Origin of the sequence: uncultured Fibrobacter sp. (genome assembly GCF_946062555.1) — a bacterium.
GTDB lineage: Bacteria > Fibrobacterota > Fibrobacteria > Fibrobacterales > Fibrobacteraceae > Fibrobacter.
Genome location: NZ_CAMGVQ010000031.1, coordinates 1 through 42,848 on the forward strand (window position 1 = coordinate 1; position 42,848 = coordinate 42,848).

Genomic DNA, 42,848 nt, shown 5'->3' on the forward strand with positions numbered 1-42,848 from the left:
AGAACCTGGTCGAAGAAATCCTGAAGGATACCCCGCTCCAGAAGAAGTAACCGTCACCAATACTCCTTATATATGATGAAGCCCCGCGCAAGGCACGGGGCTTTCCCTTATTCGAATCATTTTCAAAGTTGCTGGCCGCAACGGCCTTACTCAAATTTCCCTAACGGTCGCAGATTCCTGCTTCCCAGAAGCAGCCTCTGTACGCGGCCCAGTTATTTTTTCTTCTTGGACTTGGCTACGGACTTCTTCTTGTCCTTCATTTCTACACGGCGCGTTCCGGAGCGCAGGCGTTCCCACGGGGCAAACGACGCCATCGGAAAAAAGAAGGAGAAGAACCAGACGCCAAACACCGCAAAATAAAGCAGTGCGCCCAGGATGTTCGAGGTCAAGGACGGAGCCTCTTCCGAGGCTTCGGCAGGCATGTCAAACGCAATCGATGCAATCAGCAAAAGTGCACCCACCAGCACGGGAGCCATCAGCTGCTTGGCGGCCTTGATCAAAGCTCCCGCCTGCGGGTCACCGGCCCCCAAATGCTTGCCCGCCACGACAGACAGCACCATGGCCGACGCAAAACCGAAGGCAGAAAGAACAGCCCAAACCAGCCACGAAGGTTCAACCAGCTGCGGCAAAACCGACAGGAGCCCGGTCAAGAACAACCACGAAAGCACGAACGGGAACAGAGCGCACGACACCGAGAGCTTTACAAAAAGCAGCATCACCAGGGCGACCAGCGTCAAGATTCCAAACATCGGCAAGGGCATCGATTCGCTACCACCCATCACGTAAAGAGCGACGAACGAAAGCGCCGCCGACACCACCGAAGCGATCGCGCCGCGAATACCGCCAAAAACAGTGAACATCACGACGCAGGCGATGGCCGCCACGGCAATAAAGCGGGAGCTTGACCAGAGGTTCTGCACCGATTCGATATTGGCATACCACATTCCGAACGATTCAGAAGCCGCAAGCGACGGGGACACCATCTCTTGCCAGTTGGTTGCCACAAAAGAAACGGCCGCCACCACCATCGCAACAACGGCGATCAACCTAAAGCGCAGCATCCATTCCAAAAAAGTCTGAATTTTTCCAGGCTTTTCCCTCAAATCCATAATAATTACCTCGAAATTAAGAGTTTCTGTTTTTTAGTCCAAGTCTTTTTACCCGAAGCCGCCTTCGAAGACACTTCGCTACGAACAACATAATGATAAAGACCGTTGGCCAACGGGCGTCCATGATTGTCGCGGCCGTCCCAATGCGTCACTCCCGAAACAACGTCCTTCAGCACCTTGACAAGTTTACCGTTCTGGTTGTAGATAAAGATGTTCACCTTCGATAGATCGGGATCCATGACCAAGTTCTTGAAATAGAAGGTCGTCCCCTTCTTGCCCATCGGATTCGGGGCATTAAACACATCGGCAAGGCCCGCCTCCATATTGTCGGTGATTTCAACATTCAAGGTCTTAATTTGGACGTTGTCAAGTACATCCATGGCGCGGACGCGGAACACATACGTTCCCGCCGGATACTGTTCCGCGGTAAAGTTCATGCGCAACTTGGCGCGCTTGGAATTCTGTTCCAGGTACGGCCACGGATGGAACGGATCCTGCACCCCGACCACTTCGAAAGAAATTCCCTCATCGGCCTGTTCCCTAAAATCAAGCGCCGTAGAATCCTCGACAATCACCTGCAGACACGCGGGAGTCTGCAACTTGACAGTTTCACCATCAGCAAAGGAAGTCACGTTGTTTCCCATATAGCAGGACTGAATCTGAATGTTCGGCGGAACCGTATCGTGAAGATCGGCAGCAAACTCAGAAAGTCCTCCGATACTCAGATTCCGCAACCATAGGCGTCCTACACTGCCGCTGTTATTGGAATACGCCCAGGCACTGAATTCCGCCGCCGAATCACCCGAAGAAATCTTTCGCGGCGTCACGAATTCCGTTTCGAAACGTCCCGACTTCACGGAAACCTTTTCGGAGTACACCAGCGGTCCGTCGTAGAAAATCATCATCGAATCGTTACCGTCCGTTTGGGAACTGGCAACCTGCAAATCCAAGACTTTCTCGATGCGGCCTTCACGCAAGACCAGGTCAACATAGCCGTCATCCATCCCCGACACGGTTCCCGACAGACGCATCTTGTCAAGAGCCTTGATTGTATCCAGGGCAGAATCGAGAGTCACCTTCAGTTCGCTGCGGGGCATACGGACAACGGGTTCACCAATGAGCACGTAGCGTTCGTTGTTGTAGCGTTGCCTATTGTACTCGAGCCCCGTCGTATTCCTCTTGGCATTCAAGAAAGCAAGGCCGATTGTAGACGATTCCCGCAGCAAGGCTTCTTCGAGCAGTTCCGTGCCAAAAGCCACATTATACGTCGCAAAAGTTTCGCGGCTCGCCCCCACCGAATTGATAGAACCGGCACTGGGCGTCAACAGGAATTCCTCAGAAAGCGAACGGCCATTTCCTTCGTCAAAACGCCCCACCGTACAGGAGAACGATCCAAGAATCGTATAGCGTCCTTCGTTGTTGATTTTCGAAAGGTAGCTTGGCTTCAGAAGACCTTCGCTAGCCCAGTCCGTCTTGGAACCGTGCCCAAAATAGACCGAGAACAAGGCTCCCTGATTCAAGAAATCCAGCAAGGTTTCAGCCGCATCCTTCTTTTGCCCTGCAGCGTCTTCCACATAGTCCAACAAGTAGACCTTTTTCATGTTCCAACGGTAGCCCCGTTCCACCGAAAGGCTGTCGATCATGCGCGCCACCGTTTCCTGGTAACGCGTATGCGGTTCACCGTCCGTGTGCCCGCTATTTACAGCATCATCTGCCGCAAACAGCAAAGAGGATCTCCAGTCCGAATAGTCCATGACTCCGACGGAATCGTAATCCTTGGCCTTCTTGATATACTGCGCGAATTCGGTCACCGAATTCACCGGCAAACGGCCCACCGCAATGTCCAAATCATATTTGCCATACTGGCAGACTTCTCCCGAATCAAGGATTCCGAAAAAGTCCTCGACAACAGCATCTTCCTTTTCGAACGGAGGCATGTAAGATGTTCCCAGGCGTCCGGTAATGCCCCTATAATCGTAATGGCCTCCACCCGCCAAAAGCACGTACTGCAAATTCGGACAAACGGAGTACACGTAAGAAATGTAATTGCGAATCGCTATCGGCGACACACGGCCACCCGTATAGGAACGATAAATGTCCTGCGCCGAAACTACCGAGGTCGCAAAGGACTGCACCGACGACCCGCCAGAACGGAAGGACGCCAACGCGACTGCTGGTTCCAGGAATTCATCCGGAGCGATAATCAGGTACTCCAGCTTGGAATTCGGACGACTCAAATCCTTAAGCACGCCGTCGTTATGGATCGGCAAGGGCTCGACCTTCAAGCCCGAACGGTAGACGCCTTCGCGCACGGCAAGGTAACGCACATCCTCGCCCGACGAGACACTGTCCTTAGCCACGCCACCCGATACCGAAAGCAAACCGACGGGGCGCAAATCCACGAACTTCATGATCCGCGTTCCCGAAGGGGCCGGCACATTGACAACGCCGGAAACGTTTCCCGGCAACAGCCATTCCGCAGAATCGACAACGGGAGTCCACTGGTACGCCACGGTATAGCCGTCAAAACGGTCGTACTGAAGGTCATTCGGGAGCATGGTCAGCGTATACTGGTTTCCGGATTCAACTAAGCCCGGAGAATCCATCCTGAAATTACCACCCGGCATCAGCGTCATGTCGAGCCGGTTTACGGTATTCCCATTGACATCGAACGCAAAACGGATTGACTCCATTCTTGATTCGTAACCTAAACTCGCAAAATCCATTTTCTTGACTTGGTCATTGAGCACGACGGCCGTTCCCGAAAAGATCGAACGATACGGAAAATAGGAAATCGCCACATATTCCTTCCCTCCGGAAACAAGCCCCGGAAGGCGGGAAGTTTCAGTCATGTTCACAGACACCGTCGTCGAATCGAATCGACTATGCCACATCCAGAACCATTCCTTACCCGTCGCCATTTCCCAGTCCAGCGACTTTCCGAAATAGGAATCCCGCAAAAGAGCTTCCTTTTCGGCGCGGACATAGCGCATCCACTTGACATCTTTCCCTTGTCCAGAAGGCGTCTTCACCATATCACTCAGGCGCAGCCCCTTGCCGGTCTCCTTATAGCCGAACAGGAAGTTCTGATAGAAGGAATAAGGCGAATACGAATGGAAGTAATCCATCTTGCCGTTCATAAAGAATTTGTCCTCACGGTCGCAACGTTTCCAGAAAGCATTGCCGTACCCGACAAAGACAAGCGTATCGCCTTCATTGAAAATACCGTCGGGAGAACTTGAATTGTTGCCCGGAGTATGGTCACGAATCTCGATAGGAACTTCAAAGATGCGGTTGGGAATGCGGTCCGCTTCGCCGGGAGCCATATCGGCAAGAGTGTCCGGAGAAGCCCCGTAAAGACAGAGGCGTTCTACGGGAATTCCGTCCAAGTCGCTTTGGCGTTGCAAAAGCAGCAAGGCATTGCGAATCGTCTTGAAATCCACCGCATACAGGCCGTCTTCGCTGAAGGTCGCCACATTCTTGTCGCCCACCTGGATTGACGCGATAAAATTCACGTCCGAAGCAGAATTGCTCGCTTCTTTCCTCAAGGCCTTCATTGCACCGGAACGCGACACGCCAAAACGGGAGGCTCCCTTTTCGTTCAGCACCCTGGACACGGCTCGCTTGCCGGGATTCACGCCGTTTGCACTCCCCTGGAAGGTAACGCTGATCTTGAACTTCTTGCGGAGCGAAACAGATGAGCCGTTACGCACATACAGCGGAACACGGATATCGGTCATCCACAAGCCATCCCTAAAGAAGGGCGTCGAGACATCAACAGGCATAAAGCGGAGCGAATCCGTTCTTCCCATGGGGCCTTCCTTACACAGGGGTTTTCCCAGGGACACCGTCGAGATATCCTTTACTGAAACTTCGGGACGATCCTTTGTCGGAAGCGCCACGCGGTAATAGCGGAAAGGCATCGAATTACCGTCTAGGTAAGCGGCCCCTTCGGGAACAAACTTTCCACCACGAGAATCCAACGAATCGCAGCCATGGACCGTCGATTCATAGACCATATCTTCTAGGACAAATCGCGAGCGTGAATCTTCCACGACGCGGGCAAAAGAAGGCGTAACGACGACAAACGCCAGGACTAGGAATGCTAAAAAGGACTTCACCTTTTTAAAATAGCAAATTATCGATTTAGCGGCTGATCAGGAGCTCGGAATAGCCCCTTCCATCCGTCTTGAATTCCACCGTTTCTCCGGACGCCGTTTTTGTCTTGAAAAGGGTCAGCAAAGGCGGAAAATATCCCTGTTTCAAGATGGCATCGAGTTCCTTGCGGTTCATCAGGCACTTCGCATTCCATTCGGGCATGTACCAGTGCCAAGCCTGCCAGTTGAAAATGCTCCGGGTCGACTGCACAAAGGCGCGCAACATCAGCGAATATTCGTACTTGAAATAGTCCTCGTATTCACGCAACACCGCTTCTTTTTCGGTAAACGACATCGAGGCGTACCCCGGATCGACTCGCAGGGGTTCCTCGCCTTTCTTTTCGTAGGTAAAACGCATGCCGCCATTCAGAAGGCGAACCTTCAAGTTACCCCTGTCGCGGTGTACGAACTCCATTTCGTTAATTTGTTTGTAATCACGTAGAACCACATCGGGCGAAAGCACCGGATTGATCGAAAGCGGAACCGGCTTGGCATCAAGCGAAGGCAACTCGTAGAACAAAATTACTTCACCAGCCCCCTTGGGCAAGAGAACGGCAGCCAGGGGTTTCGAACGTTCCGTGATGACCCAGACCATCTCGGGCTTATTCGCGCCCTTGAGCATCGGATCGAGCACACTCATCAGCGATGGATCCTTCTCGCCGTTCACGTCCCATTCCATCCAGGTTCCCGTTCCACCGACGGAATCGAGTGTCGCAAAGAGACGGTCTCCGCTGAAAGGTGCCGCCGACTCCACCGCTCCTAGCACCTTCGCTGCGCCCGCCGTATATCCGGAAGCCTTCCCCGCCTTTTTAACCGGGGCTGCCCAGACACAGGCTACGACGACTAGTACAAGAACTATCGATTTAAAAAATTTCATAGGAATACGCTTCACTCGCAACAACTTATTTTAGAAGCCGATCGGCTCGCAGAGGGAGTCGTCAAGACGTGAATACTGCAAGTGGTATTCGCGGTCCAGCCAGTACAGGGCAAGTTTCTTATTGCTCCAGCTTTTCTTGACGGCGGTCGCCTCGACACCCTTCGTAATGAGCGGCACGGTTTCGGTCAAGTCAAGTTTCCAGTCATTGTCGTCCCATTCGAAAATTATGATCGGGACTTCGGGGCTCTTGGCAAGGCCGATGCTTCCACGGTCATTCTTGATCTTGAGGGGGCCCAGGTCCAACTTGGTGAAGTTATGGATGACTCCCGCCTTGGAAAGATACAACCAAAGCATGCGGTCTTCGGGAACCTGCCACAGATGTTCGCGCTCGTAGAGGCGGTAAAGAAGAATGGAATAGACTTCGTAGAACTGGCATGTATCCAGATCTTCGGACCTGTAGACGCGGGCGTGGTTTTCCAGCGTGTCAAGCCAGTACTCCGAAGAATCGGTCAGCATGGAATAGAGGACTTCGGCAGGAGTGTCTTCGCGGATAGCCGCCATAAAATTGCGGAACATGGTTTCGAGCATCGCCTGCTTGTCGTTTTCGCGGTGCTGCACCTTGGCGTCCTTGACTTCGGCCGATTCACCCAGAGCGGCATCTGCGAAAGATTCCTTACGCGGATTATTCGAATCTTTAGCCTCGGAAGAGCCTGCACAAGCATTAAAGAAGACTGCGGCACCAACCGCAACCGCCGCAACAATTGTATTTTTCAGTACATGCATCGCGATACCTACCTGAAAATGACTTTGGACGAGCTCCTCCGCGCCTGTAGCCTCAAGGGATTCCAGGGCTCCGGTCCGGGCGGACAGCACCGCAACAAGACCAACACGGGAGTTTTGCTCACCTTACGAGATTTCAATTTAGAAATCAAATCCTGCGAAGGAAGGTCCGCTCACGAAAACAAGGTGCATGCACTGCACCGAATGCAGATGGCGCTCGCCCTGCAAGTCCGCGAAACCCCTGCCAACCCCGAAATGCCATTTCCGGGAAGCAACGGACACCTTCAACCGAGCAACGCCCTTTTTCCGCTGTTCGTCGCGCACGTATTCGACATCATGGCGACCAAGAACGGCGACACCAAGGCCGCGGCGGCCGCTTTCGGGCTCACCCCGAGCGCCCTCGTGAAAATTCTCCGGCAAGACAAGGCCTGCGCCACCAAGCTGCAGGGCAACCGCAAGCAAAACGGACAGAAACCACTCAAGATATAAGACGAGTCATCCTGGAGGGCTCCTAGTAACCGACAGGAACCAGAGCAGACCGGAAACGTTTAAATAATTTTACCCGAAAAGCCAGGGTAAAAACCCTACGATTTTCTCGAAACTTACGTGTATAGAATAGGACATCTCAACCAATGGAGGTAAAATGAGTCCTATTCTGAAAAAATACATCACCATCGCCACCCTGTTCCTGTGCGCCTGCACCTTCTGGAACTGCGGCAACCAATCCACCGAATCCGGCACCGCCGCAAGCGTTACGGCCGAAGGGAACACCGCCAATGTTTCGCTTCACCTGCAATACAGCATCCCGCCGCTCCTGGACAGCCTCGTGCTGGACTGCTACGGCACCGACACGCTGCACTACGTGCATTCCGCCGACAACCCTAACTTCAGCCTGGAACTTTTCCCGAGCAACAGCTGGAACTTCAAGGCGAAAATCTACGCGAACGGAGCCTTGATGCAGATGGGCGAGCTGGAAACCAGTCTCACTGCAGGAACCGCGGTGAGCCTGACAATCCAGATGCACCCGGTCGTAGGATTCGTCTTCGTAGAAATTCCGCTCGGCCTCAAGAACGACGCGGGAATCACAGGAGGTTCGATGAAGCTGAAATCGTCGACCGACCTGTACGAATTCCCCATGGAAATGACTATCGACGGCGCAATTTTCAAGAGCGACATGCTCAAGCTCGGTTACGAATACGAGATGGAAATCCTGCTCCTCAACCAAGAAGGAAAGGCCATCTACAGCGTTACGGACAAATTCACGCTTACCGAAGACAGCCCCGTCCCCGAACTCACGCTGAACTCGCTCCGTAGCCAGGTCGCGCTTGCCATCAAGGCCGCCGAGGAACGCCGCATCGAAATCACGATTCCCCTGAAGGCGGGCTACCGCAAGCCGAGGGTTGACGATTTGCTGATTACGGAATTTTACACCAGTGCAGCAAAAACAGATACGACTCAATACGAGTTTATCGAGATCTACAACGGAAGTACGGACACACTTATTTTAGATGATTGCACTATTGGGGCGACCAGTAACAGCGCCATCCGCTACCTGCCCCTGACCACCAGCGAAATCGCCCCTCGTCAGGTACTGGTCTTGGGAGACGCCACCAAGGACATCACTCCACCCCTCCATATCAACACGGAAAGCTGGAACGATATCACCAACTCAAGGGGAAGCATCGTATTAAAGTGCGACGACGAAACGCTCGATTCGCTGTACTACTCCACCGATACAGATTCCTTACACACCCAGGTGGTTCCAAGCGCAAACTCTAAAAATGGCATCAGCACCCAGCTGAATATCGAGCAATGGAAAAGCCGTAGGGATTCTACGGCCTGGAGTCTCGGAAAACCCACCCCCGGTGAGTTGAATTAGGCATGAATCTGCGTATTGGCGCGTTCGACATCGAACAGCCTGCGCAGAAGTTCCGTACGCATCGGATCGCGTTCTTCGGGAAGAGTCAGGGGACCCATGTTCAGGGCGACCAGAATGGAACCCGGATAATTGTTCGCACTCTTGATAAAGTCGCTCGAAGAAACGCCTTCGGTGTAAAAATCCACGACAAAAGTATCCCAGTCGTCGTTTTCGAGCTGTTCCTGGGCTTCGGCTTCGGTCTTGACCGCCTTGATGGTCGCACCCACCAGAAGGTCCGTCAGCACTTCGAGGCAGGCATCACGGTGGGAATCGTCTTCTTCCCAGATCAGGATGCGGCGGTCGCTGTAGTCGCGGACTTGGGGAGCCTGGCTGAGGCTTTCTTCAGAATCGAACATCTGAAGGGCGGCTTCATCCATTTCTTCATCATCAAAATTATCGATTTCTTTTGCCATAGTACCCCAAATATAGTAAACTTGGGTCCCAAACATTGCCATAATCGCTCAGAATTTCTAAATTTGCGCCCAAAAATAAACGTCAATCAAAAGAGCCATTATGGATACATCTAAAATCAGAAACATCGCCATTATCGCCCACGTTGACCACGGTAAAACTACCCTGGTGGACCAGCTCCTCAAGCAGTGCGGAACCTTCCACGAAAACGAAGAAGTGAACGAACGCGTGATGGACTCCGACAACCTGGAACGTGAACGCGGCATCACCATCCTTTCCAAGAACACGAGCGTCATGTACAAGGGCTATCGCGTGAACATCGTCGATACCCCGGGGCACGCCGACTTCGGTGGCCAAGTGGAACGCGTGCTCGGCACGGTGGACGGCGTGATTCTGGTAGTGGATGCCTTTGAAGGCCCCATGGCTCAGACCCGTTTTGTGACCCAGAAGGCCCTTGAAATGGGACTTATTCCTATCGTGGTCGTGAACAAGATCGACCGTGACGGCTGCAACCCGCACGGTGCCCTCGACAAGGTGTTCGACTTGTTCTGCGAACTCGACGCCAACGAACAGCAGCTCGACTTCGACAAGGTGTTCGGTTCCGGCCGTAAGGGCATCTGCAAGGCCGAAATGGAAGACCCCGATGGCGACTTCCACATTTTGATGGACAAGATTATCGAACGCATCCCAGCCCCGAAGGGCGATCCGGCAGCAGAACCGCTTCTGCAGATTGCATCGCTTGAATACTCGGGCTTCCTCGGCCGCTTGGCCGTGGGCCGCGTGCAGCAGGGGACCTTCAAGCCGAACATGACCGTTGCACAGGCCATGAGCGACGGTAAGGTAAAGAACATCCGTATCCAGAAGATTCTGCGCTACGAAGGCCTGACCCCGCAGCCGATCGAAGAAGCGGGCCCGGGCGACATCATCTTGATTGCCGGTCTCGACAACTTCGACATCGGTGACACCCTTTCTTCGACGAACAATCCGGTGCACCTCCCCCGCATCCACATTGACCCGCCGACCATCTCCATGCTCTTCACCGTGAACACCTCGCCCCTGGCCGGTAAGTACGGTGGCAAGTTCATGACGGGTAACCAGCTCCAGGAACGTCTGGAACGCGCCCACATGGCAGACCCCGCTCTCTTGGTCGAAAAGGTCGACGGTGCATCCACCTTCAAGGTGTCCGGTCGTGGTATTCTCCACCTCACTATCCTCGTCGAAAACATGCGTCGTGAACTCTACGAATTCACCATCGGGAGCCCGCAGGTGATTTTCAAGAACGACGAAAACGGCAAGCTCCTCGAACCGATCGAAGAATTCAAGGTCGAAGTGCCGAACGAATTCAGCGGAGCCTGCATCCAGGAAATCAACACCCGTAAGGGCGAAATGGTCAACATGACCACCGACGAAAACGACCGCGTGACTCTCGAATACCTGGTGCCCTCCCGTGGCCTTATCGGTATCCGTCCGAAGCTTTTGTCCCTTTCCAAGGGTTACGCCGTCAGCCAGTCCATCTTCAAGGACTACGAACCGTACAAGGGCGAAATTCCGGCCCGCGTGAACGGCGTGCTCATCGCGAAGGAACCGGGCGAAGCCGCAAGCTATGCCCTTTCCAACCTGGAAGACCGCGGCTACCTCATCATCGGACCGGGTGCCGAAGTTTATCCGGGCATGATCGTGGGTGAACACAACCGCGACGTCGACATCATCGTGAACGTCACCAAGGGTAAGCACCTTACCAACATGCGTTCCAAGTCTGCCGACGACATGATCCAACTGACTCCGTACCGCCGCCTGACTTTGGAAGAATGCGTCACCTTCATCAACGAAGACGAATGCATCGAAGTCACGCCGGAAGTGCTGCGCCTGAGGAAGACCGAGCTCGACCCGATCAAGCGTAAGCAGCTCTCCAAGCGCCCGGCAGAAGAAGACTAATTTCTACGTCATTGCGAGCCCCGACGGGGCGAAGCAATCCACAAAATTTAAGGCACCCTACGGGGTGCCTTTCTTAATTGTCTTCCCGGGCTTGACCCGGGACCTTCTCTCCAATCCGAGAAAACAGCCCACGGCACCAGAGATATACGAAACTTGAAACCTCAGTTTCTTAGTTGAGTTACGCTCTATGAGTATAAGTTCGTCTCGCTCTTACATGACCGTTCGACATTCGTCTCACTAGTCCTTTATGCAACGAACTGAATGCGCATAGTCCTTCTTTTCGCCGTAAGGTACGGTAGCATTTTTGCTAACGAATAGAATCTCCATATGGAAGACGTATTCGTCGTCTCCATTAGCGGCATTATACTGAGTAGCACTCCAGATTTTCGCGACGATGCCATCATCGGCAAATCCGCCAGGCCAGCCAGTACCAGCGGGCAATGTGGAAAAACCAAAATCATCTGTACCATTCCGGTTATCGCGCCAACCGCTCCGTGACTTAAGAATTTTTGCGGTCAACCTTCCCGAATCGCCTCTCGCCATCGAGAACAAGGTTTGCCATTCCTCATACAAGGGCAAATGCCAACCTGGGGGACAAATGCCCTGCACCTTTGCAGGCAGGGTGCAGATTTTGTCAACGCCGCAATCCTGCGGGTTGTCAGCATCGTTCGCAAGTTTTACCGAATCAATTGCCGCCGCCCAAGTGTACAAACGCCCCGCAACATCGCAGTTTGCCGCCACATTGTTGTAGCACCAGCTCTTGCCCTTCAAACTCGGAGTTTTCACACTGTCAGCGTAGTTCAGATTTTCTGCCATCCATACCTGATCGCCAATCATCACTGTCTTGTAGATTTTGCCGTCGCGAGGGTCGACAATGCTATCATAAGCAATCTTTGGATTCAGATAAGTCTCCTTGGGCACATCCCAACTCCAGCCATCAGGAAAAGCCGAGCTATCGGATGATTCATCAGGTATCACACTCGAAGAGGAATACTTCAACTCTTCATTCTGACTTGAACTGAACGAGACCAAAGAAGAACTTGATACCGTTTTCTTTTCTTCGCTGCCATATGAATAATCCTGTATGCTAGAATTCGATGAAGACGATTTGGTCTCTACATCTTTTTCGCTAGAACTAGATAGCTTCGCGTCATTTGCAACAACACTAGAAGAAGATTCCTGTTCAACGATCGTATTGACAGATGAAGATGATACTTGTTCTGTATCAGCATTTTGTTCCGTAGAACTCGTACCGGAATCATCGCAAGCGACAAGCCCAAGAGCAACCAAAAATAACGCTATCGAAATTATTCTCATAAATACTAACCCCATAGGAAATCCGTTCATATAAAATATAAAAAAATCGCTATCTTTTTCCGACAAGAATTTATATATTTACCCCCAGTAGTAGCGTAAATCCCGCCGACACCGATAAATTCAGGGCGGGAAGTTCCACTATCTGCTTGACGCAACAGCCCCTCTTGCCGTCTTGACAAACTGGCAGTTCGGCTGGTAGAGCCCCTGTGGGGAGACAGGCCCCATTGTGATCAACGTAGAGCACCGTCTGCCACAAAACGCGGACGTAAAAAATCAGTCGTTCAACTGGTTTGCAAATGGCCAAAGCCCTCTGGGGCCGGCTGTTGATGGTGCTCTGCGAAAACATTTATCTTTAACAGATGTTCTTGTTCAGAGTCCCTGTTTGCAAACCTCAGAAACAGGAGTTTATCATGGCAAGCAACATCGATTTTAACGGTCTCTGCAATGCTATTGCGCAAATTGACAAGGCTTTCGAAGAAAACACCGCCAAGGCAATCAACAAGAACGTAACCGCACGCAACTGGCTTACCGGCTACTACATCGTGCATTACGAGCAGAACGGCAACGACAGGGCCAAATACGGCGAGAAAACGCTCCAGAGGCTGGCGGAACGTCTGAACAAGAAGTCCCTTTCTTACAGAAACCTGAAACTTTACCGTCAGTTCTATATGGAATACAAGTGTTTGGCACGCCCCGTTCTGGAATTTACAGCTGCAGAATTCGGGGCAACCAGGCCATTGACGGCTGATTTAGGGGCAAAATTGGACGTTTTGCCACCGTCAGAAACAGATTTGGCAAGCAGTGATTGCCAAATTGGGCAAGCAGTGATTGCCCAATCTGAAAAAGTTGAAATTCCGCCCGAAACGCTCTTTAACAAGCTTCCTTTTACGCATCTGGCTCTTATTATGTCGGTCGAAAGGCCTTTAGCTCGGATATTTTACGAATTGGAAACAATTAAAGGGGTGTGGAGTTCCCGCGAACTCAAGCGCCAAATCGATTCGAACTACTTCGAACGCACCGCCCTGAGCAAAGATCCGGCAAAGATGAGTGCAATCGTCCAGTCCCGCATTGCGCAATCAGGCCATCCGCTGAAGCTCCAAGATGTCGTGAAAAGCCCATATGTCTATGAATTTATCGGGCTCAAGAACAAGGACGTTGTCGAAGAATCCGACCTGGAAGACGCACTGATGAACCACCTTGAAGAATTCCTGCTGGAACTCGGCAACGGGTTTTGTTTCGAAACCCGGCAAAAGCGAATCCTTGTCGATGACGACTACTTCTTCTGCGATTTGGTCTTTTACCACAGGATTCTCAAGTGTCACGTTTTGATTGACCTCAAGGCAAACAAAATCAGGTACGATGACATCGCGCAAATGAACCTGTACTTGGCTTACTACCGTAAGAATGTAATGGAAAAGGGCGACAACCCTCCTGTGGGCATCTTGATGTGTACCAAGGCAGGAAAGGAACTGGTGGAGTAGACGACCACGGGAATCGAAGAATCGCTTTTCGTGCAGAATTACAAACTGAACCTACCCGCCGAAGACGAATTGACCAAGTGGCTCAAGAACGAAATCAGCGGGAAGAAGGGGTAAAGGAATAGCAGTTTCTTTTGAAGAACAAAGTAGAACTATTCCTCATCTTTGACGCAACGAACCGAGCATCCTCCTCCACATTTTGACGAATCTTCTATCCAAGCACCATCTATGGATACGATAAAATTTGTTCCTATTTCCGGCACGCTCCAAAACATAGTATAATAAGGACTTGTCCACATACCATAATCTAAATCATCATTTCTAACTTCACCCGCAGGGAGCATCGCAAGCCCAAAGAAATCAGTAGCATTATCCCACACATTGAAGCCTTTTGCTTGAATATCATAAACTTGTTCTATCGTTTCACTCAATTTATTCCATTGTTTACTAGAAGGCATCATCCATCCATCAGGGCAAATACCTTGTACATTTGTCGGCATATCAAGAAATCCATAATATCTTTCATATTTTTTTCCCTTGCTTACCCAATATATTGAATCTACTGCTGCACTCCAATTATAAAATCTACCATATTTTTCACAACTATCATTATCGTTATTATAACACCAATTACCTCCAAGCATGCTTGGATAATTCCTACTATCCGAATAATTCAGATTTTCCGCCATCCATGTTTGTTCGCCTATTTTTACCGTACGATATATTTGTCCATCGCGTTTATCAAGCAGTTTTCCGTAAACAATATTTTCGTTCCCATAAAAACGTTTCCATTCATCACCATAGCAAAAATACGCATAATCGGCATTTACATTTCCATGAACGATTTGACCAAATTCCGAACATATCTGTTTGTAGGTATCATACTGTAACACTGTCGCTACATTCCATTTTGTAGGATTATGATTGCATATGTAATAGGAGTTTCCAACTTTGCCTACAGAATCCTGTATTGCAGTCACGCATCCGCCTAACACCTTTTCAACATCATCAGCAACACGCCAATTCGCATTACCAAACACGTAAATTATGCCTGTAATTTCGCCTTTTTTGATTTCGCCACCTACGCCGTCTATCCAATCCTTATTATTCTTGTAATCGTAAGTGTCTTTTTCTATAGTCGTCGCAGGACGCCAGGCTTTTTTACTTATTTCGTAGATGTAATAGATGTTTTCATTTGTTTGTCCCACACGAACTTCGCCATCAAATTCTCCGGCACCCCATGTCGCCGTATCTTTTTCAATGTTCGTCGCATTACGCCACTGTTTCACATCGCAAATATACCACACACTATCAACCCCCAAGCCAACCATATCCTGACGCAATGCCGTGCACCCACGCAATTCAAGCGAGCAATCGTTTGCGTTGCCGCTACGCCACATTTTATCTTCAAACACATAGCAATTGGTCTTGACAACATCACCGTAACGGACATCGCCATCTTTTTCAGTGTGTTTTACAGCCGGGTCTAGCCATTTGTAAGTATCTTTCTCGATACCGCTTGCGACCTGCCACAAATTAGATTTGCAGATATAATATACGTCCGCATTAACGCTGGCCATGTTCTGATTTTTCAGCACCTCACCTTCGCGTTTTGCATCGCAAATTCCAAGACCATAATTTTGCCACCAGAAATTATTCACATACATTTCGAACGCAGGCACATCTGCAGAAAGATCCCACTTGACGATATTTTCGCGAATTATCGCTAGTCCTGAGCGAAGCCACAATGCATTCGCCCAATCCGCAATTTCAGTCGCAGTCTTCGCATCATTCCAGATTCCATCAGATTCAATATCGGCCGCATAATCCGCCAAGCGTTCACTGAAGTCGCCTTCGGACAAATCGCTCTGCATCAAAATACTCACGGCAAGCAGGGCTGCGCTTTGGTCGTCAGCTCCGAAAATATTCAAGTCTTCGGCGGCCGCAAAATTTCCCTCTATTCCAAAAGATTTGAAAATTTCTGCTTCGGCCTGTTTTTTCGCCTTTGCTACAGACAAAGTATCGACCGTTGCCAAATACAGCGAGCGTTCGTAAGCCAGATGCGTCAGCAGGTTCACATTCACCTCATCGCGGTTGCTGAGGTCGGTAAGGGCGTAGAGCGTTACCTGTCCCTTCGACTTATCACCTGTCACCTCATTACGATAATAGCCGTTTGCCTTCAAAAGCGCATACTGCGATTCCAGTTTATTCACCTTTACGGAGAATTCACCTAAATCATTCTTGATTTTACCTTCAAAGCCAAGACCCGTCTGCGCCAATGTTTTGCCATTGAGTTCCTGTACGGTCACGCTTGATCCATTCACGAACGGGCCTTTCTGCGACACACCCGAAATCGTCTTGTCGACGATAGCGACAACCTCGCCGTCTTCGACAGTTCCACCGGCATTTTTATTGTCATCGCCACAAGCAGCAAGGAGTAGCGTTACAAGAAACATTGCAACAATGGATCGCATCGGGGGGACATTCCTAGCAATGACGGTTTGTTTTTTAGTTTGAATTTTCATTTTTTCCTCCTGCTGGTGGAAGTTGAATTCACAGAACCGATGTCGGTCAGCGGAAACAGCTGCATATTCAATCGGTAAACTTCTTCGGTCGCATCGTCAGATGCGGCTATCGCCACAATACGGCGGCGGCATTCGGCCAATTCCTGAACAATCTGGGCATACTTATCGCGGGTTATACCCAATGTAACCCCAGTCATGTTTCGATTTTCAGCCGGTTCTTTTTCAAGGGCATCTAGTGCAAGCTCCGTCATCTGTCGCTGTAAGTCGCGAGCCACCGATTTTCGAATCGTATTCTGCTCTCCGCTCATTTTCAAGGAACGGTTGACCTGGTGGTAACACCCATTTTCATCTATTTCTAAATAACCTGACTGCAATAAAAAATCAAGGATCTTTGCTATTTCTGCAGTCGGAATCCGACGGCGGCTAGCGATCGAAAGTTGTTTATGCGTCGCTCCTGGAAGCGCCGGAGCAATTTCACGGACAACAGAATTTTTCCATGACTTGAAAAACTCATACTCATCGGCTCCGGTTACACGCACCCTATGTGTTTCAGCAAAAACGCTAATTCGCCCCAGTACAGCCTTTTTCGATTTATCGTCCTTCGCATTGCCATAGGCGACCAGGAGTTTAAAAAAATCCACCTCGTAACCGACCAACCCCATGGCAGACGCTACCTGAGATGCCGTTTTTTCGCTCAGGTTCTTTTTAGCCTCGCAAACATACTGCAAAAACACCGGCGACGAAAAACCTGCACTTGAGGCAAAGGCATTCCACGAAAAACCGAAAGCCTTGCGTTCGGTATAATAATCGCGGATATACTCCCGATAATCCATATATTCAGTAACAGGTTTCATCTGTCACGAATATACATTAATCCACAAAATTTTACAACAATCAGAATATAAATAATTTAAAAAATAACCCAGAAACATCGTTTTATGTAATTTTAGCCGATTTTTATATTCTAACTTGGAATATAAAAACCAAAAAAAACAGCAAAGCCAGGATATAAATCCTGGCTGAACATCCGCGCTAGTCCGTGAAAAAATTTCAAACAAATCCCAGCCGGCCTTCCCCGCTCCGGAGAAATTCATTCATGTAATTTTTGGCGATTTCGCAAGCGGCAGGAACATCTTTGCCGAGCGCCACATTTGCAAGGATTGCGGAACTGAGCACACAGCCGGTGCCGTGCTTGCCCTTGCCGGGGAGCCGCGGGCTCCTGAACTTGAATTGTTCATCTTTGTACCACAAGGTATCGATTGATTCCTTGCCGTGAGCATGGCCGCCTTTTAGCAGTACCGCAAAATCATGACCCATACGGATTTCACCGCGGGATTCCGCAAGTCCGAGCCCCAGATAGCTGTACTCATCCTGATTCGGTGTCACCAAGTCAATCGACTTCATAATCGGCAGGAACTTTTCTGCATCGCGCATAAAGTGGAAGCCCGCAGAAGCGCTTGCAATGGGGTCCCACACGATGAATGCATCTGGCGACTTTTCACGGACAAATTCAACGATACGCTTGAGCGTGCGAGCCTTTTCCACAAGGCCAATCTTTACGTACTTAAACTTGTGTTTTTTAAAAAGAGTTTCGAGCTGTGCCTCGATGCGGTCCCAAATGACCCAGCCAGGAGCCACGAATTCCTCTTCGTTCTGTTGCGTGAGCGCGGTGCAGACCGCCTGGCCATACACGCCAAAATGCGACATCGTCTTGATGTCCGAGATAAAGCCCGCCCCGGCAGAACCGTCGAAGCCAGCCACTGTCAAAGCGTGAATCAGTTTTTCACCCATATTTTACCCATTCCTTTTTTGCCCAAACACCCACTCCGCAGCATTCCTCATTCGCCCGGCTCGGTCATGGCGAATTGAACAAGTCCATGCGCCGCAACACTCACCTTAGGCGATGTGGCGCCACCTTGTAGCGCATCTCGCTCGGCTCAGTCATGGGCAAGCAAGCTTGCCCGCGACGCTCGCCTTAGGCGATGTTTAAACTTTGCTCACGGATGCATTCGACTTCGTTCTTGAGCTCGATGGCAAGCGCTGCGATGTCGGCACTCTGGCACTTGGTGCCGAGGGTGTTGGCTTCGCGGCCCATTTCTTGCAGAATGAAACCGAGGTTCTTGCCCTGGGCGCCGCCTTCCTTGAGAGCGTTTAGGAACAACTTATTGTGGCTACGGAAGCGGGTGATTTCTTCGTGGATGTCGAGTTTGTCGGCCATAATGCAGGCTTCCTGCAGCAGGCGTACATCGTCGATTTCGCTATCCTTCAAGAGCACGTTGATGCGCTCCTTGAACTTGTCTTTCCAGACTTCGATGCGCTGGGGGTCGAGGACTTCGATTTTGTCGAGAACAGCGTTCAAATGATTTACGCGGCCTTCGAGATCGCGGGCGAGGTTTGCACCTTCCTTGGCACGCATTTCGTTCACCCGGTCAAGAGCCTTGTCGAGTTCCGCTGCCAAATGTTTTTCGAGTGCTTCAGAGTCCGCATCGGCGTCAGTAAACTGCAGCACTTCGGGGAGTGCAAGTACGTGTTCCAGCTTGATTTCGCCCGTAATACCGAATTTCTTTTGCATGGCGCGTGTAATGTCGACGAACTTCGCGATGGCTGCTTCGTTGTAAGAAACGGGAATGTTTCCGCCGGTGCCTGCGCCGAGCGTCACGCTAAAGATGACAGAGCCGCGGACCAGTTTGTCCTTAATCTGATTCTTGAAACTATTCTCAAGGTAGGCCAAGTTCTTGGGCAACTTACAAGAGATGTCCAAAAAGCGGTTGTTCACGCTGCGGACTTCAATTACGCAGCTTGCGCCCTGGTACATGGACTCGCTTTTTCCAAACCCCGTCATCGATAAAATAGCCATATTCAATCCTTTTGCATTCATTAATAGATTGCTTCGTCACTGCATTCCTCGCAATGACATTGCAACTATTTCTTACTTATCATAGCAATCACATGTTCTGCGCCGAAGTTTGCGAAACCGATCGCGGTCAGGAACTTACTGAGCTTGTGTTCGTTCTGGTAGCTGATGGTTTCAATTTTCAGGCCTTCCTTGTCGCAAAGGGTATGGAAATCCTTCACCGTCAAAAGGCGGATGTTCGGCGTGTCATACCATTCGTAAGGCAATTCTTTGGATTTCGGCATGCGACCGTGCAGCATCAGGCTTCCGCGGGTTGTCCAGTGACCGAAATTCGGGAAGGTCACGATAGCTCGCTTGGCGACACGCAGAAGCTCGTTCAAGAGGGCGACTGGGTCGCGGATTTCTTGAATGGTGCGGTTGATGATGGCGTAATCGAAGCTTCCGTCCTTGAAGTCGCTGATTCCGCTTTCGTCGAGGTCGCGCTGGATGACGGGCACATCGTTTTCAAGGCAATCCATGATGCTCTTGAAGTTGCGCTCGATGCCGAGGACTTCAACATGCTTTTTCTTATTCAAGTAGTCCAGAAGTTCGCCGTTACCGCAGCCGAGGTCAAGCACCTTGCTATTCTCCTTGACAAGGCTTCCGATGTAGTCAAAGTCTTCGGTGTCGTGGAATACCGGCATCACCTGCGTATCCGTCGCGGTCGGGATAATTTTACTGTCGAGGAAACGGCCTACGGCCTTTCCGAGGTCACCGACTTCGATGAGGAACCCGTCGTGGCCAAATTGAGTGTCGAGCTCAAGGCTTGTAACCGTTTTACCTGCATTCAAGAGAGCGCTTGTAATACGACGCGATTCGTGCGGCGGGAAAAGCCAGTCTGTACTCAGGTTCACGTTCAGGAATTCCGCCTTCACGCCCTTGAATGCGTTTTCAAGAGAACCGTATTCGGTTTCCAAGTCAAAGCTGTCGGTGGCATGCGCTATGTACAAGTAACTATTTGCATCAAAACGATCCACGAACTTCGCTCCCTGATAACGCAGGTAGCTTTCTAGCGGAAGGTCAAGATCAAACGGGGTGCTATAAGTCACCGCATGGTTTCGACTTTCCTGGTCCTGGGCGCGTTTGAATTTCTGTTCCATGCCCACGGCGCTGAGGTAGGTAATGTGCGCCAACTTGCGGGCATTCGAAAGACCGACATCAGGGTGAGCCGATTCGTAGTAGTCGCCGCCGTTAAAATTCGGGTCTTGGGTAATCACGTCGCGGGCGACGATTTCAAAACCGAGAGCCTGGCTGCTGAATCGCGGAGAGCTTGCAATCACAATGCATCGACGCACGAGATCCGGATAGTAGATAGCCCACTTCATCGCCTGGAAACCACCCATGGAACCTCCAATCACGCAGCAGAGCTGATCGATACCGAGTCCCTTGGCGAGTTCACGCTGGGCATTCACCATATCGCCGATGGTAATCATCGGGAAGGTACTGCCGTAGGGCTTGCCGGTGCACGGGTTGATGCTAGCCGGGCCAGTAGTGCCCTTGCAACCACCTAAAATGTTACTGCAAACGACAAAGAACTTGTCCGTATCGATCGGTTTTCCGGGGCCAATCAGGGCATCCCACCAACCGGGTTTCTTATCGTTTTCGGTATAGTAGCCTGCCACGTGGGCATCTGCCGTCAACGGGGAGCACACCCAGACCACGTTGCTCTTGTCTGCGTTCAAAGTTCCGTATGTTTCGTAACGGATTGTCAACGCCGGGAGCGTCTTACCACACTCCAACATAAAGCCCCGTTCACCATAATCCTTTTCAAAGGTCTGGGGAACTACGGGACCGACGCTGTTTTTATGCAAAAATTCACTCATACGCATAAATTTAGAAAAAAAGGGCTAAATAGGATGATTTTACGGAGTATAAGCCTCCTGTAAAAACCATTATGCGCATAAGGTATAGGAAAAACCTATAACAAGTTATAGGAACATATTTCAGCGGGTCAAACCCAGCTCCATTTTCATAAAAATCCACTACAATCAGACTTGTCGGGGCTTTCCCGTCCAGCCGAGTTTTTCACGAAGGGCGCCAACGAATCCCGTATGGCGCATTCGGATAAAAGTCGTCACCGACTTACTTTCGGAAAGAGTCACGATATCGTCCGGTTTCAACACGATTGACGTACGCCCGTCGAAAACCAAATCCAGCGGACCGTCAACTGCCGACTTCATCTGCAATTTCTTGGACGAAAGCGACAACACCAGCGGGCGCACCGAAAGGCTGCTCGGCGCCACAGGAGTCAGCACCACGGCAGGAGTCGCCGGATGGATAATCGGGCCGCCGGCCGCCAAGTTGTAAGCGGTAGAACCCGTCGGCGTAGAAACAAGCAGAGAATCCGCCCAATAATCCGTAAGGGCGGTACCGTTGTAGGCAACACTCACGTTCACCATGCGTTCGGGCGCGTGCGCACGCACATGCACCTCGTTCAACACCGTCTGCTTGGCGACCTGTTTTTTGCCATGGTAAACGACCGCATCGATCATCATGCGCTCGCGGGTCGAAAAGTCCCCCGCAAACAGGCTATCCAAGGTCTGTGTAAGGTCCTCTACACGCGTTTCCGCCAAAAAACCGACTCGACCCGCGTTCACGCCCAAGATGGGCGTGTCGTGCCCGAGCGCCATATGCGCCGCCGAAAGCACCGTGCCGTCCCCGCCGATAGCAAGCAGCAAGTCCGACTTGCAAAGAGCACTTTCCTTGACCACCTTGATCGGCTTACGGGCGATTCCCTTCAGGTTTTCCAGAGCGCAAAATTTCACCTGCGGATGCGCCGTCGCCCACGCCGAAATCACGTCGAGCGCAAGCGCCAAATCAGGGCTCTTGTCTTTCCAGCCCACGATGCCAATTGTCCGAAAGTGAAAGTCCTTTTTCATCCTACGATTCCTCCGGCTTTGCCGTCGCCATTTCAAGCATCTGACCAAGCTTCTGCAACACGCCCGGATAAGTGCGTTCCACCAGTTCCACATTCGCTACGGGTTCGTCGTTTTCGAGCGCCATTGAAAGCACCGAAAGGGCGAGGCCATTCTCCGGTGCCTCACCCCCGTCAAAGTCACTCCCGTTCACAATCGTCTCGAGTCCGCGGATGACGAGGCCATCGTCGTAGACACCGACTTCTGCACCGGTCTTGCGCAGGTTTTCGGCGAGGGCTTCATTGCGCGCCCGCATTTCCTTGCGGATTTCCTTCGGAATCCGAAGGATCGTTTCGCCCTCGGCGAAACAGGCCGCCACCGCAAGGAACGGATATTCCTCGAGTCCCGTCGCTATCGTATCTTCAGAAAAGCGGCGGCCCTGCAGGCGCTTCCCCGATGCCAGCGGATAAACCATCACATCGCCATAGACATCGCCAAAGCGTTCGCGGCGGCTCACTGTCTCGAAATTTCCGCCCATACGCTTCAGGCAAGTAAGCGCACCGGCGCGCGAACTGTTCAGATCCACATTCTTTAGACAAACTTCGGTATTCTTCGGAATGCCCGCAATCGTTAAAAGCAACACAAACGCCATGGCCTCGGTGGTATCGCCAGGAATGTAGTAGTCGCGCCCCGTAATCACCTGCGTTTCCGAAAGCTCCGTGAACTGCGTACGTTCAATCTTCTGGCCGCGCGCCATCATCATGCGGCGTTCAAGCTCCGTCAGCTGTTCCATGCCGCGGCCTTCGTACTTCAGGTTTACGCCAAAATAGGCAAGCATCTTGGTCCACTGGTCATGAACCGAACCCTTTTCCTCAAACGAGATGTATTCGCCGCGAATCAACGTCCGCAAAAGGATCCTGTTGCGCATCACCGTAGAAATGTTTCCGAGCGAATCCTTCTTAATCGGCAAATCTTCCGCCGCAAAGGTAAACGTGAATTTTGCCGCCTCATCGGAAACGGGCTTCACCTTGAAATACTTCTGCAACATCTCCTTGGCGCACGCAATTTTCGCTATTCCCGCCTCGTCCTCTTCGGCGGCAAACGTGTAAATCTGTTCCACGTCCTTCGAGGCAAGCGTCCAAAGCATCACGCAGCGTGATTCGCTCATGTCCATCGGGAGCATGCTCGGAAGCGCATACTGGAAGCCCTTACCTTCGAGCACCAGCTGGTGCCCCTGCTGCACATACGAAAGTCCGAATTCCTTGAGGGCCTCGGCAAAAGGTTCAACACCGGCGGCAAACGAAAAATCTTCGAAAACGGTACGGCCATTCACCAGGAGCGCCATCACCAGCGCAAGCTCCATGCGTTCGCGATCGGGATTTAAGATAAATTCCATTAGCGTTCCTTTACATCGTAACCGAGTAGTTTCAAAATCTGGACCGCACGGCGGGCCTCTTCGGGAGTCTTGAAAGCAAGCAGCAACGTTCCCGCAATATTCTCGCGGACCTTCATCAATTCGATATCGCGGATATTCAAGTTGTTCTGTGCCAGCGGAGAAAGCACCTGCAGCAAGGCACCCGGCACATCCTTCAGGGGAACCGTAATTTCAGAGAACGCAGCGGCCGCATTTCGGCCCTTTTCGAAAAGACTCGCGCGACCTTCGTTCCCGGCCTTAAAGACCGATTCCAGTTCTCCGGCACGGTCATCGGCGGCGGGTTTACCGTCAGAAACCACCTGCAAATGATCCATGGCCTTGATGGTCTTGTCAAGCCCCTCGCGCACCTCGCGCAGAGCAAGCACCGTCTGGTCGCGGTTAGTGACCGCAATATCGTGCCACATATTCCAGCCAGATGCGGCAATGCGCGTCATGTCCCTAAAGGCACGGCCCGCGTAATGCTGGTAGCTCGGCTTGACCAGGCGCTCCGGCATACTCGCCGCCAGTGTCGACGCAAGCATCTGCGGCATGTGCGAAACCCACGCCATCGTCCGGTCGTGATGTTCCGGCGGAAAAACAACCGCGTTTGCCCCGACAAAAGAAATCAGGTCCAGAAGCGACTTGTAATCGGCCTCCTCCACGCCTTCGGGCGGACACACGAACCAGTAGGCATTTTCAAAAATTGACGGGTCGTTGTATTCAAGGGTGCGCTTTTCGGAACCCGCCATCGGGTGGCTTCCCACGAACACGAACGGCTTCGGCAGCTTGGCCCCCGCCTTGCAGATTTCCACCTTGGTACTGCCGATATCGCTCACCAAGATTTTGGGCTGCGAAGAAAGCGCCGACAGGTCCATCTGCGCCAAATTTTCAATCGTATGCAGAATATGCAGAATCGGAGCACACAGCAAAATCATATCGGAACCAGGCGCCCAGTCCGTAATTTCGTCGTAGCCGAAACATTCGTCAGCAAGTCCCAATTCCTTCGCCCGCGCAAGTGTTGCAGGGCTGCTCACCGCACGCACCACCGTAGGCAACTTCGCCTGCTTGATAGCGGCGGCAACGGAACTCGCCAGGAGTCCAAATCCAACGAAGGTGATCCGCATTATTCCTCCACCTTCCGGGTTTCTTGCATAATGACCCTAAAGATATTCTTGATAGACTCGGGCGTAAGCGGTCCCTTGGTCAGCGTAGAAACCTTCTCGAGAACAGCATCTTCTCGCGCCGGGTCAAAAACCGGGAGTCCCTGTTCCTTCTTGATTTTACCGATTTCAGTCGCATAAGACGCCCGCTTGTTCAGGAGCGAAATAATCTCGTCGTTCAATTCATCGATGCGAATTCGCCAGTCTTCAATCTTCATATAGCGTAATGTAGCAAAATCAAAGTTAGGGAGCCTAGAACTCCAGCCCGAAGGGCGCCAAAACAAAATGCCGACCGGCACCGCGGCCAGCCAGCTCTTGAAAAGCGCGTATTTATCGATTAGAAGATGAAGGCTACGCCGACATGCGGAACCACATTGATTCCGGAGAAGAGGTAGCTGATTCCCCAGCTGTCATCGCTATAATCGTCGTTACGGTCATAGGAGAACGCTCCCAGACCAAACAGATTCGTCGTCACATCGACACCGGCAATAATGCCAAAATTATCCGTCAAGCGGCGAACGACGATAAAGTCGCCTCCCAGCAGCACGTCAAAAACGAATGCGGAGTATTCAACGCCCGGATAGTCGTCCTCATTTTCGATCAGCTTGAAATCGAGACCCATCAAGACATGCATCGCGACAATGACATCATTTGCCACGGGAGCCATACCCCAACCAAACTTCATGTTGAAGTCCATACCACCCAAGTCAAGATCCTTCTTAACACGTTCCGGTTCCATTACGCCTGTAACATAGCCCAAAGTCAAGCCGAACACAGAAGAGTAACCGCTTTCGTTCACACGATAACGGGTCCAGCTGAATTCAAAGCCAAAGGAGCTCCAGTCAGCATCTCCTGGACCATCACTGTTCATATCCCAAGTTTCGTGTTCAAAAGGCATGACGAAATTGAGTGTCTGCAAAGACATACCCGTCTTCTGCTTGGGCTGGGGTGCGGGTTGGCCGTATGCCTGCTGAGGCTGGGCGTAGACGTTGTTGTACTGCTGTGGCTGGCCATACCCCTGTTGCGGCTGGGCGTAGCCGTTGTTGTACTGTTGTGGCTGACCGTAACCCTGCTGAGGCTGGGCGTAACCGTTGTTGTACTGCTGCGGCTGACCGTAACCCTGTTGCGGCTGGGCATAGCCGTTGTTATACTGCGGCTGGCCGTAACCCTGCTGAGGCTGGGCATAGCCATTGTTATACTGCTGCTGACCATATGCCGACTGCGGCTGAGCATAGCCGTTGTTGTACTGCTGCGGCTGGCCGTAACCCTGCTGAGGCTGGGCATAGCCATTGTTATACTGCTGCTGACCATATGCCGACTGCGGCTGAGCATAGCCGTTGTTGTACTGCTGCGGCTGGCCGTAACCCTGCTGAGGCTGGGCATATTCGGCATAGCCATCATTCTGTGCAAAAGCGGAAAGTGCCAAGGACAGAACCGTCGCAAGCATCATTTTCTTCTTCATATTCACTCCTGTGAGCCAAATTAAGTTATACGGCACGAATATAACATTTTTTCTTACATCGTTCAAAAAAGATTACACTTTCGGACGATTTATATTCAATGCTAGCTAGAATGACGATTTTCAGTGAGGGGCGTCATCTTTATATTCGTCAAAGGCCTCTTGATTGGCATAAAGATTTCCATCGCGCCAATCAAAAAGGGCACTACCCCACTCACCGTACATGGTCGGTTCCCAGAAGAACGCCCCTATCCAGCGGTCGAGGCTACGCACCATTTCATCGGTACGGCGGCGCGAGCCGTCATATTTGTAGTGATTTTTCGCATCGCCACCGTTGTATTCGGCCACGATAAATTCAAGATCCGGGTATTCCGAAGCAAGACTCTCAAACAACCCTTGCCAGCTGTCAGGCTGTCCGTCGCCATAAGCCGTATAGGCCGAAAAACCCATCACATCGGCAGGAACCTTCTGGTTCTTGAAGATTTCTGTCATCCACCAGTTCACGGTTGACGTCTTGTGAATGCCCTCAATATGCAGAACCGTCTTGATATCCTGCGAAACCGCCTTGACCGCACGGATTCCCGCCTTAAAGTACTTGGCCGCATTCGCCTTTCCGCTAGATGTTCCCATATCACCGTTGATGCCCGTCGGAGCCTTGTCGACATTGTCGCCCCAACAATTCGTTTGACTGTTCGGCACATGAATCAAAATTCCAGGAGTGGTTTCATTACCAATCTGCACCATGTCGGGTGTCGCATTGACCTGTTTGAGCGCGCTGACTAGATCGTAGGTATAGTCGTAAACGGAATCGGCAAGCGCATCGGAGGATTGCACGCCGCGCCAACGGCTCGGAATCACCTGATTACCCGGATCGGCCCAGTTGTCGCTATAATGAATATCGAGGAGGAAAGCCATTCCCGCCGCCTTCACCTTTTGGGCATACGCAACGACATGTTCCTTGTCGGCATAGGCCTCGGCATCATGATCGCAGCCTTGCGCCGCATAGCCATACTGCGCCTTGGGCGAAACAAAAGTCTTTAGGCGAATGGCATTGAATCCGTGATTTTTTAGCAGCGAAAAGACGTCCTTCTCAGTTCCGTCAACATCGTAGAATTTCGCACCAAAGCGTTCATATTCCTGCACCGTAGAAATGTCCGCGCCACGGTAAAAGCTGAAATCAAGCGGCGGTTCCGCAGACGAAGAAGGCGGTTGCGACGCGGAAGATTGAGGAGGCCGCGACGCAGAAGAACGAGGCGGTTTCGAATCCGAGGAATGCGGAGGGAGCATCGCCGAGGAAAGCTCACGCCCAAAAGAGGCGCGAGGATCCGACGCCGAAGAAGCAGGCAAAAGGGTAAACGAAGAAGTCAGCCAAGCCGATGAAGAAAGAGATTGCGAAAGCTCTGCAGAAGAAAGCGTTGCATCAGGTGACGATAGCGAAAAGTCTGCCGAAGAACTAGCCGATAGATCTACAGGAATCGTGTCCCGCTGAACACTCGCCGAAGACTGAACCACCTCGTAATCAAAATCAGCAGCATTACCGGAATCGCCACCGCAGGCCTGTAATCCCAGAAACGATACTACGGCAAGGCATAGGGCACACGCCGCCCCTTTTTCAAAATAACCCATTTGATATCCCATACCCTAAATTTAAGCAAAAAACGAAATAACAGTCCCGTTAAAATTGTAAATTTAGCGTATGGAACTGTGGAATTTGCTGACATCCGAAAGTGTTCAGGGTTTTATCGAAGAAGCCCTATCCAAGAGAATGGATGCTCTTCAGATTTCGACCCGTCTGAACAAGGACGGCTACAGCAACGAAGAACGCGCTGCCATCATGGACTATATGGCGCTAGTCCCCAAGTTCCGCGAAAAGTTCTTTGACGACACAGAACGCAAGGGAAAATTTCTACTTTGCGACAGGCTCGCCCTGGAACAGAGCTCCGCGAAAGATATCGGACGCTGGAAGTCAAGACTCTGGCCAAGCGAAGGTTCTGTAAACGACCTGTGCTGCGGCATGGGAGGCGACAGCTTATTTCTCCCCCATTCGCTCAAAATTACCGGGGTGGACCTCGACGAGAACCGTCTCGCCATGTACCGCTACAACATGCTGGCCATCGAAAATGACATCGATACGCTGTGCGCAGATGTGCGCTCGGTCGATAAATCGGCGGACTACTTCACCATTGACCCTGCCCGCCGCGCCCTCGAAGGTGAAAACCAGCGAGACCTGCGAAACCTAACCCCCACACTCGAAGAAGTCATCGAAATCAGCAAGCGCTACAAGGGCGGCATGGCAAAGCTCCCGCCCGGATACCCGCCTGCGGAAATTCCCGACGGAACCGAGATCCTTTATCTGGGCGGCCACAGCGACTGCCGCGAATGCCTCGTGCTGTTCGGCGCGCTCGCCAAGAATCCAGACACCATCCGCGCCGTCATCATCGGAAAATCAGGCGAAACACTCGTCGAATGGTGCCGCAAACGCGACCGTTCCCTCGAAACATTAGATGACGACCTTCAGGAAAAGCTCGACAAGAACGACAGCCTCGAAGGCAAGGACCGCACCTACCGCACAGCAACCAGCAAGAGCGACCTTCCGCTAGGGGAACTTGACAAGTATATCGCCGAACCCGCACCGGTCCTTATCCGCAGTCACCTCTTTAACGCAGCGGCCCTCGCCTACGACCCGAGCGCGCACCTGATTTCAGAAGGTATCGCCTACGTCACCAGTAGCATACCGCTCCCCGCACCAGGATTTTCCTGCTACGAAGTCATCGCCCACGCAGAAATTGCAACGGGCGCCGTCCGCACGATGCTCAAGGAACACAATATCGGCAAAATCACGCTCAAGCTCCGCGGCGTCAAGCTAGATCCCGACGCCGAAATCAAGCGTCTCAAGCCCAAGGGGAAAGAATCCGCCACACTTTTTTACACCCGCGCCTATGGTGAAAAAGTCGCCATACTCGCGAAGAAGGTAACAAATGACCGTTAAACTCGAAGAATCCTGGCTGAACCTGCTCGCCGACCAATTCGAGCAGCCCTACTTCAAGCAAATCAAGGAAAAGCTTTTACAAGAAAAGGCGGAACACCACGTGGTGTACCCACCGGGATCCCAAATTTTTGCGGCCCTCGATTTTTGCCCGGTCGACAAGGTCAAGGCAGTCATTATCGGGCAGGACCCTTACCACAATCCGGGACAGGCTCACGGGCTCTGCTTCTCGGTGCCCCTAGGAATCGAGCCGCCCCCCTCGCTCGTGAACATCTTCCAGGAACTCCACGACGACCTGGGAATCAACCCGCCGCCACACGGGAACCTCGAAAGCTGGGCTCACCAGGGAATTTTACTGCTCAACGCATCACTCACGGTGCGCGCGCACATGGCTGCAAGCCACGCCGGAATCGGCTGGCAGCAGTTCACCGATACCATCATCAAGCGTTTGTCCGAAAACCGTGAAAACCTGGTATTCCTGCTCTGGGGCAGCTTCGCCATCAAGAAACAGGAACTGGTCGCGAAAAACCGTGGGCACCTGATATTAACCGCCCCGCACCCCAGTCCACTTTCCGCCTATCGCGGTTTCTTTGGATGTAAACATTTCAGCAAGGCGAACGAATATCTAAAAAGCAAGGACCTCGAGCCCATTGACTGGAGCATTAGATAGACTAAAGAAAGGACCATTGGTCCTACAGACGAAAGACGATAGGTTAATTCAAAAAATTTACTAATCATTTTTCTATATTAAATATCATGAATCGCAAGAATACATTTGGCCGTTTATTGCTGTTTATTGTGCTGGGCCTGATTATCGGCGGAATCCTGGGCGAATGCCTCGGGGTGCTGTTCGGCCAGCTTGGCGAACTGATGAACGCGGGTGGATACAACAACGTGGTCCACAACTTCTTCGTGTCGTCGTTCAATTTCAACATCGGTTTTGGCGACAAGCCCGAGCCCGTGGTTCTTGACCTCTACCTCGTCAAGCTCGCCCTCGGTTTTGGCATCAAACTGAACGTGGTCAGTGTCATCGGCATGATTATCGGCATCTACATCATGAAATGGTCCGGAGAAAGGTAATGTTTACTATTGACGAACTTCAAGCTAAGTTGGCTGGCGGCGCTACCGCCGTTTCGCTCGCCGAAGAATCTCTTAATAAGATTGAATCTACCAAGAACTTGAACGCCTACATTAGCGTATTGAACGAACGCGCTCTTCAAAAGGCAGCCGAATCCGACAAGCGTCGTGCTGAAGGCAAGACACTGGGCGCCCTCGACGGAATCCCCGTCGCCGTGAAGGACAATATGTGCATCGAAGGTACGCGCACCACGGCCGCTTCCAAGATTCTCGAAAACTTTGTCGCTCCCTACACTGCTACCGCTATCGAAAAGCTCGAAGCTGCCGGTGCAGTCATCGTCGGGAAGACCAACATGGACGAATTCGCCATGGGTTCGAGCAACGAGACCTCCTATTTCGGTAAGGTCGTGAACCCGCTCGACGAGACCCGCGTTCCGGGTGGTTCCAGTGGCGGTTCGGCCGTAGCCGTGGCCAGTGGCACGGTCGCCTGTGCGCTCGGCTCCGACACCGGTGGTTCCATTCGTCAGCCCGCCGCCTGCACAGGCGTTGTGGGCTTGAAGCCCACCTACGGCCGCGTCTCCCGTTACGGTCTCTTGGCTTACGCTAGCTCCTTGGACCAGATCGGCCCCTTCGGTGCAACCGTTAAGGATACCGCCACCCTCCTCGGTGCTATCTGCGGCATCGACCCGCACGACAACACCACCAGCACTCGCCCGACCGAAGACTTTACCGCAAAGCTTGATGCCGGCGTCAAGGGCAAGGTGATTGGCGTCCCGAAGGAATACTTCGGCGAAGGTCTCGCCCCCGAATGCAAGGCTGCTATCGAAGGCATGCTGAAGAAACTCGAAGCCGAAGGCGCCACCCTCAAGGAAATCAGCCTTCCGCACATCAGCTACGCCGTGTCCAGCTACTACATCATTGCAACCGCCGAAGCAAGTTCGAACCTTTCCCGCTACGACGGCGTTCGCTACGGCTACCGCAGCAAAGAAGCCCGCAAGCTCTTTGACCTGTACGCCAAGTCCCGCAGCGAAGGTTTCGGCAAGGAAGTCCAGCGCCGCATTCTCCTCGGAAGCTACGTGCTTTCTGCAGGCTTCTACGACGCCTACTACGTGCAGGCCCAGAAGGTCCGCCGCCTGATTACCGACGACTTCAACAAGGCTTTCGAAAGCTGCGACGTAATCGCAAGCCCCACGATGCCGGGACTCCCGCTCAAGTGCGGCATGAACGAATCCGACCCGATGGCCGTTTACCTCAGCGACATCTACACCGTGAGCCTGAACCTTTCAGGCCTCCCGGGCGTAAGCGTGCCGTGCGGCATGGCCGGTGGACTCCCCGTGGGTCTCCAGTGGATCGGTAAGCCGTTTATGGAAGCCGACCTGCTCTGCGTCGCCGCAGCAACTGAGAAGCTTGCAAAGTGAGTGTCGCACAGCCAAGTTCACTTGGCTGTATGACCGAACGCCGCAGCGGACGCCGAAGGCGTCAAAAAATGAACAAGTAATACTTCAACGAGCCGCCCAAACGCAGGCTCCATCATACAATTACTTTTCAGGATTTGTTCTTCGGAACAAGTCCTTTTTTGCAAAGAAAAAAAACATCTTGTCAAACAAGCAATTTATCGGAAATTCAAAAACTCATCCTTGAAACAAAGTCAATTCTTTTTTAGATATGGGATATGCTATTCGGACACCTTTCAAAATTATCCGCAACGATTCTCGTTCTATGCGGAGCACTATTTGCACAGCAGATCGACTCGGTTAAAATTGCTACCATACCCGACAACATCCGCAAAAAATTGAAGGACGAAAACGCTGTTTTCAGCATCGAAGAGGCCAGGATTCTTCGCACCGCCATTTTAGGCGATTCAGTCATTATGGAACGTGAAAAAGACACCCTTGTCGTGCCTAAGGACAGCCTCTATGGCACCCACGTAAACCCATTAATCGTATCAGCCGAACTTCTCGGTCAAAACGCGATTGTTTGGGCATGGGATTATTATGTCCTTGATAAAGACTATGCGCACACGGGTCCAAGCTACTGGAAAAGGAACTTTCGCGAAGGCTGGAAATGGGATCATAATCACTGGGCCATCAACTTTTACGGTCACCCTTACCAAGGTTCTATGTACTATGCCGCCGCAAGAGGCAGCGGTTACGGATTTTACAGCAGCCTGCTATTTGCCGCCCTCGGCAGTTCCACCTGGGAAATGTTCTGCGAAACGGAATATCCCGCCCCGAACGACCTTATTTCTACATCGATCGCGGGTTCCATGTTCGGCGAAGCCCTCTACAGACTTTCACGAGTAGCCTACAACAAGCCTGGTGCTCCCTGGTACAGACAGTTAGCCGCATTCGTGCTTGAACCAGCCGGATATGTTCAACGGAAAGCGTTTGGCAATCGCGACTTTTACACGGGATGGGTTCCCATCGAACTCGCCGTTGCGACAGGCATGGGATCGCGATTCGGATCCGTCTACCGCATGGGTGGCAAGCATTCCGATGAAGTTGATGCCGAATGGAACGACCACCACGGATTCCTTGCAGTTTCCTTGGAATACGGCAAGCCCTACACAAAAGTAAAGCGCCCCTTTGATTATTTTCAGGTCGAATTCATGAGCGAAACCGGCTTCGAAGGAGCAGTGCTGCAACTGGACGTCATGGGAAAGCTTATCAACCGAGGCGTTCATGCACGTGGACACTGGCTGGACTTTTCCGTCAACCTTGACTACGACACCTTTTACGGCGATCTCGCAACCGTCAGCACCCTGTCTTTAGGCGGTTCAATGGACATCGCACTCTGGCTAACCCCGCGTACACGTTTCCGCGTCATCAACCAACTCTATTGGATTATGCTCGGTTCTGCAGACATGGGCTACGACGACATTATCCAGGAATTCAACCCCGACTACCATCCAGATAAAGACACTTACCAGTACAATTCCGGCGTAAAATACAGTCTCACCCTGGAAACCCTCTACAAGAACAAGTGGAAATTTTTCAGCAAGACGACCATCGACGCCATGAAAACAATCGAAGGAAGCACTCCCGATTATGGAGTGACCGGCTGGGACTTTTTGTTGCTCAACAAGACTGCGCTCGAATACAAATTGCTGAACTGGATGGACATCGGCTACCGTCTCGACACCTATGTCAAGATGGCCGCCTATTCTTCTGACATTGCCGAACCGATGTCCCGCAGGATTCACGCCTTCACCTTGTATCTGAATTTCCACCTGCTCGGTGAATAATCATATTTCCTTGCCCAGGTATTCCGGCATGGTGTGGATGAGCGACCAGTCCTTGTTATACTGCCCGTTTTCAAGAATCGCCCAATTCGAAAGAATCCCACCAGTCCAGCTCCACGAGCTTTTCCACCGGGTATCCCCAGTATTCAAAATGCTCGCCCACGCCGAGGCCAGTTACCACGCGCTTTACGCGAGGTTCCAGTTCCGTCACCACCCGGTAATCCAGGTGGTCCCAGTGGTCGTGCGAAATCACCAGGCAAGTCCGTCTTAACGACGTTCATTGCGGTATCGGGAACGGTCTGACTCTTGTCACCGAACAGGAAATCCTTCCATACGGCAAACACGCTCCTGTCGCCCGTCATGGTGACGGTCTCGACCTCGTTCACGAACTGCTTGCCATCGTAATTCGGCGACTGCTTGATGCGTTCAAGGCGCTTGCCTTGCGGAATATGCCCGAATTTTTCCTGACTCAAGAACAACACGCCTGCGTCTCCTAAAATAAACAGTACTGATAAGACAATCGCCGTAATCATGAGTTTCTTGTTCTTCGCAAAACGCAAGCGCATCGTATTTTTAGCGGATAAAGTTCGTGAAGATTTTCTTTTCGGCAACAGGCTGCACGACCCCCGCCTTCTTGCCCGCTTCGATGCTCTTCAGGATCCACGCCATGTTGCGGCCCAGTTCCTGCATAATCTGCACGCCTTCCTCGTCCTTCAGCACATCTTCAGGGCTAGAACCGTGAACCATGTTCCAGTAACGCGACGCCACCATGGGCTGCTGCGCAAATGCCGGATACTTGTTCAGAGCATCAAGCGTAGCGCTTGTCCCTGCGCGACGGGCAGAAGCAACTGTTGCGGCGGGCTTAAAGAGCAGTTCCGCTTCGGCAATGCCGTAAAGCCTGTCCAGGAACATCAGCATCTCGCCGCTGGGGGATGCGTAGTACACCGGAGAGCCGTAAACAACGGCGTCGGCTGTTTTAAGGATTTCCTTGGCTTCGTGAACCACGGCGTCAATTTCGCCCTTCAGCACGCGGCCACCCACGAAGAAGATTTCCGTCTCGATGCCAGCGGCCTTGAGTTCGCCGGCCACGAGGCTCAGCGCCGTATAAGTGCAACCCTTTTCGCGACGGCTTCCATTGAATAAAACGACCTTCATGATAAATTCCTTTGTTATAAAAAATGTTTCTTTATTAAAATTCTACTTGTCAAAATCGTCCGGGGATTCGAACAACTTTTTCTTCAGCTGCATGAACCGCCTTTCGTTGGTGGCGATGTCCAGGTTCCCCACCCGAACGGCTTCCCGATACAGGAGTTCCTTAAAGCGAATCTTGTTCATGACCACTGTAAGGCGGGCCATTTCCTTTTCAAGAATCTTGCGGCGGTTTTCAAAAAGGGACAGCCTTTGAGGAAGCGTGGAATCGCCCTCGTTGAACCACTCAATGTACTGGCGGATTTCCTTGATTTGCAGTCCCGAATCCTTGAGGCATTCAATCATGGTAAGCCAGCGAAGGTCTTCGTCGCTGTAGGCCCGCACGCCCGAGGCGTTCTTCTTGACAAAGGGAAGCAGGCCCTCTTTTTCGTAGTAACGCAGGGTATGGGCCGAAAGCCCTGTCTTCTTGACGACATCACCTATGGAGTAACTCATATTTACAAAATATAAATATTTTCGCCCAAATACTAGAGTTAGAGTCAACTCTAAATAAAATTTTTCAACTTTTTTCACAAGAATCCAACACCTAGAGTAAACTCTAGGTGTTATATTTCTTATAGAACATTTTCAAAAGGAGATTTTATGTGCTGTTTTGTCGTGCCCATGGCCGAAGCGGTCGTCACCACCATCGCAACCCTCGTGTTGCAGCAGACCGACAAGTCCAAAAGTGAATCCAGGAACCTTGAAGCCGCGGTTTCTGGCGCTCCGCAGCCCTTCTATAAAAGCCTGCGCCTGCTTGCCCGTATGCTCTGGCTCGTGACTGGCGTCCTGATTATCGACCATGCCATGAACGGAGAACTCATGTGGAGTTATCCCTTCTTTACCGCTGCCACAAGCCCCGAAGGTGTTTCCGAGATGGTGCGGGAAATGTCAACGGTGGGTGTTGCCATGTCGGCATTTATCACGTCCGTATGGGCGGTGATGATTATCGCACGCAAGTACAAGGCCCAAACCCTCGCCAAGGCCGAGGTCCACACCAACCACTAAATAAGCAACCGCCTGGATTCTATCGAACCTTCGGTTCTCCAGAATGACAGGCTCAAGGTAAACTATGGACAGAAGAGACTTTTTAAAAACCGCAGGCGCAGCAGCACTCGCTTCCGCCGTATTCACACCCGCTTTCGCGAAAGGGAAATCCATGGAACAGAAGGAACCCGGAAAGGACGTTTCCAACGTCTATTTCACCAAGGACCTGAGTGCAGCAGGCCTCATCAAGTTGTATAAGAAAATCAACGAGGGCATTACCGGACGCGTGGCCATCAAGCTCCACACCGGCGAAAAGAACGGCCCCAATATTCTGCCCCGCGAATGGGTCAAGGAATTCCAGGCACAAGTGCCCAACTCCAAGATTGTGGAGACCAACACCTGGTACGAAGGCGACCGGTACACTACCGAACAACACCGCGAAACCCTCAAGGTGAACGGCTGGACCTTCTGCGACGTGGATATCATGGACGAAGACGGCGAAGTAATGCTCCCCGTAAAGGATGGTCTCATTTTCAAGGAAATGTCCATGGGCGCACACATCAAGAATTACGATTCAATGATTGTGCTGACCCACTTCAAGGGCCACGCCATGGGCGGTTTCGGCGGCTCCATGAAGAACATCGCCATCGGTTGCGCGGGCGGACGCCTGGGCAAGAAGATGATTCACGAATACGTGAAGGGCGGCCCCACCAAGATGGAAGCGGGCGGCACGGCGGGCTGGAAAACCAGCGGAGCCCTGTTCATGGAAACCATGGCCGATTCCGCAAAGGCAACCTGCGACTTTTTCAAGGGACACATCTGCTTTATCAACGTGCTGCGCCGCATGTCCGTGGACTGCGACTGCGCAGGCCTTTCTGCAGCGGAGCCCAAGTGCCGTGACATCGGCATTCTCGCCTCCACAGATATCGTGGCGGTGGACCAGGCCAGCGTTGACATGGTTTACAAGCTCCCGCCCAAGGAACTTCACGACCTCAAGGAACGCATCGAGACCCGCGAGGGCCTGCACCAGCTGCCCGCCATGGAAAAGCTGAAGATGGGTAACCGCAAATACAGGATTATCGAACTGTAGCCTAGTTCGCGACGGCACCGTAGATAAATTCTCGTCACCGTCGCGGATTATGTTATATTTCTAAGAAAAGGCAGGTAAAATATGTCCCTTGGAATTCCAGAAATAATCCTGATTGTGGTCGTGGTGCTCCTTTTGTTCGGGGCAAAGCGCATTCCTGAACTTGCACGTTCTTTGGGCAAGGCCCAGAACGAATACAAGAAGGCGAAAGACGCCCTGAAGGAAGAAGCCGAAGACCTGCAGAAGACGGTGGAAAAAGCCGCCGAGGCAGAAGAAAATAAAGGCTAATGTCTACCAAACAGGATCAAGAGGCTACGCTGATTTCGCATTTGGAAGCGCTCCGTCGGGCGCTTTTGCGTTCTATTATCGCCCTTGCCATCGGCATCGTGCCCCTGTTCCTTGTTTCGCCCTACGTTCTGGACTGGTTCTGTAAGCAAATTGCCTTGCAGGGCGGCGTCACGCTCCACTACTTTTCCCCGATGGAAGTGTTCCTGCTGCAGCTCAAGATTTCTGCTCTGCTGGACTGCGTGCTGTTTTCGCCCTACATCGCCTGGAACATGTGGCAGTTCGTGCTCCCCGCCCTATACGACAACGAAAAGCGCTTCATCCGCTCCATCATGGCCATGACCAGCGGGCTGTTTATCGCGGGCGTCGTCTTCTGCCTTGTCGTCTGCTTCCCGCTGATTGTGCAGTTCGGCATGAGCTTTGCAAGCACGACCCTGCAACCCGTATTCGGCGTCTCTAACCTGGTAACACTCGCACTCTGGCTTTCCCTTGCGTTCGGATGCATGTTCCAGTTCCCGCTGGTGACCTACGCGTTAATCCGTGCGGGCATCGTGAATTACGAGACCGTCTGCGGCAAGCGCCCCTACGTGGTGGTGGCAATCCTTGTGCTGGCGGCCCTCCTCACTCCCCCCGATGTTGTTAGCCAATTGTTGCTCGGAGTCCCGACGTACCTGCTCTTCGAAGCGGGTCTCCTTGCGGCCAGGCATTACAAGGGGCGTGCCTTGAAAGAAGTCCATCCTGAAAACGCCCCGAACATCGCGCCACGAGATTCGACCGCGACGGAATCGGAGACTGCGCAGACCACAGCGACGAACGACTCCGCGAAAGACCTCGCAGAAACCGACTCCCCCACAACCGACGACATCGATTTCGCAGCACCTTCTTCCAAGTTCCAGGTCGGCGCCGAAAAAGACGCCGACAAGTGGAAACCTTATTAGGCTCGGTTCTGTTCGTCCCCTATGCCTATGGGACTTTCTCGCTCATCGATATAAACTTTATTTGCAACCGAGCCTTATGGAACATGTAATGTCGGAGTCGCAGCCGTCGTTTCGATTTCATCGTAATCAATGCTTATTTCGTTCCATTTTTTGGTAATCCTGTAAACAGCGTATTCGTCTTCCTTTATGTAGCGAACATGCAACATCGAATCATTCAACCAGTTTACGTCAATACTGTCGCAACATCTTACCGCAATAACCGTCCTATCGCTTCTGTAAACGGATTCGTCTAGAGAGTCGCTTGAATTCAATACCGCAACGGAATGGGACTTTCCGCCAGCACCGCCACCCCATGCCGCCGTGAAAACTACAGCCTTGTGGACTCCATCTGGCGACAAAATTTCTACTTCCGGTTTGATCGTAATTGAATCATCATAAGTGCAAACAACATAACCGGTAATGATAACAGTGAATACACCCAGTGCCGCAAATGGTGCAGTTATTACAAAAAAAAGAATTTTTAAATCCCTTTTACTCATACCTTCATCACCGCAACAGAGATCCCAATTATGACTAAAACGATGTACATCAGGAGCGCACACCACTTCAGCATTTTTTTAGAAAAAGAAAATGACTGATTTTTCATAACAACTTATTTTAATATACATATATTTCTTAAAGCATGACAAACACTTTCAAAAAAATCTTTTTCCCAAACTACTTGACAATGAGCAAAGCTTTTGTTATATTGAAAATCAGCTGAAGGTTGTATCGTTATCAGCATTAGCCAAAGATTTTGAGCGAGAGAATAAACGCAGTAATTTGCAAATTGTGCTCCAGTAGTAAGGCTCCGGGAACCCCACCGATACAACCAAAATCAATCACACATAAACAATTTATTTGGAAGTTCCCAGTATGGCCGAATTCACAGAAACTAAGGAATTTGAAAACGCTTTAAAAAACGCCGAATTACGTCATGGCATTCGATTTAACTCAAGAATCGGACGTTATGAGAGATTTCTCGATTGTAACAAGAATTCAAGGAAATTATACGCCTCGCCAGATGAGGCTGCGCGCGAATGGTCTAAAGTTCACAACAACGAATCCAAGCGTTTAAATCGGGAACTAGCGACCTATATCTATAAGGATAGTCTTGATAACTATTATGTACCACCTCATTATCTGATTGCTAGCGAAAGCGGATTTCTGCTTTCTGATTTAAACAAAATTGCTGAAAGTGATGGTTGTTCACTAGGGGATATCGTTGCTGTCGCACACACACATGGAAATGACGATTCTCGTTACGAAACAGACTTTTTTCGGAAACAGAGGACGACGGAAATGGAGATATACCCCTATCCAGACAAATGGGTGTACCCATTTTTCTAATAACACCCAATGGCAATTTTATGAAATACGATCCCAAAACTGACGAGATTACATGGCCAGACGACTATTTGCCATAATTTCCATTCTTTGCTGTTTCGCAACGAATGCCCTTGCCAACAAGGACAAGGGCGTTCCTTTGGAATATGCATCCGTCACATTCGTTTTAAAAAAAAAAGACACGTTGCAATTAAAAATTCAAACAACAGATCGTGGCAAACTGAATCTTATTCAACTTGAGGGAAGCAACTTGCGTTTCCCACCAAATGACAGCATCATTCATTTCTTTCAACAATTCATGATCCACGGTTTGGAAATAGGGACAAAACCTGAAAAAGTTGGCGGAAAACTCTATATACACCCACTCGCTCCGACAAATTACGAGGGCCTTGCCATTGTGGTTAACGACAGAGACCAAGTTTCTTCAGAAAAGGTTTTGTCCACTTTTGTTCGCAAGCAAGGGACAAATGTAAAGCTGAAAGATTACAAACCGAAAAAATTTTATTCGGATGAAGGGAAATTGAAAATACTTTCCATGCATTTGGTCTATGATTTAGGCGTTCTTCTTGGAAAAATGGAAATCAAGGCGGATTCAAAAAACAATTCCCTATATGTGAACGCTTTTGACAGAGTAGAAAAAATTACCATCAAGGCCAAAACCGAAAGCATCACATCTATTTCATTGTACGAACTAAAGCAAAACAGCCTTTACTTACTTAAACTGACAGAAGAATCTGTGCGCTTGCCTATTGCAAAATAGGCTCCACTCAGGAAACTCTATTGTTCTTTTCATCATTATCTCTTATCGCACGGTGGTCCTTTAGATAGCCGTGTTTACGGATTATACGGGAAACCTCGCTATAGAAATACTTAAATTCGTCATTACCTGACACCGCCATATAGGCGCAACATTTTTTACCACAAAAATTCAGTTTATGAGGGCAAACGTCATAAACTCGCACTCCAGATTGATCGGAATCGGGCAATTGAAGAATCCGCCCACTGTTTTCCAAAACAAAAAACTCGACTTCCTGTGCTAATTTGATGTTCGTAACAATGAGCGTCTGTACCCCATTATTATTTACAGTCATCAAACGACCATCGGAATAAAGGATGACTTCAGATTTACCATCTCCCCAGCAATTGAAATTTTCCACGCTAAAGGTTATGTTTGATTCATTGGAACAGTGTTGACAAGACATATCAGCCTCCTTTGTTAAAGTTCGTATCATGTAAACCTCTCTAATAATCCTTCACGCAACGGACAGAAAAATAATGTTCCCATTCGCGACAATACGAGCACTTTGAGGCGACATCTCCAGTAAATGTCGCAACACAAACGTAATCATAATATTGAGTACCTAGCGTTTGATAATTTACTTTAAGCAAATATCTGGAAGATGTCCAAAATCCATTTATAAAGCCAAGACCAAAAAATGTTCCAGAATTTGTAACTTGTCCACCAGGTAAAGCAGAGAAGCCATAAGAATCATCACCATTATTCCTACTACCATCAAAATTTTTGTGCCAAAGCCTTTTACTTTTTAATTTTTTTCCTGCAACCATATAACCCCCAGCGAAATTGAATAAATCGATCCATTCCGTTGTATCAGGAAGATGCCATCCATTGGGACACGCAAATTGAGCAGCATTCCAAGTATAAAGACGTCCGTAGGTTCGACAATTCGCATTCGAAAGATCATAACAAGTACTTTCTCGCATAGAATAATTCAAATTTTGAGCCATCCATACTTGGTTGCCAATTTTTACGGTCTTATAAATTTGACCATCTCTTTTATCCTTAAATGAACCTGCTGTAGATAAAACCGCAAAGCAAAGTATCAGTATCCCTATTTTCATCATAAAAATATCTCCCCTATTTACGATTTTTCTTTCTAGCAGACGAATTCAGGAAATCACGCAAATAATTTCCAAACTCGGTATATTCAACTTGGTCGCAATATCCGGTGCTTGTAGTAGTCTTACAACTTACAACATTTCCACCATTATATACAATTTGTCCGTAATAACGAAATTCACCCAAAGCGTAATAGAATTTTGTCATCATAACATAGCCGTCTATTTCAACAATCAAATTGCCTTCTTGTCCAAATTGTCGCTCGTAATAACGAGCATAATTATCATTACCATTGTAAAAGTAAACATCTTGTTGAGCATTTTTCAAAGTTTGACAAGATATCTTTTTGACGCGAGTACCCGAATCATAGCTAGTTCGCCGAGTTTGAAAGTAGCATTGTTCAGCCAATGCGGTGGAGCACAAAGCAAGCAATACCGCAATTCCCATTTTCTTCATATCATCATCCCTTTCCGCCCAAGGCGGGGTTGCAAGTCAGACCCAGTTCAAGCGCCTGCAATCCAAGACCACTCCGGTTTGTCCGGTGACCTTTGACGCTATGGCGTTTTTGCGATTCGCACGATTTTCAGGAAACAAAAAAGGTGCGAAGTCGCAGGCTTATGTATTGAAGGCTCTGGTAACCCGTTAGCGATAAGCAACAGACGACCCGCACCCATGGGGTGCGAGTAACGTCCTGTTCCCTGCTAACTTTAAGTTTACCAGACTTTTCAATACAGGAACAAGATTCTACTCTAATTCACGATGTCTCCATAAATATAGCATAGTTATGCCTTCTTTCATAGAAAACGCCGTGAATATAGGTCGTCTGTCGCCATTTTGGGTCGCCTGGTGGGCGACATCTTCTTATTAGTAGTGCTTTTGGGGTGTATTCGGACCGCAATTTTGCGTAAAAAATAAATTAACACACCTTTCACCCAAAAGACTTGCTTCTGAGGCAAATAATATCTATACTCCTAATGAAAAGTCTATGCATTTTTCTTTTCACCGGACGATTTGGCAGGTCAGGTCAGGAGCTCTGAGGAACCGCAAACGTTACGAGGCATAGGCGAGACTCCCACAAATTGGATTAAAAACCTTATCGAAAGGAGGCTCGTATGCCTGAGTTGAATGATTTCTGTTTACCGGAAAATGTGTTGCCGTTCGGATGTGCTTTGAACGAAGCGTGCAAGAAACGAAATCTTCCGCTGCCTTATCCTGAACTGGAGATTTCACAGAACGTTTTGACGAACAACAGTGCGAAATTGATTGATGAACTTATTCCATTTGGTGAACAATTTCAGAAGATTACATCATCGCCGACTATAAAAAAGCGACCTCCTGAACGACTCTCTGGTTTACTGCGTGACTATACAGATAGACTATCTAAAAAATTTAATGAAGGAATGAATTTCGCTAGACAGGCCTGGTGCATGACTGGTCTTCCGCTTACTGCAATAGATGTGCCGTATTCCGTAGGAATAAACTACCCTGCACTGAAAGTGCAGGGTTTTGTATGTCGTATGCGGATGG

General features: G+C 50.6%; 41 protein-coding genes. 16 read left to right on the forward strand and 25 right to left on the reverse strand.

All coding sequences use genetic code 11. The features are described from left to right. Positions 1-212 precede the first annotated feature (212 nt). Genes Q0P86_RS10065 through Q0P86_RS10080 form a run of 4 tightly spaced genes read right to left on the reverse strand, consistent with a single transcriptional unit; the run spans position 213 to position 6,926 of the window. The gene (locus Q0P86_RS10065) at positions 213-1,109 is read right to left on the reverse strand and encodes a hypothetical protein (protein ID WP_295039195.1); all 897 of its coding nucleotides are present in this window, start codon (positions 1,107-1,109) and stop codon (positions 213-215) included. Between the two features lie 5 nt (positions 1,110-1,114). Continuing rightward, a complete protein-coding gene (locus Q0P86_RS10070; RefSeq protein ID WP_295039196.1) occupies positions 1,115-5,230 on the reverse strand; it encodes a C25 family cysteine peptidase in 4,116 nt (1,371 codons plus the stop codon). 25 nt (positions 5,231-5,255) lie between these two features. Further along, positions 5,256-6,143: a hypothetical protein gene (locus Q0P86_RS10075; RefSeq protein WP_291024421.1), complete on the reverse strand. Its 888-nt coding sequence runs from the start codon at positions 6,141-6,143 to the stop codon at positions 5,256-5,258. A 30-nt stretch (positions 6,144-6,173) separates the two neighbouring features. Next, positions 6,174-6,926 carry a hypothetical protein gene (locus Q0P86_RS10080; protein ID WP_291024419.1) on the reverse strand — a complete coding sequence of 251 codons (753 nt, stop codon included), beginning with the start codon at positions 6,924-6,926 and terminating at the stop codon, positions 6,174-6,176. On the opposite strand from Q0P86_RS10080, the gene Q0P86_RS10085 reads away from it, so the two are divergent. Further along, positions 6,921-7,412 (forward strand): peptide chain release factor-like protein, encoded by a 492-nt coding sequence (locus Q0P86_RS10085; RefSeq protein WP_291024417.1) that lies wholly within the window; start codon positions 6,921-6,923, stop codon positions 7,410-7,412. The two genes, Q0P86_RS10080 and Q0P86_RS10085, sit on opposite strands and share 6 nt — an antisense overlap. Before the next feature lie 154 nt (positions 7,413-7,566). Continuing rightward, positions 7,567-8,802 carry a lamin tail domain-containing protein gene (locus Q0P86_RS10090; protein ID WP_295039197.1) on the forward strand — a complete coding sequence of 412 codons (1,236 nt, stop codon included), beginning with the start codon at positions 7,567-7,569 and terminating at the stop codon, positions 8,800-8,802. Here the strand turns inward: Q0P86_RS10090 and Q0P86_RS10095 are convergent. Further along, positions 8,799-9,254, reverse strand: a complete 456-nt coding sequence (locus Q0P86_RS10095; protein WP_139258120.1) for a hypothetical protein — start codon at positions 9,252-9,254, stop codon at positions 8,799-8,801. The genes Q0P86_RS10090 and Q0P86_RS10095 overlap by 4 nt on opposite strands. A gap of 100 nt (positions 9,255-9,354) precedes the next feature. Here Q0P86_RS10095 and typA point away from each other — a divergent pair, with 100 nt between their 5' ends. Continuing rightward, positions 9,355-11,187, forward strand: a complete 1,833-nt coding sequence (typA, locus tag Q0P86_RS10100; RefSeq protein WP_295039198.1) for a translational GTPase TypA — start codon at positions 9,355-9,357, stop codon at positions 11,185-11,187. A gap of 237 nt (positions 11,188-11,424) precedes the next feature. On the opposite strand, the gene Q0P86_RS10105 is transcribed toward typA, so the two are convergent. After that, a complete protein-coding gene (locus tag Q0P86_RS10105) occupies positions 11,425-12,504 on the reverse strand; it encodes a fibrobacter succinogenes major paralogous domain-containing protein (RefSeq protein ID WP_295039199.1) in 1,080 nt (359 codons plus the stop codon). Positions 12,505-12,914: 410 nt separating this feature from the next. Between Q0P86_RS10105 and Q0P86_RS10110 the strand changes: the two genes are divergently transcribed. Then, a complete protein-coding gene (locus Q0P86_RS10110; protein WP_295039202.1) occupies positions 12,915-13,985 on the forward strand; it encodes a PDDEXK nuclease domain-containing protein in 1,071 nt (356 codons plus the stop codon). A gap of 149 nt (positions 13,986-14,134) precedes the next feature. Here the strand turns inward: Q0P86_RS10110 and Q0P86_RS10115 are convergent, their stop codons facing one another. From Q0P86_RS10115 to Q0P86_RS10165, 11 genes are all read right to left on the reverse strand, one after another. Next, positions 14,135-16,507, reverse strand: a complete 2,373-nt coding sequence (locus Q0P86_RS10115; RefSeq protein WP_295039203.1) for an FISUMP domain-containing protein — start codon at positions 16,505-16,507, stop codon at positions 14,135-14,137. Next, the gene (locus Q0P86_RS10120; RefSeq protein ID WP_295039206.1) at positions 16,504-17,361 is read right to left on the reverse strand and encodes a TIGR02147 family protein; all 858 of its coding nucleotides are present in this window, start codon (positions 17,359-17,361) and stop codon (positions 16,504-16,506) included. The genes Q0P86_RS10115 and Q0P86_RS10120 overlap by 4 nt, the downstream gene beginning before the upstream one ends. Before the next feature lie 196 nt (positions 17,362-17,557). Then, entirely contained in the window at positions 17,558-18,298 is a 741-nt protein-coding gene (locus tag Q0P86_RS10125; RefSeq protein ID WP_294985125.1) for a hydroxymethylpyrimidine/phosphomethylpyrimidine kinase, read from the reverse strand. Between the two features lie 184 nt (positions 18,299-18,482). After that, positions 18,483-19,364, reverse strand: a complete 882-nt coding sequence (locus Q0P86_RS10130) for a YicC/YloC family endoribonuclease (protein ID WP_295039208.1) — start codon at positions 19,362-19,364, stop codon at positions 18,483-18,485. Positions 19,365-19,429: 65 nt separating this feature from the next. Then, the gene (locus tag Q0P86_RS10135; protein WP_295039210.1) at positions 19,430-21,223 is read right to left on the reverse strand and encodes a homoserine O-acetyltransferase; all 1,794 of its coding nucleotides are present in this window, start codon (positions 21,221-21,223) and stop codon (positions 19,430-19,432) included. Positions 21,224-21,388: 165 nt separating this feature from the next. Then, the gene (locus tag Q0P86_RS10140) at positions 21,389-22,279 is read right to left on the reverse strand and encodes an NAD(+)/NADH kinase (RefSeq protein ID WP_294114552.1); all 891 of its coding nucleotides are present in this window, start codon (positions 22,277-22,279) and stop codon (positions 21,389-21,391) included. 1 nt (position 22,280) lies between these two features. Next, complete coding sequence (locus Q0P86_RS10145) at positions 22,281-23,651, reverse strand: 3-phosphoshikimate 1-carboxyvinyltransferase (protein ID WP_294114550.1); 1,371 nt, start codon at positions 23,649-23,651, stop codon at positions 22,281-22,283. Then, positions 23,651-24,793 (reverse strand): prephenate dehydrogenase/arogenate dehydrogenase family protein, encoded by a 1,143-nt coding sequence (locus tag Q0P86_RS10150; RefSeq protein ID WP_290996330.1) that lies wholly within the window; start codon positions 24,791-24,793, stop codon positions 23,651-23,653. Before Q0P86_RS10150 ends, Q0P86_RS10145 begins: the two co-directional genes overlap by 1 nt. Further along, positions 24,793-25,047 (reverse strand): chorismate mutase, encoded by a 255-nt coding sequence (locus Q0P86_RS10155; protein WP_072980813.1) that lies wholly within the window; start codon positions 25,045-25,047, stop codon positions 24,793-24,795. The genes Q0P86_RS10150 and Q0P86_RS10155 overlap by 1 nt, the downstream gene beginning before the upstream one ends. A 119-nt stretch (positions 25,048-25,166) precedes the next feature. Next, positions 25,167-26,291, reverse strand: coding sequence for a hypothetical protein (locus Q0P86_RS10160; protein ID WP_295039213.1), 1,125 nt, complete (start codon positions 26,289-26,291; stop codon positions 25,167-25,169). Positions 26,292-26,411: 120 nt separating this feature from the next. Then, a complete protein-coding gene (locus Q0P86_RS10165; protein ID WP_295039214.1) occupies positions 26,412-27,926 on the reverse strand; it encodes a glycosyl hydrolase 53 family protein in 1,515 nt (504 codons plus the stop codon). Positions 27,927-27,984: 58 nt separating this feature from the next. On the opposite strand from Q0P86_RS10165, the gene Q0P86_RS10170 reads away from it, so the two are divergent. From Q0P86_RS10170 to Q0P86_RS10190, 5 genes are all read left to right on the forward strand, one after another. Beyond that, entirely contained in the window at positions 27,985-29,277 is a 1,293-nt protein-coding gene (locus tag Q0P86_RS10170) for a class I SAM-dependent methyltransferase (RefSeq protein ID WP_295039216.1), read from the forward strand. Next, positions 29,267-29,944 (forward strand): uracil-DNA glycosylase, encoded by a 678-nt coding sequence (ung, locus tag Q0P86_RS10175; RefSeq protein WP_295039218.1) that lies wholly within the window; start codon positions 29,267-29,269, stop codon positions 29,942-29,944. The genes Q0P86_RS10170 and ung overlap by 11 nt, the downstream gene beginning before the upstream one ends. Positions 29,945-30,030: 86 nt before the next feature. Beyond that, positions 30,031-30,354, forward strand: coding sequence for a DUF4321 domain-containing protein (locus Q0P86_RS10180; RefSeq protein WP_072980824.1), 324 nt, complete (start codon positions 30,031-30,033; stop codon positions 30,352-30,354). Then, positions 30,354-31,769 carry an Asp-tRNA(Asn)/Glu-tRNA(Gln) amidotransferase subunit GatA gene (gatA, locus tag Q0P86_RS10185; protein ID WP_294114535.1) on the forward strand — a complete coding sequence of 472 codons (1,416 nt, stop codon included), beginning with the start codon at positions 30,354-30,356 and terminating at the stop codon, positions 31,767-31,769. The genes Q0P86_RS10180 and gatA overlap by 1 nt, the downstream gene beginning before the upstream one ends. 254 nt (positions 31,770-32,023) lie before the next feature. Next, on the forward strand, positions 32,024-33,595 hold the full coding sequence (locus tag Q0P86_RS10190) for a DUF3943 domain-containing protein (RefSeq protein WP_295039220.1): 1,572 nt from the start codon (positions 32,024-32,026) through the stop codon (positions 33,593-33,595). A 70-nt stretch (positions 33,596-33,665) separates the two neighbouring features. Here Q0P86_RS10190 and Q0P86_RS10195 read toward each other — a convergent pair whose 3' ends face one another. Genes Q0P86_RS10195 through Q0P86_RS10210 form a run of 4 tightly spaced genes read right to left on the reverse strand, consistent with a single transcriptional unit; the run spans position 33,666 to position 35,236 of the window. Beyond that, complete coding sequence (locus tag Q0P86_RS10195) at positions 33,666-33,806, reverse strand: hypothetical protein (protein ID WP_366941287.1); 141 nt, start codon at positions 33,804-33,806, stop codon at positions 33,666-33,668. Continuing rightward, complete coding sequence (locus tag Q0P86_RS10200; protein WP_295039222.1) at positions 33,739-34,158, reverse strand: hypothetical protein; 420 nt, start codon at positions 34,156-34,158, stop codon at positions 33,739-33,741. Before Q0P86_RS10200 ends, Q0P86_RS10195 begins: the two co-directional genes overlap by 68 nt. A 7-nt stretch (positions 34,159-34,165) precedes the next feature. After that, positions 34,166-34,747: a flavodoxin family protein gene (locus Q0P86_RS10205; protein WP_295039224.1), complete on the reverse strand. Its 582-nt coding sequence runs from the start codon at positions 34,745-34,747 to the stop codon at positions 34,166-34,168. A 42-nt stretch (positions 34,748-34,789) separates the two neighbouring features. After that, positions 34,790-35,236, reverse strand: a complete 447-nt coding sequence (locus tag Q0P86_RS10210; RefSeq protein WP_295039226.1) for a MerR family transcriptional regulator — start codon at positions 35,234-35,236, stop codon at positions 34,790-34,792. 147 nt (positions 35,237-35,383) lie between these two features. On the opposite strand from Q0P86_RS10210, the gene Q0P86_RS10215 reads away from it, so the two are divergent. The 4 genes from Q0P86_RS10215 (at position 35,384) to tatC (ending at position 38,077) form a co-directional block, all read left to right on the forward strand. Further along, positions 35,384-35,788, forward strand: a complete 405-nt coding sequence (locus Q0P86_RS10215; RefSeq protein ID WP_294985074.1) for a hypothetical protein — start codon at positions 35,384-35,386, stop codon at positions 35,786-35,788. 64 nt (positions 35,789-35,852) lie between these two features. Beyond that, a complete protein-coding gene (locus Q0P86_RS10220; protein WP_072980835.1) occupies positions 35,853-36,857 on the forward strand; it encodes a DUF362 domain-containing protein in 1,005 nt (334 codons plus the stop codon). Positions 36,858-36,938: 81 nt separating this feature from the next. After that, a complete protein-coding gene (tatA, locus tag Q0P86_RS10225; RefSeq protein WP_295039228.1) occupies positions 36,939-37,142 on the forward strand; it encodes a twin-arginine translocase TatA/TatE family subunit in 204 nt (67 codons plus the stop codon). Further along, positions 37,142-38,077: a twin-arginine translocase subunit TatC gene (tatC, locus tag Q0P86_RS10230; protein ID WP_295039230.1), complete on the forward strand. Its 936-nt coding sequence runs from the start codon at positions 37,142-37,144 to the stop codon at positions 38,075-38,077. The genes tatA and tatC overlap by 1 nt, the downstream gene beginning before the upstream one ends. Positions 38,078-38,151: 74 nt before the next feature. On the opposite strand, the gene Q0P86_RS10235 is transcribed toward tatC, so the two are convergent. Next, positions 38,152-38,616 carry a hypothetical protein gene (locus Q0P86_RS10235; RefSeq protein ID WP_295039232.1) on the reverse strand — a complete coding sequence of 155 codons (465 nt, stop codon included), beginning with the start codon at positions 38,614-38,616 and terminating at the stop codon, positions 38,152-38,154. A gap of 376 nt (positions 38,617-38,992) precedes the next feature. Here Q0P86_RS10235 and Q0P86_RS10240 point away from each other — a divergent pair, with 376 nt between their 5' ends. Both Q0P86_RS10240 and Q0P86_RS10245 read left to right on the forward strand, forming a co-directional pair. Next, positions 38,993-39,466: a hypothetical protein gene (locus tag Q0P86_RS10240; protein WP_295039234.1), complete on the forward strand. Its 474-nt coding sequence runs from the start codon at positions 38,993-38,995 to the stop codon at positions 39,464-39,466. 52 nt (positions 39,467-39,518) lie between these two features. Continuing rightward, entirely contained in the window at positions 39,519-40,223 is a 705-nt protein-coding gene (locus tag Q0P86_RS10245; RefSeq protein ID WP_295039235.1) for a hypothetical protein, read from the forward strand. Positions 40,224-40,230: 7 nt separating this feature from the next. Here Q0P86_RS10245 and Q0P86_RS10250 read toward each other — a convergent pair whose 3' ends face one another. Genes Q0P86_RS10250 through Q0P86_RS10260 form a run of 3 tightly spaced genes read right to left on the reverse strand, consistent with a single transcriptional unit; the run spans position 40,231 to position 41,777 of the window. After that, the gene (locus tag Q0P86_RS10250) at positions 40,231-40,665 is read right to left on the reverse strand and encodes a hypothetical protein (RefSeq protein ID WP_295039236.1); all 435 of its coding nucleotides are present in this window, start codon (positions 40,663-40,665) and stop codon (positions 40,231-40,233) included. Between the two features lie 40 nt (positions 40,666-40,705). Beyond that, positions 40,706-41,326, reverse strand: a complete 621-nt coding sequence (locus Q0P86_RS10255; protein ID WP_295039238.1) for a fibrobacter succinogenes major paralogous domain-containing protein — start codon at positions 41,324-41,326, stop codon at positions 40,706-40,708. Between the two features lie 13 nt (positions 41,327-41,339). Continuing rightward, positions 41,340-41,777: a hypothetical protein gene (locus Q0P86_RS10260; protein WP_295039240.1), complete on the reverse strand. Its 438-nt coding sequence runs from the start codon at positions 41,775-41,777 to the stop codon at positions 41,340-41,342. Positions 41,778-42,433: 656 nt separating this feature from the next. On the opposite strand from Q0P86_RS10260, the gene Q0P86_RS10265 reads away from it, so the two are divergent. Continuing rightward, positions 42,434-42,848, forward strand: a 415-nt coding sequence (locus Q0P86_RS10265) for a hypothetical protein (protein WP_295039242.1), incomplete at its 3' end; no start/stop codon positions are given.

Coding starts and splice junctions, on each gene's coding strand:
- Q0P86_RS10065 (WP_295039195.1), bottom strand. CDS start 1,109: ATGGATTTGAGGGAAAAGCCTGGAAAAATTCAGACTTTTTTGGAATGG.
- Q0P86_RS10075 (WP_291024421.1), bottom strand. CDS start 6,143: ATGAAATTTTTTAAATCGATAGTTCTTGTACTAGTCGTCGTAGCCTGT.
- Q0P86_RS10085 (WP_291024417.1), top strand. CDS start 6,921: ATGCATCGCGATACCTACCTGAAAATGACTTTGGACGAGCTCCTCCGC.
- Q0P86_RS10080 (WP_291024419.1), bottom strand. CDS start 6,926: ATGCATGTACTGAAAAATACAATTGTTGCGGCGGTTGCGGTTGGTGCC.
- Q0P86_RS10090 (WP_295039197.1), top strand. CDS start 7,567: ATGAGTCCTATTCTGAAAAAATACATCACCATCGCCACCCTGTTCCTG.
- Q0P86_RS10095 (WP_139258120.1), bottom strand. CDS start 9,254: ATGGCAAAAGAAATCGATAATTTTGATGATGAAGAAATGGATGAAGCC.
- typA (WP_295039198.1), top strand. CDS start 9,355: ATGGATACATCTAAAATCAGAAACATCGCCATTATCGCCCACGTTGAC.
- Q0P86_RS10105 (WP_295039199.1), bottom strand. CDS start 12,504: ATGAGAATAATTTCGATAGCGTTATTTTTGGTTGCTCTTGGGCTTGTC.
- Q0P86_RS10110 (WP_295039202.1), top strand. CDS start 12,915: ATGGCAAGCAACATCGATTTTAACGGTCTCTGCAATGCTATTGCGCAA.
- Q0P86_RS10115 (WP_295039203.1), bottom strand. CDS start 16,507: ATGAAAATTCAAACTAAAAAACAAACCGTCATTGCTAGGAATGTCCCC.
- Q0P86_RS10120 (WP_295039206.1), bottom strand. CDS start 17,361: ATGAAACCTGTTACTGAATATATGGATTATCGGGAGTATATCCGCGAT.
- Q0P86_RS10125 (WP_294985125.1), bottom strand. CDS start 18,298: ATGGGTGAAAAACTGATTCACGCTTTGACAGTGGCTGGCTTCGACGGT.
- Q0P86_RS10130 (WP_295039208.1), bottom strand. CDS start 19,364: ATGGCTATTTTATCGATGACGGGGTTTGGAAAAAGCGAGTCCATGTAC.
- Q0P86_RS10135 (WP_295039210.1), bottom strand. CDS start 21,223: ATGAGTGAATTTTTGCATAAAAACAGCGTCGGTCCCGTAGTTCCCCAG.
- Q0P86_RS10140 (WP_294114552.1), bottom strand. CDS start 22,279: ATGAAAAAGGACTTTCACTTTCGGACAATTGGCATCGTGGGCTGGAAA.
- Q0P86_RS10145 (WP_294114550.1), bottom strand. CDS start 23,651: ATGGAATTTATCTTAAATCCCGATCGCGAACGCATGGAGCTTGCGCTG.
- Q0P86_RS10150 (WP_290996330.1), bottom strand. CDS start 24,793: ATGCGGATCACCTTCGTTGGATTTGGACTCCTGGCGAGTTCCGTTGCC.
- Q0P86_RS10155 (WP_072980813.1), bottom strand. CDS start 25,047: ATGAAGATTGAAGACTGGCGAATTCGCATCGATGAATTGAACGACGAG.
- Q0P86_RS10160 (WP_295039213.1), bottom strand. CDS start 26,291: ATGAAGAAGAAAATGATGCTTGCGACGGTTCTGTCCTTGGCACTTTCC.
- Q0P86_RS10165 (WP_295039214.1), bottom strand. CDS start 27,926: ATGGGATATCAAATGGGTTATTTTGAAAAAGGGGCGGCGTGTGCCCTA.
- Q0P86_RS10170 (WP_295039216.1), top strand. CDS start 27,985: ATGGAACTGTGGAATTTGCTGACATCCGAAAGTGTTCAGGGTTTTATC.
- ung (WP_295039218.1), top strand. CDS start 29,267: ATGACCGTTAAACTCGAAGAATCCTGGCTGAACCTGCTCGCCGACCAA.
- Q0P86_RS10180 (WP_072980824.1), top strand. CDS start 30,031: ATGAATCGCAAGAATACATTTGGCCGTTTATTGCTGTTTATTGTGCTG.
- gatA (WP_294114535.1), top strand. CDS start 30,354: ATGTTTACTATTGACGAACTTCAAGCTAAGTTGGCTGGCGGCGCTACC.
- Q0P86_RS10190 (WP_295039220.1), top strand. CDS start 32,024: ATGCTATTCGGACACCTTTCAAAATTATCCGCAACGATTCTCGTTCTA.
- Q0P86_RS10200 (WP_295039222.1), bottom strand. CDS start 34,158: ATGCGCTTGCGTTTTGCGAAGAACAAGAAACTCATGATTACGGCGATT.
- Q0P86_RS10205 (WP_295039224.1), bottom strand. CDS start 34,747: ATGAAGGTCGTTTTATTCAATGGAAGCCGTCGCGAAAAGGGTTGCACT.
- Q0P86_RS10210 (WP_295039226.1), bottom strand. CDS start 35,236: ATGAGTTACTCCATAGGTGATGTCGTCAAGAAGACAGGGCTTTCGGCC.
- Q0P86_RS10215 (WP_294985074.1), top strand. CDS start 35,384: ATGTGCTGTTTTGTCGTGCCCATGGCCGAAGCGGTCGTCACCACCATC.
- Q0P86_RS10220 (WP_072980835.1), top strand. CDS start 35,853: ATGGACAGAAGAGACTTTTTAAAAACCGCAGGCGCAGCAGCACTCGCT.
- tatA (WP_295039228.1), top strand. CDS start 36,939: ATGTCCCTTGGAATTCCAGAAATAATCCTGATTGTGGTCGTGGTGCTC.
- tatC (WP_295039230.1), top strand. CDS start 37,142: ATGTCTACCAAACAGGATCAAGAGGCTACGCTGATTTCGCATTTGGAA.
- Q0P86_RS10235 (WP_295039232.1), bottom strand. CDS start 38,616: ATGAGTAAAAGGGATTTAAAAATTCTTTTTTTTGTAATAACTGCACCA.
- Q0P86_RS10240 (WP_295039234.1), top strand. CDS start 38,993: ATGGCCGAATTCACAGAAACTAAGGAATTTGAAAACGCTTTAAAAAAC.
- Q0P86_RS10245 (WP_295039235.1), top strand. CDS start 39,519: ATGGCCAGACGACTATTTGCCATAATTTCCATTCTTTGCTGTTTCGCA.
- Q0P86_RS10250 (WP_295039236.1), bottom strand. CDS start 40,665: ATGTCTTGTCAACACTGTTCCAATGAATCAAACATAACCTTTAGCGTG.
- Q0P86_RS10255 (WP_295039238.1), bottom strand. CDS start 41,326: ATGATGAAAATAGGGATACTGATACTTTGCTTTGCGGTTTTATCTACA.
- Q0P86_RS10260 (WP_295039240.1), bottom strand. CDS start 41,777: ATGAAGAAAATGGGAATTGCGGTATTGCTTGCTTTGTGCTCCACCGCA.